The organism is Mesorhizobium sp. B2-4-12 (assembly GCF_006441575.1).
Taxonomy (GTDB): Bacteria; Pseudomonadota; Alphaproteobacteria; order Rhizobiales; family Rhizobiaceae; genus Mesorhizobium.
Genome location: NZ_VFVC01000038.1, coordinates 1 through 57,671, shown reverse-complemented (window position 1 = coordinate 57,671; position 57,671 = coordinate 1). Strand labels below are relative to the sequence as shown.

Here is a 57,671-nt window from a genome sequence, read left to right as displayed (position 1 = left end):
CGATGACACGGTCTTCTGGTAGCTGAAATCGCTCCAGAATTTGGCTTCGTTCCAGTGGGGTAATCGCAACCAGCAAGCTTGCATCGCGGATTACCCGTTTGCCAAAAAGGACATGGAAAAGACGCGCGATCGGACGTGGGCGGTCAAGGCCCACGAACTCGCCCGCGGCGCTGAATGCGTAGGGTTTGCCCAGCCGCGAAGCCAGAAACGCTGTCGCGACCGAAAGAAGGTTCCAGTAACCAAGAATGTGAACAACATCGGCTCTGCGGAGGCTCCGGGCGAGCCGCAGAGGATTGATAAATGGGACCGTAAGCCGTAGGCGCACTGAACCCGTCGCATACACTGGGACGCCTCGCTGGCGAAGCTTTTCCGCCAAATCGCCATCCTGCATAGTCGCGACTTCGCATCGATGTCCCTTGGCCTCCAAATGAGCCGAAAGGCGCCGCGTTCGTTCTGCGGTACCCCCTCCCTTTCGGGAATCGAGCGATACGGTGGTCAGGAGGATATTCATTGGTCATATCTGCCGATGTCGTCGGCTAGATGCTGAGCATATTCCTCCAATCGGTCCACGAACGCCTCGGATGGCAATCCGAGTTCGGAGGCCTTTCTATGGGAAAAACGTCGGTCGATGTTCCGATCCGGCAATCCTCTCGCACGAAGGAGCAACCTCAGCAACGATCTCGGCGCCGTAGGCCCAATCTTGGGTAGGTTACGACGAAACGCCGCAGCGAGGCGATCCTGGACGAAAGCGAAATTGTTGTTTGGGTCGTGATCGTCTGTGACAAGCACCACCTGAAGCCCAAGACGCTTTCGTTCGAGCGACAATTGGACGAGTGCCCGAGCTACAGTCTCGACACTGACAAGGTGCATCCGTCTGGCGCCGTAGAGGGAGCGGCGAAGCACGATTTTCCACTGCGGGGCACGGCTTATCTCTTCCGCCAAGCTGACCAGATTGCGGCCACCTGGCCCGAACACGGCCCCCAGTCGCAATACGATTGTCTCCGGGAACGAATCTCTCATCACCGCTTCGACCGCAATATGCTCTGTTTCATAAGGTGACAGTGGCCGCGGTCGCGTATCTTCGTCAACGAGATGGTCTTTTACGCCGGCATAAACGTCAATGCTGCTCGCGTGGATACAACGACGGATTCCGGACTCCCGAAAGATCGACTTCAGGCTCTCCATCGCACCGCTATACCAGCCGCTGCCATCCGGGCGCAGAAGGTTGATCAGAACATCTTGACCGCGAAGCACGCTCAGCATTTGAGCATGGTCACCGAGGTTGACGTCGTTGCGTTCCACGCCGCTTGTATCGAGCCATTTTGGCCGCGACCTGTGCACCAGGTATCGGCTGGGACGGACCGCAGAGATATTCCAGCACTTGGCAAAGGCCTCGCCGACGAAACCGGTCCCTCCGAGCACGACTACGCGTGGCTCGTTTTCGAATCGCTCGTCGTTCATGTAGAGGCTTCTTCGGGGTGATACTGCACGCGGCGATGCCGAGATGGTGAGCGGTTAAAGCGAGCCATGCCAATTCGCATTTGCTCGGCCTATACCATAAGCCCGACACGCCGCGCAACGACGGCCGGACCATTGGCGTAGGCCCACCAACCCTTGCTGGGGAAATGGAAAAGTCGCCCTTGGGTCGCAAGCCGCTTTCGGAGTATAGGGAATGCCCATGACTGCGTCTTCGCCAAATTCCCGATCCGGCTCGATCACAGGTTTCGCGCTGCCTGCAGGAGCGGTCATAGCGCTACCTCTGTTCTTATTGCTCTTGACGACCAATTCTGGCGCCTCGCCGTTAATCCTCCTCTGGTTCTATGTTTCCGGCTGCGCCGCGGTAGCCATCTCGCTTGCATTTCCCTCCTCTTTCTTCGTTTTCTTGTTGTCGTCATTCCTCTTCGTGGGTTTCATAGCGAAAGCGATCGCGCACTTCGTGTTTGGCGTGCAGCTAATTGAGCCGGTTAGCACATTCACGTCGCAATGGGACCAAGCGTTAATTTTTGCGGCCAGTGGCTTGTCGGGCGTGTGTTTGGCGAACTTCACGGCGACATTGTTTCCATCCTTTCCAAACACTTTAAGAGCTTCTGGAACCGCTCATCTTGCCAATTCGGTCCTCGGAGCGTTTTCTGTGCTGATAGTTTGCTCAATCGGCATGTATTGGGCGAACTACACATTTCATATCCTCCGAATTGGCTTCCCCCTTGGCATTGACATGGACGCTCGCATCTACGCGGTCGCCGCCTTTGGCATCGCCTGGGGCTCCCTCTTGGGCGGGCTGACTGCGGTGCTCTGGCTCATCGAACTCCGGGGATGGCCATATGCCGCCTTGATCCTTACGGCGACATTTCTTGGTTTGCTCGCTTCTATTTCGATGGGCAGCCGGATCCAGCTTCTTCTCTACGTCCTGGCTGCGGTCGTAGTCATTGCGTTGCGGCGGCGGCAGGTGCGGAGCTGGATTGCCGTTGGCTTGGCGATGGGTTTAGCCGCGTTTATCTTTGTGGCGTCGCTGGCGGTAGTCAGTTTCGAACGCACGTTCGACTTCTCGCAAACTGCGTCCGGGACCTCCGTGCCTCTGCCGGCAACGCCTCCTGAAGCATCCAATGATTCGAACTCCGCTGAGGCGAGCTCGACTTCAGAGGTTCCTGCAACTCCGCGAGCAGTCCCGAAGCCTCCCGCGCTTCAAGAAACTTCATTGGCCGACAAAGTGGAAACCGTAACGCGAAATCGTTCTGCTCTCCAGGGATTGTTCCGCCAACTCCGCAATCTCGCTGTCATGCGTTGGGTCGGAATGGAGGGCGTTATGACAGCAGCCGCCAATTCCGACCGACTCGGCGCCGACCTGTTCTTGAAAGTGATGTCTGAGGATCCCGCCGCAGGCTCCCACGCAATCTACCAAGAAATATCGGGCAATCGTTACGGGCATGTTGAGTACTATACATTCCTCACACTCCCCGGCCCTATCGGCGTAGCTAGCCTGTCCGGATCGGCGATGGTCGTGGCGGCCTTTATGTTTGCACTCACGCTAGCGGGTCACTTGGTCGAGTGGATAGCTGCCCGTTCGACGCAAAACCTGGCAGCCGCGTCCGTAACAGGCGTGTCGCTGGCCTACCTGACGGTCCAAATGGGATTTCCATGGACTTTGCTGATCTATGCGATCGAACTACTCCTTTCCGTTATGTTCCTTGGCGCGGTTTGGTGGGCCACGAAGTGGTTGGCGTCCAGCAACGGTCGAGTTGAAAGCACGCCCATTGAGCCACAATCGCTGCAGTAGGCGAACGCGGTTAGTCGCTATTGTGTTCTCCAGACACGCCTGTTCACGAAGTCGGTATAGCTTAGGACAATTCGCATGACCTTCTCGGACACGTTGTCGGGATGGTAATCGCTCGGCATGCGCAACAGCCGGTCCGCACCGCGCGGTTGGCTTTCGAGGATTTTAAGTCCATCAAGTATCCGCTCTAGCTCCAACCCAACCATCATTACCGAAGCTTCCTCGAACCCCTCCGGACGTTCATGCACTTCGCGCAAATTCAACGCGGCAAAGTTGAGGATTGCGCTCTCTTCCGTAATGGTCCCGCTGTCGGATAAAACAGCTCGGGCAGAGCTCTGAAGTTTTATGTAATCGAGGAAGCCAAACGGCTTTTCGAACCTTACCTTAGGACTGCAATCCACGCCGAGTGCATCCAGGCGCTTCCTCGTGCGGGGATGGGTCGATACGATCACTGGCTCATCGTAGCGGTCCGCAATCCCATTGATGATCCTCAGCAGCTTTTCCAACCTATCAGGCGCGTCGACATTCTCCTCGCGATGTGCGCTGACGATGAAAAATCTTCCCGAGGCGAGTCCGAAACGGCCGAGCACATCTGAGCCGTTGATCGGTTCGCGGTAGTACTCGAGGACTTCGCGCATGGGACTTCCGGTGACGATTATCTGGTCAGGCGGCAGCCCTTCTCGCAACAGGTATTCGCGAGCAATTTGGCTATAAGTCAGGTTGACGTCCGAGATATGGTCAACGATGCGGCGATTAATCTCCTCGGGCACTCGGAAATCGAAGCACCGATTCCCCGCTTCCATGTGGAAAATGGGGACCTTACGCCTTTTCGCAGAGATGGCTGCCAGACAGCTGTTTGTGTCGCCGAGGATGAGCAAGGCATCAGGATTGTGCTTATCCAGCACCTCGTCAGCGGCGATAATCACCTGCCCAATCGTTTCGGCCGCTGATTTCCCGGCTGCCCTGAGAAAAATATCCGGCGTCCGGATTCCAAGCTCTGAGAAAAAGACGTCGTTCAGTTCGTAGTCGTAATTCTGTCCTGTGTGCACCAGTGTGTGCTGGAAATTTGCGTCGAACAGGGCGATGACCCGCGACAGTCGTATGATTTCCGGCCGCGTCCCCACGATAGTCATGACTTTAAGCACTGATAGCCTCCCTGATTAGATCAAGGCGGCTCAAGAGTTCTTTGACCTGAGCAATATCAAGGCGAATCGTGTTGTGAGATGTATAGTCATCGAGAGCTGAAACCGCTCGCTCCCCCTCTACGAAATATTTATCGTAATTCAGATCGCGCGAGTCGGCTGGAATTCTGTAGTAGTTTCCGAGATCCTCTGCGCGAACCATTTCTTCGCGAGACACCAAAGATTCGAAGAGCTTTTCGCCGTGCCGCGTGCCGATGATTCTCACGGGGTTGTCGCGTCCGAGAACCTCCCGCATCGCGTCCGCCAAAACCCCCACTGTGGAAGCTGGCGCCTTCTGAACAAAAATATCGCCCGACCGCGCATGCTCGAAGGCGTAGAGAACCAAATCCACCGATTCGTCGAGAGACATGAGAAAGCGAGTCATGTTCGGATCGGTCACCGTGAGCGGTTGGCCACGCATGAGTTGGTCCAAAAAAAGAGGGATCACCGATCCGCGAGAAGCCATCACGTTGCCATAACGTGTCGCACAGACGACCGTACGGACGGAATCGCTCAGTCGGGATTTGGCGATCATCATCTTCTCCATCAGAGCCTTGGACATTCCCATCGCGTTGACTGGATACACCGCCTTGTCCGTGCTGAGCACGACACACCGCTGAACCCCATGACTGATTGCCGCGCGAAGTACATTCTCCGCCCCCAGGACGTTGGTCTTGATCGCCTCCATTGGGTAGAACTCGCAGGAAGGTACTTGCTTGAGAGCCGCCGCGTGAAAAATGTAATCGGCACCACGAACCGCATCGTCGACAGCATGGTAGTCGCGAACATCGCCAATGTAGAACTTGAGACGCTCATCCCGAAGCGCCAAGCGCATATCTTCCTGCTTCTTCTCGTCTCGGCTGAATATGCGAATTTCCGCGAAATCGCTTGCTAGAAATCTCGAAAGCACGGCATTCCCGAAGGATCCAGTACCCCCGGTTATGAGCAGCGTCTTGTTGGAAAACATACTTATGGTCTCGTTTGGTTAGCAGAAATCATGCATGGCTTGAATGAGCGCGGGCCATTGTGGAGGCTCGTATCCGGTAGCGTGGCGGAAACGGGATGAGTTAAGAGATCGATCGATCCCCACCCTATCATCCGGCTCGATGCGAATTTCCTTCGCGTAGATTTGCGCCACTATGTTCAAGAGATCGTGTTTGCTGATTGCCGCGGCGGAGACATGATAGAGGCCTGTCAGGGCCGGGTTCGGAAGAACGAAATCGCGGATGACCCTGGCTAGCTCGACAGTGGGCAAGCCGGAAAAGATCGCCCGCGTGAACCCCTTAACGCTGCCCTCTTGGTTCAGAAACCAGTCGATCAGACTGTGGGCGCTGTTCAATTCCCGGCCGATGATCGAAGTCCGCAGTGTTATCGCGTTGTCGTAATCGACTTCGCCGAGCAGCTTGCTTCTCCCATAGAGATCATATGCGTTAGGACGCGAACTTTCACTGTAGTTGCCGTCCGCGCCATCAAAGACACAGTCCGTACTTATGTGAATGAGGCGGGCACCTGCGATCCTACAGAGTCGTGCTAGCCGGTGTGGCAAGATCGCGTTGATGGGGATTGCCGCCAAAGGATCACTCGCCGAGGAAAGCTGCTTGACCAAGCCGATGCAGTTTACGACGACGTCGGGTGCCACGTCGGCGAACAGATCGAGGAGCGCGTCGGGGTTTTCCGCGTCGGGCAGATTGACCAAATTTCCTCTGACCTCCTCCGAGAAGAGGCGTTGATGGGATCTGGAACGGATTGAGCCAAAAGTTTGAAAGCCAGGACTATTTGAGAAAAATCTGAAGACTGCATTGCCCAGCATGCCAGAGGCACCTAGCACCAGCAATTTGCGATGAGTCTGTCGTTCCATCACCGATTCCTGATTTACAACCGCGAGCGCGCTAGCTTGCTTCGTGCATGTCGAAAATGATCAATTAGCTGACGAGCAAGCGGCGCGGGCGCAAAATGCGATTTGAAGTACTCGCGGCCCGACTCTCCCATGGATTCTCTCGCTTCTTCGGGCATATTTTTGAGCCGCACCATAGCTTCGGACAGACCAAACGAATCTTCTGCCCGAATTGTTATTCCGGCATTGGATTCACGAATGATCTCTGCAGCCTCGCCATCTAAACAGGCCAGAATGGGGCGGCCTGCGGCAAGATAAGTTGGAATCTTGCTGGGTATGGTCAGCCCGAAGGCCGCCGACCGCTTCAATGTGACAAGAAGCGCCGATGACTGCGCCAATATCCTTGGCATCATCTCGGCTGGAAATCGGCCTGCCAATACCACGTTGCTCAAGCGACGCTGCTCGATCTGGGTTCTGAGCCAATCGGATCTGCTGCCGCTGCCCACAAGAACGATGCATATCTCTGGATCTTGAATGTGACTTGCTGCATCCAGCACGGTCTCCAATGCCTGAGCCGTTCCAAGATTACCCGCGAACACGACGTTAAATCCCGCGGGTAGTTTGAGGGATGAACTCTCATGGGATGCGCTCTCCACGAAGGAGTTGTCACCGGGGTTCGGATGATACGCGATTGGCACGTCGTCACCCACAATGGCCTGTATCTTCCCGATAAATCCGCGAGACTGGACAAGTAGAAGGTCAGCGCGCCGATATATGAAACCAGTGAGCCGCTCGACCGCTGCCAGCATCCATCTGTTTTTTATGAAGCCGGTTTCTTCAAGGCTCTCTGGCCACAGGTCCTGCACCCAAATGACGTGAGCTGCTCCCTTGATACGCCGGAAAACGGCGCCCACCAGTCCTTGCAATATGGGCGAGATTGCGTAGACAAAGATGACGTCGTATCGCTTGGTCCGCGTAAGATACGGGCCCAGCAGCCCTCCAAATATTACAAATGAGAGGTAGTTCCATATCCGCCGAATTCCGCCGCCGCGGCCTCGCGGCACCACGGGTACTCGATGAATCAAGTACCCTGAAGGGTGGGTCTCGGTCCCGAAGCCAAAGGCGCTATAGCCCTCGAAAATCTTGCCCTGTGGATAGTTTGGCTGCCCGGCCAAGACCTCAACGTCGCAGCCTTGGTGCCGCAGCGATTCGACAACCTCATTTATCCTGAAACTCTCGGGCCAAAAATGCTGGCTGATCACCAGTACGCGCAATCTCTCCTCGGTCGCGCCGCTTTCTGTCTGCAGACCCTCAGTTGCCGGGTAAATGAAATTCATTGCCGTAGCGAGCGCGTGTTGCTCATTGTCAGGTGAATATCAGGTCCCGCGGTGAATTCTGGTACTGTCGATTGAAGAAGGCGAAGCGCGCCCTCCAAATCCAGTCTATCTATCATACGCTGCATCTCATCGAAGATGCGCTCGATCATCGCCCGCTCGATGGATCGCGCGGACGCTGCCAGGATTCCCGGCGACCCCGTCTCACGCAATGTCTCGTTACTGTCGAACAGTTCTTCGTAGAGTTTCTCTCCGGGACGCAGCCCGGTGTAAGCGATTTGAATGTCGGTGTCCGGACGCAGCCCAGATAGGCGGATGAGGTTCCTCGCCAGGTCAGCAATCTTCACCGGTGAACCCATATCGAGAACAAAGATTCGGCCGCGCTCATTAACGTCGTCCGGATCATGGGCTGCTGCCTGCAGCACCAGCAGGCACGCTTCGGGAATGGTCATGAAAAAACGCACAATGTCCGGGTGGGTCACTGTTACAGGGCCGCCGGCCCTTATCTGCTGTTCAAAGAGCGGAACCACGGATCCGGCTGATCCCAACACGTTGCCAAATCGAACCGTCATGAAGCGCGTGGTGGACGTCTTTTGATCGATATCCATCGCTTGGCAATACATTTCCGCCATACGTTTAGTGGCTCCCATGACGTTAGCAGGGTTTACTGCCTTGTCGGTCGAAACCATGATCATCTTGGAGACTTTCCAGCGCAATGCGGCGTCGGCAACGTTCCGCGTACCGATGGCATTGGTGAAAATGCCCTCGATTGGTTGAGCCTCCACCATCGGCACGTGCTTTAGAGCAGCTGCATGAAAGATCAGATTGGGTGCGTGGGTTTCAACGACGTTGCTGATCGCCTCCCTCTCGCGCACGTTGCACAGCACCGCGTGGATACGTAGGTCAGGATGCTTTTGGCTCAGCTCGGATTTGATGCAATAGAGCGCATACTCATTGGCATCCACGAGAACGAGGCTCAGCGGACTGAGATCCAATACCTGTCGCGCCAGCTCGGACCCGATCGAACCTCCGGCTCCGGTGATCATCACGTTCTTACCGCCAATCATAGCGGTGATTTTCTGCGTGTCTAACCTCACGGGTGCACGCTGCAGGAGATCCTCCAGTTTTATCGGGCTAAGTTGAATCTCCGCATCGATACTCTTCATGTCGAGCAGATTGGGGAGTGCCAGCAACTCCACCTTCTGCTGCGCCGCGACGTCCACCAACTCCTCGAGGCTGGCGTATTGCTGATATTCCTCGCGAGATCGAGTAAGGATTATTGCCTCGGCCCGGCGGCCCCGCGCTTCGAACCGGTCCAATATCTGAGGCAGGTTGCTCAGCGGCCCCACGACCGGAATACCCCGGATCGCTCGCCCTGTTCTTCGGCCGCGTTCGTCGAGAATTGCAAGCACCTCCACAGAGGCACTTTTTCTCTCCTTGATCGTTCTTATGAAAGCCTCGGCATTATCGGTCGCCCCGATGAGAAGAACGTTCTTGGCGCTTCCTTTGGCAACCTTCCCCTTTCTAACATCGTGCCGATTCCGATAGACGCGGTATGCGGCACGCGGCCCGGCCAGAAACACGATCGCGAAGGCCCACGCGATGAGAATGGAAGAACGTGGGATCGAATTCAGACGATCGACCAGAAATTCGATGACCGTGAAGATGGCGAGAGATGCGGTAGTTACGCCGGCGATCGCCAGGAAATCTGACAGCGATGCGTAACGCCATACGCCGCGATTGAGCCCAAGGAAAAAGCCAGTGATGCTGACTATGAATCCGAAGAGTGCCGCAGCTGCAACGAACTTCCAAAAGTTCCCCGAGAAGCCGTCCAACCTCAATGCGAATGACAGCAACAGCGCGGCGGCCCCCATAAGGCCATCGTGCACGAGGGCCAAACCGCGCAATGTCAAGAGCCGCGAGATGACGCGGGGCCTCTTGGACCCGATCTTTGAATGGGCGACTTCAGATTTTTTGAGACCGGAAGGCACTAGGCTTCACCTTGAAGACACGAATGCTTCCGGCCTTTCTCGATCGATATTCGAGACGATCGTCCACGCCCTGTGCGGTTCAGCAGCGACACGTTCTGCGCTTGCCATGGCGTCGGAGATGACAGTGTCCGGCAGGAAGGTCGCATTTTAAAACCAATTGTCCTGATATCTTTCTTCTTACCCAAACATGAGGTCCGGTGCTCCGGTGCTCGGAGAAGTCTGTACCGCACATGGCCTGATCGTCCAATACTTATTTCCAGAAGTGCACCGCGATGACGAGCAGAGGGCGTCAGCGTGGATCATTGTCCGGCTCGCAAGGCACGCAGGGTGCGTGTTCAAATTCTGCCGACGTAAGACCCGGGGCTAAGACAACCCCACACGCCGCTGATGCAGTGTACCACGTATCCGCCAATCGACGCAAAAGACCCTCTCTCATTCGAGTGACGACCTAATATGCGCCCTTGCCGCCACAAGAGTGTGCAGGCCTGGACAAGAAGTGAAGATCATCTGTCGGAATGTTTTCGGTCCTCGGTCGACGCTCGCTCGACACACCGCCGCCTCCCTGCGAGGAGATTGCATCGGGACCGATCAAACCCAGCGCGTTGGCGGCGAACTGGAAATCTTTCGACTGCTGGCGATGCTTGCCATGGCGGCCGGTCCGACCTGAAACGCGAACCGGAACGAACTCCATTCTGTCTGCCACATCGCGTAACTGAAGCCGCCTGCGGCAAAAAATCACTATGGGTGGACCTGCCAAGCCCACCCGAGCCTGCTGGCTTGCATGATTATTTAGTAAAAACTAATAGAATAGCGTCTTTTGCCGCGAATTCGCCCCGATCTTTGAAGAGAGCGGTACTGACGGCGTGCCTGCATGAACTCCACCACCTTGCGGAGAAAACGAAGTCCCCGATGGTCAAGGACAATGCCACAGTAGGCGTCGTGGTGCCGATGTTCAACGCGGAGCGAACCATTCGCTCCACCCTGACCAGCATCTGCCGCCAGAACTACCAGGCACTGGACATTATCGTGGTCGACGATGGATCGACGGATGAGTCCGCATCAATCGTGGCCTTCTGTGCCGATAAAGATCGGCGTATACGCCTCATAAGGCAGTCAAATGGCGGAGTTGCGCACGCTCGCAATCGCGGCGCGGCTTCTACCGACGCGGAATTTCTAGCGTTTGTCGATGCGGATGATCTTTGGGCCCCATCCAAGATCGCATTGCAATTGCGCGCCTTGCTGGAAGGTGGCTCTTCAGCAGGCCTGGCATATTGTTGGTTTGCGCATATCGATGAGGACGGTCGGGTATTCTCGCTGCATAATCACCCCGACGCCCAAGGTCATGTGCTCCAGCGCATGTGCAGACAAAATTTTGTCGGCAATGGAAGTTCGATGCTTGTACGTCGCTCCGCATTCGAGCAAGCGGGACAATTCGATTCGTCCTTGCGGGCCAAGAGCGCACAAGGCTGCGAGGATCTTCTGATGTGCCTCAGAATAGCGGAAAGTTACGAGTTCCGTGTCGTGCCTCAACATCTTGTGGGCTACCGAATGACGAACGTCAACATGTCGAGCGATGTCATGCAGATGCTTCGTTCCTGCGAAATCGTCCTTGCCGAGTTTCGTGAAAAATATCCGCAATTCGGGGGCGATCTCGATGCCCATCTGGTCGACATGATCCATTGGCTTGCCACAAGAGCTTTGATTGAGGGACGGTTTTTCGCGGCCTACGACCTACTGAAGAAGTCCGTCGTCCTGGACCCACGCACCGCGATTTCTGGTCTGCCTGACATCGTAGACGCATATTGCCGGGCCAGGCTGGTTCCTCGCTGGATTAAGCTTCGAGTGAAACGGATGCTAAACAAAGACGCCGAATTTCGGCCTCTTTATAGCGAAATGAGCTGGTGAAAATGTCATCCACTCCAGACGGGCACGTAAATGTGCTGGAGGCAGAACTGCGGGAGATGTTTGGCGTGGATGGCTGCGTAGGTGTCCGCCACGTGGATCTAGACATCCAAGGTGCTCCTGAGGACTGCGATGCCGGCATGATCGTCTTGTGGCGCGGCGGGCTGCCGGTCGGGCATTTGCTCAGGGCGAGCGACGGGGAGTGCCGCATTGCCCCAATTGCGATCGCTCAAGACTCAAGCCCGGCTCCACCGGTTCTGGACCTGCCGAGCGCCAGCGTGGTCATCTGTACGCGCGACAGGCCGAAAGAGCTGCGGCGCTGCCTCTCCTCGCTCCCTCTGCAAACCCTTCCGCCCGCGGAGGTCATTGTGGTCGACAACGCGTCGGCAGGCGGCGAAACGCGCGAGGTAGCGCTCGCTGCCGGCGCAATCTATGTCCGCGAGGACCGACCCGGCTTGGATATTGCCCGAAATCGAGGCGCTGAGCGTGCATCCTCCGAGATCGTTGCCTACACGGACGATGACGTTCTGCTTCATCCGCAATGGCTTGAGCGGCTGGTCACAGCATTTGACAGACCTTCGATCGGCGCGGTGACGGGTCTTGTGCTGCCCGCCGAGATTACCACCGAAGCGCAGCGTTATTTCGAGACATTCTGGAGTTTCGGGCAAGGCTATACACCTCGGATTTTCCGCGCGGCCGATTTTGCCGCCAGCAAGCACGAGGTATTCCCTGCCTGGAAAGTTGGGGCTGGCGCCAGCATGGCGTTCCGGCGCGACGTGTTTGACCACGCCGGGCTGTTTGACGAGCGTCTCGACGTCGGTCAGGCCGGATGTTCTGGAGACTCCGAATATTGGTATCGGCTGCTCGCCAATGGATATGACTGCCGCTACCAGCCCACCTCCGTCGCGTTCCATTTCCACAGGCGGACGATGGAAGGCCTGGCCAAGCAAATCTACTTCTACATGCGCGGTCACTCAGCCGCTTTGCTCGTCCAGCATGAACGGACTGGCGTCAAGGCGAATTTGAGACAGGCCTTCAAATGGAAACCACTCTGGTATCTCGGCAGGGTGCGCAGGAGGATGCTTGGGCGCAAGGTCCCTGAGGATCGTTTCCTTTGGCAGGAAATCGCCGGCTATGTGTCGGGAATCCTGTTCTATCTCCGAACCAGGCGCGGGTAAGACGGCGTGGCGCATCATCCCCTGGTTTCGATCGTGGTGCCTGCGCACAATGCGCAGGTGACGCTGGCGCAGGCGCTCGATTGCCTCCTCGGTCAGGATGTTGCGGATTGGGAGGCGATCGTCGTCGACGACGCCTCCACGGACCGCACCCCCGCGATCATCGCCGGCTATGTGCAACGCGACGCCCGATTTCGGACGTTGAAGTCTTGCGCCCACAGCGCCGCCGGCGCGCGCAACAAGGGGATTTCGACAGCGCGCGGCCGCTGGCTGATGTTCCTGGACGCGGACGACTGGGTGGACGCCGGCTTCCTTGCCAAGATGCTGGCCGCGCTGAAAACCGCGCCCGATGCCGTGGCCGCCTATTGCGGTTCCCGGCGCGTGATGCCCGATGGCGCACTCACCCCGCCGAGCATCGCGACCGAGGTTGCGGTCGAGCCCTTCGAGACATTCGCCCGCCGGTGCGGCATCCGCACGCACGCGCTGCTGATCGATCGGGCGACAATCGTCGAGCTGGGCGGTTTCGATGTGTCGCTGCGCACCTGCGAGGACTGGGATTTGTGGCAGCGCGTCGCACGTCAGGGCAAAAATTGGCTGATGGTCGACGAGCCGCTCGCTTTCTATCGGGCCAGCCCCAACTCGCTCACCCGCAATTCAACGCAGATGCTGGCAGACGCGGAAATCGTCATCGCCCGCGGCTTTTCTGCCGACCCCAGGGTCAAACACCCAGCCCCGGCGCACGCCAATGGGGCGATCCCGGCGCCCGGCCGCACCGCCGCCGAAGCGCTCGCCTGGTTCGCGTTGTGGAATGCCGCGTCGGATTGCGGCAGCGGCTCGCGCCTGACCAACCCGGAGCCCCTGCGCGCGCTCCCCGTGGGGCGTAAGTGGGCGCATGAGGTCGCCAAGGTGATTTTCGACGGCCTGATGGTGGGAAGCCTGTCGGGGCCGGCGCAATTGGCTGCCAGATGGGACAGGTTCGGCGGCCCCTTAAGCAAATTGATCATCGAACTCGGCCAGGTCTGGGACAATCCCGTGGCAGGTCGCCGCGTCCAATATCACCTTGAGCAAATGCTTCTCGACTTCGACGACCTTGCCGCGCCGCGTCCGCTAGCGCGAACGCTAGGGATTCGCGTCGACGCCCGAAATCCGACCTCGACCGAACTGCCGGAAGGGATCGATCAAATCTACGCCTACCTGATGATCGACGGCAAGATCGAGGCTTTGGTGCAGTTCGGCGCACTCGGGAAAGTGACGAGGCGTCATTGGATGGAATTGATCCTGGATCTCGTGCCTCCTCGGAAGATCATACGCGGCCTCTCCGGCCATCGGCGCATGGCGTTCCGCTTCTGGAAGGGCGTTGCGCGGCTGGCGGGCCGATCGCTCGTACCAGCTCTGCAACAGAACGCCGGAGCCGACAAGTCAGACATGCTTGCGGCATCGGCGTTGCTGTCCATGGCGGGACGCCGGTCCGATCAAGACAGCCACTACGGCAGGCTCGCGCGGTTGGCGGCGGAAGCCCAGCAGTTGATGCGCTCGAGCGCCGAAGTTGCGGAGCCTCTTGCAGCGCCGCGTCACGCACCGGCCGACGGTGGGCGCGACAATGATCGCGCCTCGTTCTGGGATCGCCATTTCGCGACCGAGGATCCCTGGAACTACGGTTCGGCCTATGAACAGGAAAAATATGAGCGGCAGCTCGAAATTCTGCCGGCCGGCCCCATCGGCCGGGCGCTCGAGCTGGCCTGCGCGGAAGGCCATTTCACGCGGCAGCTGGCGCCGCGAGTGGGCCATTTGACCGCGACCGACATCTCCGCCGTAGCCATCGAGCGGGCGCGCGCTCGATGCGGCGATCAGCCGAATGTCGAGTTCGGGGTGCTGGATTTCTCTGCCGACACGCTGCCGCGCGAGATGGATCTGATCGTCTGTTCGGAAGTGCTCTACTATTTGGATGATCTCGCCGAATTGCGGCGCGTCGCCAAAAAACTCGTCGAGGCTTTGGCGCCTGGCGGCAGTTTCGTCAGCGCACACGCATTCGTGCTGCGTGACAATTTGGAACGGACGGGCTTCGACTGGAACACATTCGGTGCACAAGCGATCTCGGAGACGCTGGCGGCGACCGAAGGCCTCATGCTCGAGCAATCGATCCAGACCGAGCTCTATCGCATAGACCGCTTCCGCCGCCTTTCACCTGAAGATGTGGCGGCGGAACCTATGATTGATCATGTGCCGATCCGCGCGCCCATCGAAAGGGAGGTCGCGCGAAAAATCGTCTGGGGCGGGGCGCGGGCCTTGCGCCGCGATGTCGCGCGCAGCGAGCGGCGGCAGCGTATCCCCGTCCTCATGTATCATGGCGTCGCCGATGATGGGCCGGCCGCGCTCGCCCGTTTCCGGTTGGCGCCCGCCGCGTTTGCCGAGCAGATGGCGTGGCTGCGCGCCAACGGCTTCCACGCGATCATGTCCGAGCAGCTGGAATGGTTCATCGCCAACCGTCAGCCTTTCGTTGGCCGCCCGGTGCTGATCACGTTCGATGACGGCTTCCAGAACTTTGCCGACCATGCCTGGCCGATCTTGCGCAGGAACGACCTGACCGCGGAAGTGTTCCTGGTGACGGATCTGGTGGGGGACAGTGCCAAGTGGGATGCCGACTGCGGTCCGCCGACGCCGCTCATGGACGCCGGGACGGTGCGGCGCCTCGCCGGCGAGGGTGCGTTCTTCGGAAGCCATATGGCGACGCATCGTGCCATCGACGGTCTGTCGAGCTCCGACCTGGCCGCCGAACTTTTGCGCTCACGCATGTTCATCGAGCGATGGACCGGCCGGCCAACCACGACGTTCGCGGCGCCTTTCTCTGTTACCGACCGGCGGCTTGGCCGGCTGGCCAGGGAGTGCGGCTATCGAACCGGCTTCGGCGGCAGGCACGGGCCGGCGGACCTCGATTGCGATCCGATCGATCTTCCCCGCATCGAGATTCGCGGCGACCGCTCGCTCGATGACTTTGTCGCCATTCTGGAGGCCGCACTCGAATGAACGGTGAACTTGTCAGTGTCATTATCCCCGCGCACAACGCGCAAGATACAATCGACGAGACGCTCCGCAGCGTTCGCTCGCAGTCCCACCGCGCGCTTGAGATTATTGTCGTCGACGACGGTTCACGCGACCAGACTGTCGCCATTGCCCGACGTCACATGGAGATCGACCCGCGAATGCGGCTGATCGAGCAGGCAAACGCCGGCGTGGCCGCTGCTCGCAATACGGGTTGGCAAGCGGCGAGATCCAATCTGATCGCCTTTGTCGATGCCGACGATCTGTGGGCGCCGACCAAGATCGAGCGGCAGCTGGCTGTGTTCGACCGGACAGACGAGAAAGTTGGGCTCGTCTACTGCTGGTATTTGGTGGTCGACGCCCAAGGCAAGGTAACTGATGATCAGCATCGGCCAAACTGGCGAGGCGATGTGCTTGAACGCCTCTTCCACGGCAATTTCGTTGGTAACGGCAGCGCCGCCCTGGTACGCCGGCAGGCATTGATAGACGCCGGCGGTTTCGAGAGCGGACTGCGCGCGGCGGGCGCGCAAGGTTGTGAAGACATCCTCTTCTATTGTCGCGTCGCCGAACGATACCTCTTCGAAGTCGTCGAAGAGCCGCTGGTCGGATATCGTTACCTTCCGGGGAATATGTCAAGCAACATGACGCGCATGCTGCGATCCTGGATGCTTGTGGTGGACGAGATGCTCGGCCGCCACCCGGATGCGGCATCCACGCTGCGTGAGGGGTTGCATTTCTATTCGGTCTGGCTCCTGGAGCGAACGTTGCGCCAGCGGCAACCACGCTATGTGCTTCCGATCCTGTCGCTATTGCTTCGCCATCATCCTGCGATCGCTATGCGGATAATCGTCATCGATTTGCCATGGGTCGGCGCGCATTTGGCCAAGCGCGTCGTGACGAGGCTGGTGCGTGGTCGCCGGCCGATCCGCTCGCAGGTGACCGCGCGCTTCCCGACCGGGGAACTGAAATGAGCGAAGCCAACGGCCCCACACGCCGCGGTGCGGTCCGTGCTTCGTTGCGCGATCTTTCGCAGCTGCTTCGCATCGTTGGAAAGCCGCGCTGGGCGACCCCGGTGCTGCTCGCGCTCGGCTTTCTGTCGTCCTTGGCCGAGACGCTCGGCATCACGCTGATCCTGCTGTTCCTCTATCTGGTGTCCGATCGGATCACGGAAGCAGGAGGTGGCCTTCAGGGTAGAGCGCTGGGCCTGGCAGTCGCCTGGTTCGGTAGTCCCACTCGGCTCGCCGTCGCCATCCTCCTGCTCATCCTCGCGCGGGGAGCACTAGCGCTGGTGTATTCGTTGATAAGCTCCAGCATTGGCGAACGGATCAGCGAACGCGTGCGCAACCTCATCCACCAACAATATCTCAGGGTCGCTTTCGGATCCATCCAGCAGCACGAGCAATCGCAACTCATGGAGGTGCTCGGGACCGAATCGTGGCTGGTCGCGCAGTCCTATGGGGCGGTCACCCGACTCATCATAAATAGCTGCTCGATCTTCGTCTTCGCCGTCTTCCTGCTCATGATCTCCTGGAAGATCCTGCTGATCGCAGCTCTCGGCTCAGTTGCGATCTCCGCGATCTTGCGCATCTTTTCGCGGCCCGCGCGTGACCTGGGGCATCAGGTAAAGAAGATCCATCAATCGCTCGGCGAGCACATGCTGATGACGCTCCAGGCGTTGCGCACCATACGCGCCTATGGACAAGAGGCGCTCCATCAGCGCCGTTTCGTGCAATCGTCAGCGGCCGCGCGCAACGCCTCGTTGTCCATGATCCGCCTTTCGTCGTGGATCGGCCCAACCACCGAGATCGGTTATCTGGGAATGTTGGGCACTATCGTTCTGGTCTCCGGGTGGTGGCACATCAGCTTCGAGGTGACACTGGCCGCTGTCGCGCTGCTGTATCGATTGCAGCCGCATACGCAGGAGTTCGAAAGCAACCTGCTGTTTCTGGCTCAGATGCAGCCACAGCTGCGCTCGGTGTTGGAGATGATCCGCTCCGAGGACAAGGAATATCCATCGCAGGGCACAATCGCGCTCAGGGATTTGAACGCGAGTATCGTCTTCGACCACGTAAGCTTTGGGTATGATCCAAGCACGCCGGTGCTCACCGACCTGTCGCTCGAGATTCCAGCCGGAGTGACTACGGCGCTGATCGGTGCAAGTGGCGCCGGCAAGACCACGATCGTGAATCTCCTTCTGCGGCTATACGAACCGACCTCCGGCGACATCATGATTGACGGTACCCGGCTCGCGGAAATCAGGCGGGACGATTGGCTATCCAAGATCGCCGTGACCGGTCAGGACGTCGACCTCGTCGAGGGCACGGTTACGGAGAACATCCGAATGGCCAAAGCCGATGCGACCGAAGAAGAGATCATTGCCGCCGCCCGCAGTGCCGGTGTCTCGGCATTCGTCGAGGGCCTTCCAGACCGTTATGACACCTGGATCGGACAGGAGGGACTGCGATTTTCCGGTGGCCAACGGCAGCGCATTGGCCTGGCGCGGGCTGTATTGCGCGATCCGGACCTCCTGATCCTCGATGAGGCGATGAACGCACTCGATACCGCGCTCGAGGACCAGGTGCGGCGTGCGATTGGTAGGCAGCTTGGTAGCAGGACAATTTTGCTGATCACGCACCGCATCGACACGGCGCGTGAAGCCGCGAATGTAATTTGGATCGAGAACGGCAGAGTCATCAGCCAAGGGCCTGCCTCACTCGTCGTTCCTCAATATCAACATCGCCAGCACGAAGTGGTACGTGCGTCCGAGGCTGAAAGTGAGGGGCCGTGACGTCCCCGATCGCCAGCGTGTCGGTCCGGCGCGGGGCAATGGAATCGACAGTTTCGGCCGGCGCGGTTGCTCTCTTGATGACGGGCGGGCAGGCCAGCTGGCGGAGTGTCGTACCCATCACAATTCACAATCGGCTACGATACCAAGCCAGTGCCGTCTCGACGATCCTGTCGATTCCAGATTGCTCGGGTGTCCAGCCAAGTTCCCGGTACGCCTTGCCTGCCGCGGCTACGAGCGCTGGCGGGTCACCTGCCCTGCGCGGGCCGTAGACCACCGGAAGGCGTGACCCCGAAGCTCGGTTCACCGCATCGACCAGTTCCTTCACCGTCGTTCCGGTTCCCGTCCCGAGATTGTAGACGTCGACACCCCTGTCGCGGAGAAGCTTCTCCCCTGCCAGGACGTGAGCACGCGCGAGATCGGTGACATGGACATAGTCCCGTACCGCGGTTCCATCGCGGGTATCGAAGTCGGTGCCGTTGACGGTAAAAATCCGGTCCGGCCTGATCGCCGCCTCGATGGCGAGCGGTATGACGTGTGTTTCCGGTTCATGCCGTTCACCGACCTCGCCGTCAGGATCGCATCCGGCCGCGTTGAAATACCGGAGTATGACCGCGTTCAGGCCGTGGGCAGACGACAGATTGTCCACCATCCGTTCTATGATGAATTTCGACCATCCATAGGGATTGATGGGCGACTGCGGATGCATTTCATCGATCGGCGAGCGAACCGGAACGCCATAAGATGCGCAGGTGCTGGAAAAGATGAGCTTGTCGACGCCGGCCTTCAACATTTCCTCGAGCAAGACCAGCGACCCGAAACTGTTGTTTCGGTAATAGAGTTCGGGGTGCTCGACGGACTCGCCCACATAGGCATAGGCGGCGAAATGCGCCACCACATCAGGCCGATATTGTCGTAGCGCCGCCGACACGGTCGCGGCGTCGGAAATATCGCCCTCGACAATCGGCCCCCATTTGACCGCGTCGCGCCAACCGCGCGAGAGATTGTCATATGCGACGACCGACCAGCCGGATTCAGCGAACGCCTTGCAACAGTGCGATCCGATATAGCCGGCCCCGCCGGTAACCAGGACAGTCTTCATTCGGCAGCGGTCGATCGTAAATGTTTCGACGAAACCAAGCTTTCGAAATAGGCGATGGTCTTGGCAAGACCATCGCGCAATGCGGTTTTTGGTCTCCAATTGAGCTCATGCAAGGCGCTCCCGATATCGGGCTGCCGCTGCTTTGGGTCGTCAATTGGCAACGGCGTGAATTTAATCGCCGACCGGCTTCCAGTGATCTCGATCACAAGATTGGCGAGCTCGAGCATCGTAAATTCGACTGGATTGCCAAGATTGATCGGACCGGTAACATCGTCATCGGTCTGCATCAAGCGAACCAGACCGTCGATGAGATCGTCGACATAGCAAAATGAACGTGTTTGCTGGCCCGTCCCGTACACTGTTATCGGCTCGTTCTGTAACGCTTGGACGATGAAGTTGGAAATGACACGGCCGTCGTCCGGACGCATCCTCGGGCCGTATGTGTTGAAGATGCGCGCGACCTTGATCCGCAGCTTGTGCTGGCGCCAATAGTCGAAAAACAGAGTTTCGGCACATCTTTTGCCTTCGTCGTAGCAGGAACGGGGTCCTATCGGGTTTACCCTGCCCCAATAGTCCTCGGTCTGCGGATGAATTTCAGGGTCGCCGTAAACTTCCGACGTGGACGCCTGAAGAATTTTGGCGCGAACGCGCTTGGCCAGCCCCAGCATGTTGATCGCCCCATGGACGCTGGTCTTGGTCGTCTGGACCGGATCGAACTGGTAGTGAACGGGGCTCGCAGGACAGGCAAGATTGTAGATCTCGTCGACCTCAACGTAGAGTGGAAAGGTGACGTCGTGACGAATGATCTCGAAGGACCTGTTGTCGAGGAAATGCGAGACGTTTCTTCGGCTTCCGGTGAAAAAATTGTCGACACATGTAACCTCGTGACCTTCACCAAGCAGTCGCTCGCACAAGAACGATCCCAGAAAACCCGCGCCCCCCGTCACCAGAACTCGTTTCGCCCGCTGCATTTTCGAACCCTTCCGGCCAATTTAGACATCCCTAATAAACTAGCCGGACAGTTGGGCGATTCAACAGCACGCCGCCTTCAATTTACATTACCGACAAGACATCATTGCCGGATGCGCCCGCGCCGAGGCGTATTCCGGGGGTTGAGGATGATGCTCTGCGGCTCGCCTTGCTGGACAACCACGCTGTCTCAGGATCTTGCTGAAACGAGCCGTTTGTTGTCGCTGGCTAACAGCGCATATGCCAGCATTGTCATACGATACTCCCAGCGTCGGGATTCCCGTATTTCTCTGACAGAGGCCACCCTGGGAAAGGGGCGCAGTACGAGGAAATTATCCGTCGATTTCGGTACTCAAGATCGATGACACACCAATACAGTCCGGGAACTGCACACCTGGTACGGTCACGCCATCGGCGCCGCGCCGCGCCGTTCGAGCGCTGTCTTGCGGATGATTTCCGCGATCTCTGGGCTGCTGCTGCACAGCATCTGGAAATCCACCGAGTGCAGCGACAGGAGTGAGACCACCGTTGCGGCGCTGACGGTCGCCGCACGCGGTTCGCCGCTGATCAGCGCCATCTCGCCGAAGAAGGCGCCAGGGCCAAGCTCCACCGGGTTCGGCAGCGCAACGCTGACGCGCCCCTCCACGACGAAGAACATCTGATCACCGCGCTCGCCATTGCGGCAGATCACGGCGCCCGCCGGCAGGACGCGGGGTCTCAACGCGCGCACGATCTCGACTAGCGCGGCCGGGCCGAGCTTCTGAAACAACGGCACGCCGGCGACCAATTGCCAATTACGGACGAAATCCCCGCGACGGACCTCTTGATAGAAGCCGGTGGCAAGAATGCCAGCCCAGAGCGCGAAGATGCCGATGCCACTCATCATGACCACCCCGGCAAGGACGCGGCCGGCGAAGCTTTCCGGAATAGCGTCGCCATAGCCGGTGGTGGACAGCGTGACCACCGCCCACCACATTGCCTGGGGGATGCTGCCGAACTTTGCCGGCTGAATGTCGCGCTCGATGATATAGGCCGCGAGCGCGACGGCGAATAGAACGACGCCGAAGAGCGTGGTGACGCCGATCAGGTTGCGTGCTTCGTTGGCCAGGACCCTGCCCAGCACCGGGAAGAACGTTGAGTCCCGCAGCGGTTTCAGCAGCCAGACAGCACAGTAGAGGCTCCGGTCGGGCGTGCCGACGAGCAGAAATGCGGCGAGTGGAATCAAAACCGCGAGCACATCAATGGCGATTACCGGCGTCCAGTTCCGTACGTCTCCCGCGCGGTGCTTGAGCAGCGTCGCGCCCATTTGCAGGAGATAGGCGCCCCAAATGACAGCAAGCAGGACGGCCAGAGCGAGTCTGCTTCGTCCTGGCATGTCCGGTATCGTGAGCGCAGCCACCGCCAGAAGCCCAGGCGCGGCCAGCACCGCGTTGAGCGGCGCGTAAATTCTCAAGAAAGGCAGTACCGACATTCTGTGCCCACGAGCGGCTGATGCCCGTCAAAATAGAATGTCTTCAAGGCAAGCGCAAAGGCGCTTACTGTCACGCGATGTGCATCACCAACGGTGAACTCACATGTCCGGGATTGCTTCGTGACCGGACGTGAACAGACGGGGTTTTATGTAGGGGCGTTTTGAGCCTCCCACACCGACGCAAGAGAATCGAAAGAGAAAGGCACCAACGCGCCCAACACCGGAGTATTGGGGCTGCTAGGGCACGGCCAATGATCGGCAGGCTGCATTACTGCGCTGACATCTAAGGTTCGCTGTAGTGATTTCAGCGATCCCCAAGCAGTGTCCAGTCAATAGCGGGCACGACGTCCTTCGGAACTGTTCCTCCAGAATTTCTCTATAGCCGACCAGGAACTGCACCAATCCTTTTTGACGGTCAACGGCGCCCGGATCAAAATCTGCTTGGCGAAGCTGGCAAGCCTTCCAGACCGTTGCCGCCCACCGGCAACGGACCTATTCTGTCACACAAGATCGCGAACCGGATGCGAGGCTCATTGCGAAATGTAGTGTTCGGGCGCAGCGTAAATTTTAACGCAACCGAGATTCGTGAAATTTTTGAAAGTTTTTTTTCTAACGTCTATTCACCTGTTTTGCGCTCGCCATGAGGAACAATATGGCTGGAAATGGTAGGGGAAAGGCGATTGGACTTACGGCTCGCGCCTGGCAGGCAGTTTGTGCCGCAGCACGTGGATTCAACTGTACACGGGCTTGGCTCAGCCATTCGCCTTGGGCGATTCGGCATTGTGTCTTTCTCGTTGTCGTCGTTTCCCTTTCGATGATCGCCCTCGGCTGGTGGATCGATCAATACATCTCCGTGGCAGTTGGGGCGACGACCGGTCCGGATGCAGTTCCCGGCAGAACACGCGTGGCCGCAGCAGTCGCTCTCGTTTGGGCCATCATGCTCGGCGCAATCGTTGTAGTCTTCCGGCGCGCCCATAGCCTGCACCACCAAGGAATCGGCCAGCGCATCCATGATGGCCCGGCACAAATGCTCACCTATGCAATACTGCGCCTTGATGAACTCGAAGACATGTTGCGAGACACCGAAGGCAGCGTCCAACCGGTGCCCAGACAGATAATTCAGGATGTGAAGTCGGCGAGCGTCGACGCGCTGAACGATCTCCGGCAGATCTCGCGCCAGCTGGCGTGACAGGCATGAGTCCAGGAAGATACTGACCGGTGGCCCTGCTTTTCTATGCTCCCGGCGCTTGGCGCAGCCATACGAAATCGGACAGCGCTACTCCGCAACCGGCGCCAAAACTGCGCTGGCTTTGCCCGTTGCTTCGCCGGCAATTCCCAAGACACGAAAGAGCTCTTCCCGTTTGAATGGCTTGCTTAGGAAATCGTCCATTCCTGCCCGCAGGCATGCTTCGCGATCGCTGGCATATGCGCTGGCTGTCAAGGCAATGATACGGGCCCGACGACGGTCGGGGGCTGAGGCCGCCTCGATCTCACGGATCCTGGAAGTGGCACGAATTCCGTCGAGCTTCGGCATCGAGCAGTCCATCAAAATTGCGTCAAAACTGGTGTGGCGAACTGCGGCGACCGCCCCCTCTCCATCGCTGGCAACTTGCACAAGGCAGCCAAACTGGCGAAGGGTTTCCTCGAGAAGTCCGCGGACACGCTCATTGTCTTCCGCCAACAGGATGCGTATCGCCGGCCCTGCCGCGGTCAGATTCCGCTTCGGCTCCGGCAAGCTAGGTTCTTCGCGTGCGATGGGGATTGCGGCTGCCGGTTCGATGGCGATGGTGAAGCGGAAGTGAGCGCCATGTGGGTGAGCTTCGCTGACCTGGATGGTTCCGCCGAGCCGTTCGACAAGCTGGCGGCTGATTGCCAGCCCCAGTCCCGACCCGTCCGAATTGGCACCGCGATAGAATTCCTGGAAGATATGCTCGCGATCGCCCTCTGCGATGCCCGAACCCGTGTCCACGACGTCAAAGGCGAGAATGCCGGATACCTCACTACTGACCCGGACGGTCACTCCGCCGGCCGGAGTATGCTTCAGGGCGTTCGCGATCAGGTTCACCAGGATTTGGCGAATGCGCGCCGGATCCGAGCGGTAGCGGGCGGGCGTGTTCGAAGCGCATTCGACAGCGATCGTCAGTCCCTTGCGGTCGGCAACGGCCCGCATCATGTCGCATGTTTCCAACAAAAGCGTCGAAGGCTCGAACTCGACCGAGTTGACGTTCAGCTTGCCGTGTTCGATCGCCGACAGATCAAGCACCTGGTTGACGATGTCGAGCAATGTCTGGCTGGCATGGTCGATGATCTCAAGTTTGGCCTGCGCACGCCTGTCGGGCTGACTGGCGCGTAGCAACTCCGCCGCACCGACTATCGCATGCATAGGCGTCCTGATCTCGTGGCTGACCCGGGCAAGGAACCGGCTTTTGGCGGAACTGGCCTCCTCCGCTACCTTCTTGGCATTGGCCAGCTCGGCCGTGCGCTCCTCGATGCGCAAGGCGAGCTCCCGATTGTGCCTTTCAACCGTCGAGCCTCTATAGGCGAGCCATCGGAGCGCGGCGGCCAGGGCCACGCTCCCCAAAATCAGGATGATGACCTCGGTGCGGAAACGCTCGTTGATCGACTGGACGGCGGGTGATTTCAGGAACACCGCCGTCGGCACCACGGACCAAAGGCTCCATCCTCCCCCGACATCCGGAAAATCGAGCGGCGTCGAGCTACCATAAGCGACGTTGTCGAGACCGGCTTCGGTTCGCGGCGAGACTTGCCTCCAAAGTTGGCCGTCACGGGACCCCCTGTAGAAACCGAGCCTGTCATTGCCTAACGCATAGCCGTCGTTCGGCAGAATTTCGGTAAGGACGTCGGACAGCACGACCGCGGTAACGATGCCTCGCAGTTTTCCGTCAAACCCGAAGAATGGAACCGAATAGACAAGGCCCTTGCGATTGTCGTCATCAGGTGCCGTCGGCGAGTAGTGCGTGTTGTCGCATGTAATGACTTCCCTGCTTGCAATTGCAGGATAGTTCAGATTCGAGATTACGTTGTCGTTGCCATATTTTCTGTTTAGATAGTCGAGCTGGATTTTCATCGCTCGATACTCAAATATTTCTACCTCTTCTACTCTGCTTTTTACGGAAGAGGCTAAGCGCGCCGAGTTCTGATCTGCATTCTTGCCAACTATAAATTCATCGAACGTCATCAACGGTACCTCTGGCGTCGCCCGATCGGCGTCGACGCGGTCCGGATCGAAATTGGCCGGCACTATGTACAGTTCGGAAACCGAGAGGTTTTCCGCCAGATTGTTGTATATCTCCTGGGCGCTTACCCTCGCATCCTCTTGCAAGGAATGGGATTCGGAGCTCAGCGCTCGCACCGTCGGCAAGCGGGCGATCGTGCGAATGCCTTGGTACATCTGGCGAAAACTGGCCTCGATGTTGACCGCGACTGCTCGATTCTTGGCCTGGTTCTCTGCCTGGAACGCCAGCATCGCGGCCTTGATGTCCATTTCCCGCCCAGTGCTGAACTGGAACCAAAGCAGATAGCCGAGCGAGGCCAGCAGGAGGCAGCCACCCAACTCGATCCAGGAGAGACGCGCGTGGCGCATTGATCTCGGTTCCGCCGCAGGGGCTCTCACTCGTTTGCTATCATCCCGCAAGACCTGCACCGCGTAGAAGGCGGTCCTTGACGCGTCAATTGCCCAGAGGCGGATTTACCCCGCGCGACTTTTGCGCCGCAATTACCGCCGAAACACGGTTTGTGACGCCGTACTTCTGCAGAATGCCAGACATGTAATATTTGACCGTCTTTTCGCTGATATCCAGCTTCTCGCCAATCTCTCGATTGGTAAGACCCTCTTCAACGGCTTTCATGATTTGAGCTTCACGGTGGGTAAGCTGATCGATGGAGGACGTCTGCCGGACGTTCATCTGTGCGGCCTGCAGCAGTTTCGTCGCAAATTCAGGCGAGACGAACGACTCGTCGTTCGCCACCGTCCACATCGCCTTCTTGAGGTCCCCGGCGCTCACGCCCTTGAGCACATAGCCTTTGGCACCTGCGTTCAAGGCAGAAATCGCCGTGGCCGCCAAATCACAGACTGTCAGGATCATGCATCGGACGGAAGGCGCCTGGACGACGATGCGCTTTAGCGCCTCCATGCCGCCTCCTGGGATTCCCAGATCGAGAAGCATGATCTGGGGTCGCCACCGTTCGGCGATTTCCAGCGCTTCACGCGCGGTACTGCCTTCGGCAACGAGACTGAAACCCGCCTCGCCTGAAATGACAGCGGCTAGACCGCGTCGAACGATCGGATGATCATCGACAATGGCAATTGAAACTCTCTCCAGATCGCCCACGCCGCTACCCCCAGCGCACAACCCAAGGCGTGTCTCACGCCAGTGAGCCGTCAACCCTGCACAATCCCATCAACACCCTGACCATATGTTAGACTTGACTTAAGTGGATGTCAACGCAGCTAAGGATCGACAAAGATTCGAGGTATTCAGCAAATCTTTCTAAATCTCTTTGTGTATAACAATTTGCGTAGGGTAATCTTTTATACGTTTTGTAGTCACGAAAGAAAATCAGGAACATTGTTTTATCGATACATATAAAATCCCGCGGAGACGCGCATGGAGATTCTGTGATCGCGGTTAAATCGATCGGGCCTGAGAGATCGACAATACAATCATTGCGCCTGTCCCATGCGTTTGAGCCGCCCGCAGGGCTGCGACGGGCTTCGATCGATATTCAATCCAGACATGGCGCAGACGAGCGGACGGAGTTGAGGAAGGACAAGGCGTGTCCGTCACATCGGTGGCGATGCTTTCGAAGTATTTGAGGCGTTGAGGCAGCGTTCGAGGCCTCGAAATCGCTGCAATCAGGTTTCGGCTGGCTGGACCGCAGGGATTTCGGCGTCGGCTTCCACCGCAGAGACGGTGGCGCGCAAGGCGTCGCTGCCATGGGCCGCCAGCGAGCAAGCGTGTAGCGCCCAGCCCAATCGCTGCAGACGCGAAAGCTTACCTGACAAATTCGACACCTTGGCCCGGCCCTGACCAAAGTCTGGTTTCAGCTCCGACCTTGGTCCAGGCTGGCGCCGACCATCCGTCGAAATTCCCTAGCCTTTGTGCCGAAAACATCATGCGACGTCCGACCGTAGGCATTCGAACTGGCGGTGTCATGCTTAATCAAGGGTTAACGTGGGGATTAAACCAGTCGGAGAAGACCGGCATTGGCGCTGCTTCACAGCCTCATTGCCCTCCCCCCGAGAAGGCACTTCCCAACTCCCGCCAATGCGCCCGAGAGCGCTGACCGTAGTCCTGTCGCCGTTGCGTACGGCACACGAATGGAGAAAAGCGATGCCTTCCATCAAGCCGTTCGACATCACGCTCAGTGATATCAACTTTCTTCTCGACCAGATGCGCGACGCGATCTTCATCACTGGCTACGACGCCAGCGGTCAGGCCATCTATGGCTATACGGATGCTGGCGGAACCACCCGGACGCTGGGCCTTTTTGGAACGTTCGATCCTCTAGGCATTATCGATCCGACTACACATCTTTCTATTTACGATGGCGCGCGCGAAGCAAGTGGCTTTCGCATCCCGGTCGGGTTTTTCAACAACTTGGTCGAGGTCACCCGCTGGAAGTGGGGTTCTTCGGACAATCCGTTCCCGCGCCTGACCGCAGCCGATTACAACAATTACGTGGCCCAGGTGATGCTCAATCCGGCGCTGACCAATGGATTTCACACGGGCTATCTGGATACACATACCCTTCCCGACACCACTCAACTTGCATCACCAGGCGCCTATGGCGACCTCAACACCACGGTGGTGGACTACACGCCGCGCATGATCACCCAGACGATCAGTTCCTCGTATGGTGCGCCCGGTGCCGCGACTGCCACCGGCATCGTTCTCGCTGGCACGGATCCAGCGATAGTCTCCATGCTTCCTGGCGAGCTGATGATCGTAAGCACTGGCGCTGGCCTGGTTGCCTTCAGCTTCTATATCGGAGCGGATCCTTCCAACGGCAATCTGGTCGGTATCAATGTCAACCCGCCGGCGACCGTAGCCAGTGCCATGCAGGCCATGCAGGTTGCCCTGCGCGATCCTCATATTGGCGGTGTTCCCGACGCGGTGGTCGCCATCGACGCAAACGGTCATATCAGCATGTCATTGGGCTCTCCGCAGGATGGCAGCTTTGCGGTCTTCGACTACGCCGGCCTTGGCCTCGGCGGCACGTTTGACCCTGTCGTGCCCGATAGCGCCAGCGCCATGATCAGAACGGGTGTCTACACCGATGTGGTGACGTCCGAGAATGTCCACGGCGTCGGCGGCACGACTGAAACGATCACCGAATACATGGTGCGAAACCTGAACACGCTGCCGGGTGACCCGTCGACCAGCGGTATCTTCACCTTGTTCGGCCAATTTTTTGACCATGGTCTCGATTTCATCGGCAAAGGCGGCCAAGGCTCCAAGATCATCATTCCGCTGTCGCCTTCCGATCCTCTGTACCGGGCTCCGATGACAAATGGGCCAAGCGACCCTGGCAACACAACCATCACGATCTCGCGCGCCACGCCGGACGGATACACCGTGGACGATTATCACGGTCGCCCGATCTCGATAGCCGGAGCGGACAACGTCTGGGGCACACCAGACGACCTGAGCGCCCCCGGCGCTGACGGCGTCTATGGGACCGGCGACGATGTTCACGCGGCAATGGTAAAGCCGGCCACGACGTCCTACACAAACCATACCTCGCCTTACATCGACCAAAGCCAGAGCTATGGCTCGGATTCGCAGACCACCTACATCCTGCGCGAATGGGTGAAGGATCCCAACAATCCGGGCCACTACATCGCGGGCGCCGAGTTGCTGGACGGGCACCAGACCCAAGCCTACACCAGCCAATATTTCGACGACTCCTCCTTGACTGGCCTTGGCGTCGGCCAGACCACCCGAACGTTGCCCACGCTCAACGAATTGCGCGAGCACCTGCGCGCCACCATGCGCGACGACCTGACGTGGGACGACATCAACAACCTGCGTGCGCGGGACGCTCAGGGTCATGTCATCGACACCAACGGGAGCGTTCCGGGCGGCTTCAACTACACAGGCGAAGCGCTGCTGCTCGACATGAATCCGCGCTTCGACATCGGCCGGCTCCATCCCAATGACGGGAACGCCGGGACGAACTGGGACACCAACGCCGCGGCGAAGGTGGATACGGCCATCGCTACCCTCAGCCAATGGGTTTCGAACAACGGTCTGGGTTCCTTCGGACTCGTGGGCAACGACCTCACCCTCACCCTCAACGCGGCGATGGGGCCGCTCCAGGCCAATGTCGCGTATACCGGCGCCTATGCCATGGCGCTTTGGGTCGACTTCTCGAACTTCAGCATAACTGCGACCGATGACATCTACGGCGCGGTCAGCGAGATAATGATGGCGTCGGTCGGCGACCACTACGTCGCCGGTGACGGACGTGCCAACGAAAACTTCGGCCTCACCGCCATTCACCATGTCTTCCACGCCAACCACAATGTGCAACTGATCAACCTCGAGAAGATGGTGCTGGCGTCCCCCGATATCGATGCGCGCCACGGCTACGAGATCGCGGTCACGCAACACAGCGGTGACGTGGTTGCCAATGGCATCAGCCTGATCAACGGTCACTACGAAGATGCGAACCACAACTACACGCTCGCCGATGGTTCAATTTCCTGGAACCAGGACAAGATGTTCGAGGCGGCCAAGCTTATCAACGAAATGGAGTACCAGCACGTCGCGATCGACCAGTACGCGCGCTTGGTGACCCCCGACCTGCCGGAGTTCGTGACCTACGACAACGACATCAAGTCGGACATCTCGCTCGAATACTCGCAGGCCGCATTCCGCTTTGGGCACTCCCAGCTGCGTGAAACAATTGATGCCATCGACCCCAACAGCACTGTGACCAAATGGGCGCTGGAGGCGGCGTTCCTCAACCCGACCGCCTACGCCCAAACCGGCGCCGAGGACATCCTGCGCGGCATGTCGCAGCAACTTACCAACGAAGTGGACGAGTTCGTCACCCCGGCCATGCAGCAGACGCTGCTCGGCCAGCCGCTCGATCTCGCCGCCATCAACATCGCTCGCGGCCGCGATGTCGGCATGCCAACCCTCAACGAAGTGCGCCGCCAATTGCATGACGCGCTCGTTGCCGAGCGGCTCGCCGATCCGGCGACGCCCCACCACACCAATCTGATCGTCGATGCCCTCAATCCATATACCAGCTGGGCTGAGTTCGGCTCTCAGATGCAGCATCCCGAATCCCTGGTGAATTTCATCGCGGCCTATTCCTTCGACGGAGATCTCGCCAAAGCCCGGGCAATTGTTGGCCTCGAGGATGGCTCCATCAGCGAAGGCACCCCCGATGCCATGAATTATACGTTGCAGCAGGCCGTGGCTTTCCTGAATGGCGGTGACGACGGCTACAACCATATCGATTTCTGGATGGGTGGCCTGGCCGAACTGCACGTGTTCACCGGCCAGCTCGGCACCACATTCAACGCCATCTTCGAAGACCAGATGGAACGGCTGATGGATGGCGACCGCTTCTATTACCTCTATCGGCTTGGTCTCGGGCTGAACATCGATCCGGACCTGGGTCACGCCATCACGACGGAGCAGTTCAAGGACATCATCGAGCGCACGACGGGGGCGTTGCATCTCAACGGCGACGTGATGGGCTGGTCCGATCACACGTTCGAGCTCGCGCCAATGTATCTTGCGGCACTCGCGGCCACTGCTGGGATGACGAACGGTTTCAAGATTGATCCTGTCACCCATGCGGTCACCGGCACCAGCACTGCAACGGGCTACGGCATCTATTCCGGCTCGGGCAACAGCACTGCCGGAAACGGTACGCTGCTCACGAAGATCAATGCCGATCTTGGCCTCAGCAATACCTATATCGCCGACTTCCGGCCCGACGTCGGGGAGAACCCCGACGGGACGCCCTCTTCGGGCTACAATTCGCACGAAACCTTCGCCGGCACCGACTACAACGACTGGCTCGATGCCGGTAATGGCGACGACACCATCTATGGCGACAAGGGCAACGACGTGCTCGACGGCAAGGCGGGCGCCGACCACATCTATGGCGGCGATGGCCAGGATGTCATCTACGGCGGCGACATCGAGGACTTCCTCGACGGCGGCGCCGGCGACGACATCATCTATGCCGGCACCAGCGCCGGCGGGCTGGACGTCGCCATCGGCGGCCACGGCAATGACAGGGTGTACGGCGAAGCCGGCATCGACGAACTTTATGGCGGCGAGGGCGACGATTATATCGACGCCGGCGGCGACACCGACCTGGCCTTCGGCGATTCGGGCAACGACATCATGTTCGGCGGCGACGGCCCGGACGAACTGCGCGGTGGTGAAGGCGACGACATGTTGTCGGGCGGCTCGGGTTCCGACCAGCTCAAGGGCGAGCATGGCGACGACATCTTCTTCGGCGGCATCGGCCAGGCGGCCCAGACCGGCGACAGCGATGAAGCGCTGGGCGACACCGGCTTCGACATGGCGGCCTTCAGCGACACCAGCATCGTGCTCGACACCGCAGCCGACCTGCGCAACGTCAACCTGACCGGCGCGCCTGGCGGAACGGCCTTCGAGCCCTTCAACCAGCTCTGGACCGACCTCGAGGGCGTTGTTGGCTCGAAATTCGGCGACACCATCATCGGCGCCGACAGCGGCGCGGTCGACGCCGAAGGCGTGCAGTCGGGCGATAACTGGCTGATAGGCGGTGGCGGCAACGACACTTTCGGTACCCGCGTCGGCGATGAGACCGGCAGCCTCGGCAACGGTGGCGACGACGTCATCGTCGGCGACTCCGTCCGTCTCGACGCGCTGATCGGGCACTATTCCGGCTACCTGGAAGACCACCCCGAGCTGCCGCAGTTCGATGCGAACGGCAACGCACTGCACGGGTTGCTGAACGGTGACACCACGTTGACAGGAGGCTTGCTCGGCCACGGCGAGGCAGCCGGCTTCGCCAAGCACTTCACTGAAATGCTCAAGACCCATGACCGCAAGGACCTGGTCCTCGGCGCGGACGTTGGTGCGGCGGGAGACCATGACGTCGCAATCTACACCGGTAATGTAGGTGACTACACGTTGACGGCGCTCGACGCCAACGGCGCGATAGTGGCAAATCCCCATGCGAACTGGGGCAATGTGTTCGCGGTCAAGATCCACGATGATGTCGGTGATCGCACGTTGGCCGACGGCACGGTCCTAGCATCCGATGGCACTGATCTGTTGGTTGGGGTCGAGTATCTCGACTTCGCCAACGACCACAACTTCAACATCCAGGCCTATTTCGACATCGCCCCAACGCTCGATCTGCACTACGCGCCAACCGCTCGGACGGTCCGGGATACGTTTGGCACAAGCAACTCCAGTAGTTACACACGCAATGATGGTACCACGAACTGGAACGGTTCCTGGCAGGAAAGCGGAGATATCAATTCGTCAAACAACGGCGCCTCGGGTGGCGCAATCCGGCTTGTCGATACTCAGGCCGGCAACGGTCAAAACTGGGCTCTGCAGTTCGACCGGGAGACTGGCGCCAGTGGGGATGGTGCTTCCATTTCCCGTGGTGTCGATCTTTCAGGCGCAACGACCACCACTAGCGGTGTCCTCAGCACCCATCGGCCGCTGCTGACGTTCGACCTTACCAAGACCGGCATCGGCTCCGGCGAAACCCTGCAGGTCCAGTACTCCTCGAACGGTACGACCTGGACCACGGTTGCGACATACGGCGACGGCAGCAATTCCACCAGCAACGCTACCGGGGGTCAGACGATCGACCTTTCGGGGCAGGTGCTCTCCGCCGACTCGGCGATTCGGTTCGTCGTCTCTCAACTCGGAAACAGCAGCGACTACTTCCACGTCGACAACGTGCAAGTTGCCTTCAACGCCGACGCCGACGGCGTCAACTACTCGACCAATTACACCGAGCAACTCACGCCGGCCGCAATAGCGTCGACCCCGCTGATCACCGACCCGGACGACACGAACATGGTTTCGGCGAAGATCGTCCTGACCGACGGTGTCGTCGGGGATCGGCTCAACGTTGGCGTCTTGCCGTCTGGCATTGTCGCAACCGGAAACGGCACCGGCCTCGTCACTCTCACCGGGGCTGCTACTCTGGCCGCGTACCGGACGGCGCTTGAGGCGATCACCTTCTCAAACCCGACCAACGACAATCCGACCGGCGCCAATCGGCACATCCAGGTGACGGTCAGCGATGGTCTCAAGAACAGCCCCGTGGCGACGACGACTGTGCATGTGACGCCTCTCGACGATCCGGCGACGCTTCACAACGATACTATCCTGACCAACAATGGCACGACGTCGTTCACTGTACCGGACTGGGCCTTGCTGGCCAATGACAGCGATCCGGACTCGGTTCTCAGCATCAGCGGCGTGAACGGAGGCTCGGAGCTCGCCAACGGGTCGCCGACACACTCGAATAGCAACCAGTCCGTCACGATCCAGGATTCAACAAGCGGTCAAATCGGCGGCTATGGCGGTACCTTCCGATACTATGGCAGCGGTGTCGGTTCGAATGATGTTGGCCGCCCGACGGTGACTGTTTCCAACCAGAACGGTGGAAATCTTACCGGCACGGCGGGTTCCGAAATCATCGTCGACAGCACCAGTGGCACAGGCGTCCATACCATCAACGGCAATGGCGGCAACGACATCGTCTTCGCCAATAACGGCGATGATACGATCGTGACCGGCAGCGGCAATGACTATATCGACGGAGGTACGGGTGCGGACTCGATGACGGGTGGCGCCGGCGATGACACCTATGTCATCGACGACGTCAGCGGCACCAGGGACGTCGTACACGAGGACGTCGGCGGTGGCACCGACACGATCACGTCGTCCAATTCGAGCCTTAATCTCAACGACTCGGCCTTTGCAAACGTCGAGAATGCGACCCTGACCGGCAGCTCAAGCCTGAATATTGTCGGTAACAGCGCTAACAACGTCCTTGTCGGCAACGGTGGCAACAACATATTCACGTGGAACGCCTTGGGCGGCAGAGATACCATCGACGGCGGCAGCGGCAGCGGCGACACCTTCGTTGTCAATGGCAATGCTTCGGCAGAGACCTTCGACATTTACGCGATGACTGATGGTCAGAATGCCGGCCTGGCAAGTCTGCTCGGCACGAGCTTTGCCACAGACACCGAGATCGTCATCACCCGGACGGTCAGCGGCGTGACCACGGTCGCGGCGGAACTCGACAATATCGACGAGATCACGGTCAACACGCTTAACGTAACTGCCAACAACAACAATGGTGGACCCGATGGTGGCCCCACGGGCGGCGACACGGTCGTCATCCATGGCAACTTCGCGGCCACGGACCTCAACTACTCCACCATCACGGTCAACGGCGGCGACAGCGACGACACGGTCGATATCTCCGGCCTGACCTCCGATCATCGTATCGTCTTCCATGGTGCCGGTGGGACGAACCACGTCATTGGCGACCTGCGTCCCCAGGACGTCGTCGACAATGGCGTGCCCGGCAACGGAAATGCGCCTGGCAACGGAGGCGACACCTCACAAGGTGACGACGACGACGAAGACGACAACGAGCACCAGAACCGTGCGCCGGTCGTGAACGGAGCCATCGTGCTGCCCCCGCTGGGCGCGAACACGGCGATGCTGATCACCGCGGCGACGCTTCTGGCCGGAGCCTCGGATGCCGATGGCGACTCCCTGACCGTGACCAACCTCACGCCGTCTTCAGGAACTGTCACCCAGGGGCCCGATGGCTGGACCTTCACATCCGATACCGACACCAGCCAGGTGAGCTTCAGTTACGACATCAGCGACGGCCAGGCTTCCGTCCACCAAACGGCTTCGCTGGATCTGACGGCGGCTGCCGAGGGAGAAGGCGACGGCGGGGATGCGCCGGTGCCCGGCGGCGATGCCCATCTCGGCACCGATGGTGACGACGTCATGATCGGCGGGCCCGATGCGGACGTGCTGAGCGGTGGCCAGGGTGACGACGTCATCTTGGGCAATGACGGCGCGGACACGCTGCTTGGCGGTGCCGGAGACGACCTCATCAAGGCTGGCGCCGGCGACGACGTCGTCTTCGGTGGCGCAGGCAACGACAACATCTTCGGCGGCGCCGGGCATGACACGATCTTCGGCGATGGCGGCAACGACCGGATATTTGCCGACGAGGGCAACGACGTCGTGGAAGGCGGAGCTGGCAACGACACTGTCTATGCCGGCACCGGCGACGACCACATCATCGCCAATGTTGGCGATGGCGACGACGTCTACTGGGGCGAGGATGGGCAGGATACGCTCGACTACGCGGCCATCGGCGCCAGCTTGACAATCGATCTTGGCAACGGGCTGCTGCACCACGGCAGTGTCTCGAGCGCGCAAAGCGGTCAGGATACGGTGTTCGGCTTCGAGAACGTGATCGCCGGTTCCGGCAATGACACAATCATTGCCAACGCCGCCGCCAACACAATGGATGGCGGGCTTGGCAGCGACACCTTCGTGTTCGGGTCGGCAGCCGACGCCAATGGCGATACGATCGTGGGCTTGCAGCCGGGCGACAAGATCGATCTGTCATTGATCGACGCCGACACGAGTGCCGCGGGCCACCAGTCCTTCGTCCTCTTTGCCGGAGCCGGGTTCACTTCGGCGGGCCAGGTGATGGTCAGCTACCAGACCGCCGCGGACGGTGAACATACGCTGGTCAAGGGCGAGATCAACGGAGACGGCGCGGCCGACTTCAGCATCGATGTTGCCGGCCACCACGACCTGGACGGAACCTCGTTCAAGTTCGCCTGAACGTTCTGGCCGCCGGGGGCAATCCCTGGCGGCCGTTCAAGTCTGCAGACAGTTCAATATGGTTGAGGTGGGCTTTCATGAGTACCCAAAAGAAACGCACCCGTTCTGCTCCCGATGTGTCGCAATACATCGGCAATTATCGCGGGCTTGCAGTCTTTCTGCTCTGCCTTTCCGGTGTCATCAACCTTCTGGCGTTGACCGGCTCTTTCTACATGCTGCAGATCTACGATCGGGCCTTGCCCAGCGGCAGCGTGCCCACGCTGGTAGCCTTCTCGGTGCTGGCCATCGGACTCTACCTCTTCCAGGGCCTGTTCGACGTGTTGCGGTCCCAGATTCTCGTCCGCTATGGTGCGCGCCTCGACGCCAGGCTGGCCCCGCTGGCCCATCAGGTGGTTATCGAGATGCCGCGCTACGGCTATTCCACGTCGGAAGCGCTCGAGCGGGGCCGGGACGTGGATACCGTGCGCGGCTTCATATCCAGCCAGGCCCCTATCGCCCTGTTCGACCTGCCCTGGATGCCGCTCTTCCTGGGCTTCGTCTATCTCCTCCACCCCATGCTCGGATTGCTGACACTCGCGGGCGCCATAGTCCTCATCGCCCTGACCGTCGTTACCGAAGTGATGACGAGAAATGTCGTCAAGGATACGCACCGCGCCGCCATCACGCGTTCGAACATCGCCGACGCACATGCGCGCAACGCGGATATTCTCAAGGCAATGGGCTTCGGCTCCCGTGCCGTGTCGCGCTTTTCAGCCGCCAATGACAAACATCTCCATTTGCAAACCAAGACCAGCGATGTGACGGGGTCCTTCAGCGGCCTGGCAAAAGTGCTGCGCATGATGCTGCAATCGGCGCTTCTGGGCCTTGGCGCCTATCTCACCATGAAGGGAGAACTCTCATCGGGCTCCATCATCGCGTGTTCGGTCGCTTCGGCGCGCGCCCTCGCTCCCATCGACATGGCGATCGGCAACTGGAAGGGTTTCGTCGCTGCACGCCGAAGCTTTGGCCGGTTAAAGGAAACCCTTGCGGCTATGGATGATGAGGCCCGGATTATCGATCTTCCGGCGCCTTGCCAAACGCTGAAAGTGGAAAAAGCAACCGTCGTTGCGCCCCATACCGGCGCGGTTCTTCTGAGCGAGGTTTTTTTCGAACTCAAGGCCGGCGATGCGCTGGGACTGATCGGCCCAAGCGGCGGCGGCAAGACATCGCTGGCCAAAAGCATTGTCGGTGTCTGGCCGCTGCTGCGCGGCTCGATCAGGCTCGACGATGCTGATCTCGATCAGTGGCACAGCGATAAACTTGGTGCCCATATCGGATATCTGCCTCAGGATGTGTCTCTGCTGGAGGGGACGATCGCCGAGAACATCTCGCGCTTCGATCCGCAAGCCGACGCACGCGGGATCGTTGCCGCCGCGCGCGCCGCCGGTGTCCATCAAATGATCGTCAGGCTCAGCCAGGGATACCAGACCGAACTTGGGCCAAACGGCACCTCCCTGTCGGCCGGCCAGCGCCAGCGCATCGGCCTTGCTCGCGCTCTTTACGGCGACCCTTTCCTTGTCGTGCTGGACGAGCCGAATTCCAACCTCGACGCCGAAGGCGAGGCCGCCTTGACGGAGGCGCTCAAGGGCGTTCGTCAGCGTGGTGGCATCGCCATTGTGATTGCCCATCGCCCGAGTGCCCTGGCAGCGGTCGATCTCGTCGGGCTGATACAGAACGGCAAGCTGGTTGCGATAGGCCCGAAGGATGAGCTGATCCGCGAACCGGCGCGCGTCGCCACGGTGCCTGCCTCAGCTGGCAAGACGCGCGCCGCTCCAACGCCTAGCTCTGGCGGCAAGGTGCGCGCCGCGGCGGCCGTTGCGGCCGCGCAAAAGGATTGACGAGCGAAAAATGGACGATCGGCTCGCACTTGGACTGCCCAACCACGAGGAGCTCGACGCTCCGAAGAACCGTTTTAAGTTGCGTGATGCACGCTCGCGCGTCAATTCGGTCTCTGCCTTTCCATTCTTGATCGGTGCATTCGCGGCACTCCTGAAAAAGATATTCGAGAGCGACCAGAACGTCCCCGACAAAAACCCGGGCGGACATGCCGACCAGACCACCAAGGGCGACGATCACCCATCCGACGCCGAGGGCGATCCGGTCGTGACGCAGATACAGAAGATCGGCGATGTCGCGGACTATCTGCGAAGTCTCGCCGAACCCATAGGCGTCAATGTTAGCGACCTCAATTTCGACGTCTGGCAGCCGCATCGGCCGTGGGGCGTGCAAGGGCTGCACCCGAACGTTCGCGCTGGCGTCGGCAACAGCATCCACGGTCCAGGCGGCCATGGTGCCCCGCCGCCACCCATTGCCAGCAACGACAATGGTGGTGGGGGATCCTCACCTCCCGGTGGCGTTTTGCCAGGCCATGGCGGGAGCGAAACCGGCGGCGGGTCGGGCCCGGGCGGCAGCGGGGGACAAGGAAATCAGCCCGGCCAAACCGACCCCGGCCAGGGTTCGCCAGGACCGACCAAGTCAAATCGGCGGCCGGTCCTGACCGGTCCGGTCTTTCTTTCCGACGGCATGATGAACCTGTCGGTCATCATCACCATGGGCGAACTGCTGAACGGCGCCAGCGACCCGGATGGGGACAATTTGATCGTGCGCTCGCTGGAGGCCGATAGTGGTGAACTTCGCCGCATCGGACTGGAACGATGGCTCTATACGCCCGAGCACGACCAGATTGGAGCCGTCACGTTCCATTATCAAATCAGCGACGGCGTCGAGACCATCCAGCAGAGCGCTCACCTCGAAGTCACGGAGCCCGCCGGTGAATCCATGGCCGGCACCGAGGGTGACGATGTGCTGATAGGAACCCCTTACGATGATCTGATCGATGCCCGCGGCGGCAATGACGTCGTCTATGGGCGCGAAAGCAACGATACGATCCACGGCGGCGACGGCAACGACCGGCTCATCGGGGGCGACGGCAACGATGTCATCTGGGGCGGCCGCGGCAATGACGTCCTTTTTGGCGGTCATGGCGACGATTCCCTGTTCGGCGGCGAGGGCAACGACATTCTGTATGGCGATGCGGGCAACGATCTGCTTCTCGGCGGCGAGGGCCAGGACCAGATCCATGGTGGCGATGGCAACGATGTCGCCGACGGCGGCACGGGCAGTGACGTGCTGGAAGGCGAAGACGGCGCCGATACGCTGGACGGCGGCGATGGTAACGATGCTCTCTACGGCGGCGCTGGGGCCGACCTCCTGATTGGCGGCAGCGGTGACGATGCAATCGCCGGCGGCGACGGCGCGGACTCTTTGCTGGGCGGCGACGGCGCCGACTCGCTCCATGGTGATGCGGGCGCCGATACGCTGGACGGCGGTGACGGCAACGATGTGCTCGACGGCGGGCAAGACGATGACACGCTCATTGGTGGCGCCGGTGACGACACCATGAGCGGCGGCGACGGCAATGATCATCTGAGCGATGGCGCAGGTCTCGACCACATTGACGGCGGCGCGGGCGATGACGTCATTGTTCTTTGCAACGACGTCCGGATCGATATCGTGGATGGCGGCGCGGGCCAGGATACGCTCGATCTTTCCGCCAATGCCCACGACACCCTTGTGGACCTGCCGGACGGGCTCGTCTTCCTCGATGGCATCGAAGAGGCCCATATCTTTGAAATCGAGAGCATCGTGGGCGGTCATGGGCGAAACACGCTGGTGGCGAACGATGCCGTCAATGTCATGGTGGGCGGCGGCGGCAGTGACCTGTTCGTGTTCCAGTCGCTTCAATCCCTGGAAAACCAGGGCGGGCCGCGCGACCTGATAATGGATTTCTATCAAGGAGACCGCATCGATCTGTCGCGCATTTCAGAAGATCTCAATGACTTTGCAGGCCACAAACTGTTCTTTGCCGGCGCGGCTTCGGCGGCACCAGCCGATCTGGGGGCGGTGGTCTTCAAATTTCAAACGCTCGACATTGATCACGAGGTCACGCTCGTCTCCGGGAATCTCGTCGGCGACCCGGACGATGAATTCTCATTGGCCCTGGACGGCCATCACGAACTGACGGCTCAGGACTTCATTCTTGAAGCAAAGCACGACGCCGCGATGCCTGGTCAGGCATAGGCGACCGCGTAAACGATAGGGGTAAAAGCGTGGACAAGAATCTTGAGAAGAAGACGCGTCGGCCACATTACACCATTCACTCCAGGGTGGCGGTCTCCGGCCTCCTGGCGTTGGGTTTGGTTCTGGGCTGCGGAGGTTGGGCGGCCAATGCAAACCTGTCGGGTGCGATCATCGCGCAGGGTAAAGTCACCTCGAAAAAGCAGTTGAAGATGATTCAACATCGCGACGGCGGCATCATCGGCGCGATCGAAGTCGCCAACGGCGATGCGGTGAAAGTCGGTGACGTTTTGATCCGCCTCGACGAAACCCAGACCAGGGCGGAGCTGGGCGTGTTGAGTGGCCAGTTTCTGGAATTCCAGGGACGCTCCGCCCGCTTGCGCGCCGAGCGCGACGATCTGGACCAGATCACGTTCGATTTCGCAGCCGATGTCGATCCGCACGCCATCGTGGATGGCGAGCAGCGGCTGTTTGCCAATAACCGGGCCACGCGTGTGGCTCAGAAGGCGCAACTTGCATCGCAGATCGAACAGTACGAGGAACAGATCAGAGGCCTGGAAGCGCAGAAGACGTCCAGCAAAAGCGAACGTGCCCTCGTGGCTGAAGATCTGGGCCGCCTGGCGCCCTTGTTGCGCAAGGGGCTCATCGAAGGCGACAAGACGCGCACGCTGGAACGGGACCTGATCAAGATCGACGGCCATATCGCCGAGGTCGAGTCCGACATAGCGCGGGCCAGGGGCCAGATCAGCGAGGTCAATCTCAAGATGATTGAACTCGACCAGCAGGTCAGGACTGATGCCCAGCGTGAGTTGCGCGACGTCGAGGCCAAAGTCGCCGAGCTGGACGATCGTATCGTCGCCGCAAAGGATCGTCTCACGCGCATGGAGCTGCGGGCGCCGATTTCGGGAATCGTCAACGATCTCAAGGTTCACACGGTGGGCGGGGTGATTGCGCCCGGCGAAACCGTCATGTCAATCGTGCCTGGCGGTGACGAACTTATCATCGAGGCTCGGGTCGCGCCGACCGATATAGACCAGGTATCAACGGGCCAGGATGTGAGGCTGCGCTTCTCGTCATTCAACCAGCGCACCACACCCGAGATTGGCGGGCGCGTCAACGTTGTTGGAGCGGCTGCTAGTGTCGACGCGCAGACCGGCCAGGCCTATTACCTTTCAACAATCGCGATCGTCGATGACAGTGGCCTCGACGGCAAGCAACTGGTGCCAGGCATGCCGGTCGAGGTCTTCCTGCACACCAAGGAAAGATCTGCACTTTCCTACCTGGTCAAGCCATTCACCGATCAGATGAAGCGGGCCGTGAACGAAGAATGATCGAATAGCGTTCCGTCGTCGTTGATTGCGGGGGGCGACGGGGTGATCGGGGTGAGCATGCGCGCCCTGATAGCTGCCAACGCCTTTCCCCCCCACCCGCCAGGCGTTGGCAGCTGCCTGTTTGCTTCCTTCCTCTGCTCTCGGCGGATGAGCCTGGAAATTCCGACAGGCCGACACCCGCCAGCCCGCGAGGCGCGTCATGGTGCCTGGCCACGACATGGTTCAGCCCCAAGGCGCAATTCAATGGCCGTCAAGGGTGCGGGCCGCTACCAACCTCGGCGGCGTCATTCCGATGCCTTGCGCCATTTGATTTCATTATCCAGAAGCCCCCTTATTTCCTCAGTCTCTTTTCGAGCGGCTTCCAGTCGTTGATACATTTTGTCGACCTTGCCCCGCTCACGATATAAGGCCGACGCCAACAATCCGAAGCCCAACATTACCAGGACGATCAACCCGCCTCTCAAAGGCTGCGTAGGGACGAGACCGCACAGTGCAACGGCATTCGCGCTGAAGCAGAGGGAAACGATCATGATGGCGATACTTCTTCCAAGCACCGCACAAAGAATCGACATCAGCAGTAGAACCAGGGCAAACGCCGGCGACAGGGCTACGCCGGTCATGATCGAACCGAGCCACCATGAGAGCACCGGGGGAACCGTTTGGTGGAACCAATCTTGCAAGGACCCAAGGGCCTCGGTCATGCGGCGGCCTTTTGCGATTGTCTTATAATGATTGGTAACCTGCCGTACCCGGCTTGAAAAGGCTTGTGAACATGAGGAGGCATGGGCCCGGCTCTATGCGTCGCAACGGTCGCAATGGATCCGTCTCTGAACTCTCCGAAGTTGCGCGCTATGCCATATTCCCTATTGCACAGGCCGGGAACTCGGATGGACTGCTCCAGGGAGCTAGCCAGCCTGCGCGGCCACGCCGCCTCCAGGTTTCGGAATTCTGACAAAGCCAAGCAGGAATAATGTCGCGCTATATCAGCGGTTCCGCGACGAACGATCCGCCATGCCGGCAGGTCCTTCCGACAGGAACCGCTCAACCCAGCGCACTACAACCTTCGCCATCACGCCATGGATCCGCGCCACATCGGCTTTGGAGGCGGCCTTCAACAACGGCCAGCGCACCATCTCCTCTCGACGCAACAGCGTCGAATGGGCTGAAGCGGCAGAGCAGTGTTCGGTCCCAATTTAGAACTTTGCGGCAGCCTTGGGTTCGACGCTAAAATGGGAAAGGGTCTCGGCATATGAGATTTGAGCTCGCAGGCCTGAGGCCAAGAGTGCCTGGAACAGAATAGAGCCTGCCCGGGCCAAACCTTGGTTTGGTCGAACGTAAGCCTGGAGCGAAAATGCGGACAAGGGACTGCTGCTCATCCTGCATCAAGATGACGGCGAATATCTCCAGGTTTCGCTCGTGGCAGAGTTTGACGCATGAGGCGTAGTCAAGTGTCGATTCATCCGTGCAAGCTGGCCCGCTATTCCCACCCTGCAGATATGGATATAGCCCAAGATCTGTTTCTTGATGCCAGCGATAAAGTTGCCGCGCGCCGGGCGTAAAGCGGATCGTTCCTTGTTGCCGCGCCTGTTGTGAGAGCAGAGCGAGGTTCGCTTCGCATTGAGCAAGCTCGCCGACCGCCCTTATGGCAGCCTCTGACCACGATGCGCCTGCCGCAAACCCCATCGCCGGAAACCGGCCGGAACTGTCGCTGGAGATTGCCGCAACTGTTGGCACCGCCAAATCCAACGTAAGTCGTAGAAGCCGCAATTCGCGGCCTCGATGCCGAAGCCAATCCTCGTACGAAGATACGGTGTCGCTTGCCATCGACTTCGGATCGATTCGAGGCAGAACAAGCCGATTGTACCACCAGATAGAGGTCGCATCTCGCTCTATCAGCTCGAGAAGTGCGCTCATCGCAGCACCCTCAACGCTGATGCCCAGCGCAAGTCCGTTCGAGTCGGCAGCCGGCAGAGATGATCCCTCGCAGGGATCATATCCGAGGAAACACAGTCTCGCGGGCACCCAAGCTTGCTCCGTACCGAGCTTGTCGTCACTCAGGATCCAGTCTTCAGGCGCGGATCTATCCCAGCGGGTCGGAACCATGTTGCGGAGTGCGGGTTGTCGGTTCCCGCCCTCTCTCCGGTCATATTGCTCTTCGCTGAAAAGAAGGATGCCGGGCGGCTCGACGACCCGCCCATAAATCGCATTGGCGCAAGACCGGAGAATTCGCCTCTCGGGAATGATCTGGGCGAAGTAGGTCTCGTCCGCCTCATAAAGGCAGCCCTGCAGCGCCTGCTCGGCTGTCGTGCCCCAACCAGACACGAAGTAAGTGCTCTCATCCCCATCTCGGGCGGCGCGAACGCGGCCGGCCGCCACAGTGAGAGGACAGCCGAGCAACGGGTCCGAGATTACCACCGGGCCATAAAGAAGACTCGACCCCACGCAGCCCTCGAATGTGCGGATCTTCGCATTGCGAGCGCTTCTGAACGGATTCACTCTGTCGCACGTCCGAAGCTCTCATGTGGCAGTTTACACGCTGCCATGCGCGATAGCATCCTGCAAATGTGCTAAAGTACGTTCGGACGTCCGACCCGAGGTATGGATTGACCCCAAAGCATGAATTGACCGCAAACAACGGCACCCTGAAGCGGCGCCTGACCGCGATCGTGGTCGCCGACGTGGTCGGCTATTCGCAACAGATGGCGGAAGACGAGGAAGGCACGTTTACCCGCGTCCGGGCGCTGATGCACGACGAGGTCCCAGGCTACCTTCATCGGCATGACGGCCGCGTTGTAAAGAACACCGGCGACGGTGTCGTAGCGGAGTTCCCCAGCGCCATCGAAGCGGTCCGGTGTGGCGTGGCTATTCAAGCCCATCTCGCAAACCCCGAGCGATCGTCGCCCAGTCTGTTGCTTCGAATGGGCATAAATTTCGGCGATATTATCGTCGACGGCGACGGAGACGTGTTCGGCGACGGTGTGAACGTGGCTGCACGCCTTGAACAGATCGCAGCACCCGGAGGCATTTGCCTTTCGGCAAAAGTGCATGAGGAGGTCCGCGGAGGGCTGCAATTGCCCTTCGAATATTGCGGCGAGTTTCAGCTCAAGAACATTCCCCGACCCGTGGCAGTCTACTCGCTTATTCACAGACCCGAAGGCCCCTCTCCGAGGATCGGCGCCGAGACTTCTGGCTCGAACACGCCATCGATCCTGGTCCGCCCATTTGTCAGCACCGGCGGCGTGGAACCCTATTTCAGCGAAGGGTTCACAGAAGACGTCATCACCGAGCTGACGCGGTTCACGCAGCTCTCCGTCGCGTCATACCATACCTCGTTGCGGCTCAAGGATGTGGAACTGCCGAAGCTGGTCTCGGATATAGGGCTCGATTTCGAGCTTTCGGGGCGAATCCGGAGGATGGGGAAGCGTATCCGCCTTTCGTGCGAACTGGTTGACGCGACGTCCGGCGGTGACGTTTGGGCCGAGTATTATGACAGCGACGATCAGGACATATTCGATGTGCAGGACGAACTGGTCCGCAAGATCGTGGGCACGGTTATCGGGCGCCTCAAGGCAGCGGGTGCGGAGAAGGCGCGGCGCAAGCCGCCGGCCAACCTGGCGGCCTATGAGTGCGTGCTGCGCGGCAATGCCTTGCCGCTAGGCGACCTCGCGTCTGAAGCGGAAGCCAGGCAATGGTATCAGCGCGCCATCGACCTCGATCCGACCTATGGGCGCGCTTACGCCAAGCTTGCTCACTACAAGCAGCTGGAATGGTTTCGCGACATGGGATCTTCCGATGCCCTGCTCGACGAGGCGCATGCAATTGCCAAGAAGGCGGTGGCGCTCTCCGCCAACGATCCGGTTTGCCTCAACATTCTCGGCTGGGTGCTGCTGCACCTGCGAGACTTCGACGTCGCCGCGCAACTCTATGCACGGGCCCTCTCCCTCAATCCGAACGATCCCGAGCAGGTTTCTTATCTCGGCACCCTCTACACATTTGGCGGCGAACCGGATCGCGCCATGCAATGGTTCGAGCGGGCGCAGGTCCTCGATCCCCTCTATGAACCATCCTGGTATTGGCCGTTTCGCGGCATCGTCCACTTCATTGCGGGCCGGCCCGAGCCGGCATTGGTCGCTTTGAGCCGTTCGTCGACAATGCCGACATGGGTTAGCGCCTACATGGCCGCTTCGAGCTCGGCGCTTGGCCGGGACAGCGACGCGAAGTTGTATGCGGCTCGCGTGTTGGCGGGTACGCCCAGCTTTTCTTGCAGTCGATTCGTGGCCAAGGAGCCCTATCGCCTGGAGGAGGATCGGGCCACGCTGTTCAAGGCGCTGCTCGCCGCAGGGCTGCCGAACTGATATTGAAGTCTGCTATCGGCAGCCGAAAAGGACCGCGGACGCAAGCTCCTCATGATAGTGCCGACCCTGTGCGTTGTTGTGGTACGTCCCGAGGTAATCTATCAGGTCCTCGCGCGTGACAACGCCTTCCGGCAGGGCTGGCAGGACCACAGTCAGCTCCGTTGGGGCATCGCACGCCAGGTTCACTTTCGCGTCGACGATCTGCTCCAGCACAATCTTAAGTTCGTTGCGAAAAGTGGCGTCATTCAAGTCTTTTACTTTCGACACCACGCCATTCACCAAACTTTTTCCTTCGTAATTGATATCGACACCATCAAGATCAACTACACGAAAGGTTTTACCCGAAGTTCCCGTGGTGATCGGTCCTACCCTCACACTTCGAACGCCGCCAGTCTTGTCTTTAGTGCGCAGAGCTATGACTTCATTGAGCATGAATGCGTTCGCCACGTTCACGGTTATACTCAAAGGACTGGTCGAACCTACTGCTGATATAGTCGCCGTGAACGCGGGCGGCAAAGCCTTCAGCCAGGCCCCCACGAGCGCCGCGCCAATCTCCGGAGCCTGTCGGCCCTGCTTGAGTTTCACCTTGGGCACAAGCGTTGCTCCTCGCGCTTTGAGGCGTGCGACAACAACCTAGGCTGCTTTTTCTTTGGCCGCAAGGAGAGCCGTCAAGCGGCTCGCCTCCAATGCTTTGCCGTGGACAGACAGAGGTATTGGGAGCATGCTGCCGTCAGTCGACCAGCAGATGGTAGGGATCCATGGGGCTCGCCTGGCTTGTGACTTTTCTCGCCGCCACACTTTCGGCGGCCACGATCGCGCACGCGGACGAAGCGCCCGGCGAGCCGCAAGTTACGCAACACACATTCATCGCGCCACTTGCGGACAAGGACAGATTTGGATCGGTTATCGCCAGTCTGAAAAAGATCAATCCGTCGGGGGACGCCCTGCAGGCTGTCGACATGCCGGACCTGGGATTTAGCCTGGTCACGGGAAGCTTTACCGACAAGGAAGCGAACAAGCTTCTGTCGGAAGGGTATCAGGAACCGGACTCATTTGAGGTAAGTCTGTTCGCGGATGGCGGTTGCGAAGGACGCAGTCCGCTAGCGGATGTGACGGGTGACAAGCTCGTGCCGCCGAGCGTTTGCAGAGTCGTCGGGTCGCCCGGTCCTGTGACCAACGGGTCCGCGGTCTGGATCATCGACAGCGGCGTCGACGAAGACATCGTCACAAAAGGGCTTCTTAATATTTCGGAACGGATCAACTGCACGGTCACTCCATGCAGCACGACCATGGGTGTGGCAGACACTCAAGGTCACGGCACGATGGTCGCAGGCATCGTTGGCGGAAAGCGTGTGTCAGGTACAACAAGTGGAGAATACCTTGGCATCGTTGGGATCAGCCCCGGGGTGCCGCTCAAGATTGTCAAGGCATTTAAGGATAACAAGTCGAAGATCGTCGGATCGCCGCTTGTCGCCCTGCAATATGTCAGTGACAATGCGTCCGCCGGCCAAATCCTGAACATCAGCTGGGGCGCGCAGTTCTTGGAGACCGCGAGGAAGGATGGCCAATTAGAACAGCTTGGTCTGATGGACAAGCTGCTGTTTGCGATCGCAAACAAGCAGGTCCGCATTGTGATTGCGGCGGGCAATGCGCCGGAAGATGACGAGGCGTCGTGGGTACAGTCCTTTTTCCCGGCGAATGCGTCGGAATATTTTTCTCCAAACCCGACGCAAGGCTTCATCCAAAGTGTCTCGGCATCCAAAAGCACTTATATCCCGACCGGTACCATCGTCATTGGTGCGTGCAGCACCGTTTCAAACGATTGGTGTGATCTGCTTTGGAATGGCGGCTCTTTTGGCGCGGCCATGTCCGAGCCCGGCGTTGACGTCCCGGTGCTTTGGCGGAGCACAAAAAAACACGAGCTAAGACAGAATATCTGTTCGGGGACATCCCTTGCCGCTCCAGTTCTGGCAGGACTGCTGGCTCGGAACCCTGCGAATTTGCTGGAGGTCCCGATCAAAAAGTACGTGATCCCAAATGCCGATCAGGTCGGATATTCGACGCCCGGAAAGTCGGACGTCACCGATCCGGATTATCCGAAATGCAATTGACGCGCCGCACGGCCCTCCAGGGTTTGGGTCTTGCCTCGCTGTTTGGCACGAGCGCAGGGTTTGCCTCGGCGGTTCTTGCTGGCGACAGCCACCCACGGCTGCTGGTCGTTCATCTTCGGGGCGGACTTGATGCGCTGGCCGCGCTGCCGCCCCATGGCGATCCGGATTTCCGGCGGGTGCGAGGCACGGCGAGAGAACTTGACACGTCCGACGACGCGTTCGGGGTGAAGCTTGATCCGCTGTTTGCGCTTCATCCGGCGCTGGAACCTCTTGCTCGGTTCTATTCGGCCGGCGAATTGCTGATCCTGCCCGCGACGGGCATCCCGGGTATCGGGAAATCGCATGACGCCGCGCAGAGGGTCCTGTTCGACGGCGATGTCGACGGCGGCGATTTTGGCTGGCCAGGAAGAGCCGCTTCGGTGCTGTCGCAGGGAAGGCAAACACTTTGGCGCGCAGCGCCGGCCGACCTCCCAAATGATGTGCTTGTCGATCTCGTGTTGGCCAATCCGGGACTTGACATCGCCCGCCTTTGCCTCGGTGAGGCGTTTGGTTCAGCCGGAGACGCGGTACAGACGTTGCTTGCAAGGCGACAGGCGCTGAGTGCTGCCAGCTTTGCCGCAGCGGCGACCTCCGCGGCGCAGGCGCTGTCCAGGCCGGACGGTCCGCGCGTGGCCCTGCTGCGGTTGGACGGCATCGATACCCACGTTGCTCAGGGAGGGCGTCTTTCGGCGACCCTTGAGACATTGGTGCGTGGTGTCGTCGCGTTCTCGGAAGCAGCAGCCGCGATCTGGCGTCAAACCGTTGTGCTCGGCGTTACGGAATTCGGGCGCTCTATCCACTTCAACGAACAAGGCGGCACCGACCATGGCAGTGCCAGCGTAGCGTTCTTGATGGGTGGTGCGATAGCCGGGGGGCGGATCGAGGGTCGCTGGCCCGGGTTGGCGGCGGATCAGCTCGACGAGGGGGCCGATTTAGCGGTCACCACCGATATACGCTCGATCGTCAACGCTGTGTTGAAAGACCATCTTGGACTCTCAAGGCAGGCAATGGCGATGGTCGCTCCAAACGCATCGGGCCTTCAAGCAACCAAGGGGTTGTTTCAGATCTGATGCACCCTTGGCAAGAACGCGTAGCAGCGCCAACGTCCGCTTGTGAACCAAGGTGACAGTTGATCGGCAGGTCTTTTGCGCCAGCCCCAACGCCAACGCCCTGCATCAGGGGCGAGACGTCGGGGCCCGAAAGGACGCGGTCTCGCCGCCACCGCCGATAGGCGCCTGATTCAAGCGCTTAGCGCGGAATTCCCTAGGCCCACGACGCACCGGCGCAATAGTCACACATCTGGGCCGCTGTGTGACCGTATGCAAGTATCCGCTTGCAGCTCCTATCACCGCCTCTATTGTGCGAGGAAAATTCCGCAGGGGGCTAGATGCGTCGCGTTTCCGCTCGATTGCACCTACTCGGTCTGATCGCCGCCGCTGTTTTTCCGGTCTGGCTTTTTGCGGCCTATCTCCTTGTCCAGTACGCCGTCCGTGAACAAGATCGCTTCAAGGAGGATGCGCTGCAGACAGCACGTCAGGTCGCTCTCGTTGTCGAAGGTGAACTGGTCAACCTTCAGACAGTGATAAAGGGGTTATCCAAATCAACGGCATTGGCCGACGGCGATCTGAAGGCTCTGCACAGAGAGGCACGCAGTCTAATTCAAGGCACGGATCGGATCATACTCCTCCGGGACCTCGACCGTGGTCAGTTGTTCAACACGCAAGCCGAGTATGAGAGCGGACTCCCTCCCGCTGTCCCATTGTCGGCTGCCGATCTCGCCAAGCTCAAATCGCATTTGCCGTTGGTCAGCGGAGTCTACGCCAGCCCTACGTCGAAAGAGTATCGAATTGCCGTCGCTATTCCAGTGCAAGGCCCGCACGGCGAAAGCTGGCTTCTCGCCCTTACCGTTCCGACCAGCGAGATTCGCGATGTCATGATGCCTGCAGCACCCGCAGGCTGGACGATAGGTATCGGGGATCGCAGCGGCACCTATGTGGCACGCTCTCAGCTGCACGACGAAATGACCGGCAAGCCGGGGCTGCCGGAGTATCTTGAGAAGATCGTGGGAAGTTCCGGGACGTTCACATCGCGCAACTACCAGGGAACGACACTGCTTGCAGGCTACTACCGCTCAGGCCTCTCCGATTGGTTTTATACCGCCAATGTACCCCTGTCCGCAGTTCAGGCTCCGCTCTGGCGTTCTCTCGCCGCTATCTGCGCGATTGGCTTTTTGGCGATGCTATTGTCCTTTGCCCTCGCCTACGTCGTAGGCAAGCGCTTTGCCGGAGCTGCTCGTAATCTTGAGGTTCGCGCTGAGGCGATGGGTAAGGGTCAGCCGGTCACGCCAATGCCGACTTCAGTCTCGGAATTCGCGACCATCGCGGACGCTCTAATTGGGGCAGAGCGCGCCATTGCTGAAAGAACACACGAATTGGAAGCCGTACTCGAAACGGTCCCTGCCGCGGTGTGGTTCACCTATGACCCGCAGGCACTTCAGGTCATTCGCAACCGCTTTGCTGCAGAGCTGATGGGGCTGCCGACCGATACTCGAAGATCCTTCGGCGCTCCTGACATGGTCATCGACACCATCGCCCTCAAAGACGGCCACAAGGTTAGTCGAGCGGATCGGCCGCTTAGCCGGGCCATGCGTGGCGAGCAGACCGACAACGAGGAGTTCGCCTATATCCTACCCTCTGGCGTACAACGCTTCCTGCTCTCGAGTGCGCGCCCTATTCCCGGTTCCAGTGGCAACATCATAGGTGCGGTGCAAATCAGCCTGGACATAACCGACCGCAAGCGCGGCGAGGAACAGCGCAAGCTGCTTGTGAACGAGCTCAACCACCGCGTCAAAAACACTCTTGCTGTGGTCCAGGCGATCGCCAGTCAAACCCTGCGAAACGCTACGAGCCTTCCCGAGGCCGGGCGCACTCTCGCGAGCCGACTCGTCTCCCTCTCGAAAGCGCACGAGATTCTGACCCACGAGAACTGGACGGGTGCCGACCTTAAGGACGTGATTACGGCCTCGGTGTCGCCGCATGCGGTTACAGGTCGGTTTCAGCTTACGGGCTCATCCGTATGGCTACCGCCCAACCTCGCCCTGTCGCTGGCGTTGGCTTTTCATGAACTCACCACCAATGCTATCAAGTATGGCGCCCTCTCGGTGGCCGACGGAACAATCAAAATTGGTTGGGTCGCGATCGATACGGCCGGAGCTCGACGTCTCAGGATCGAATGGCGCGAGCAGGGAGGTCCGCCCGTAAAACCGGCGGAGCGCAAGGGATTCGGCACCAGGATGCTGGAGCGGATTTTCGAGTCCGAATCCGCTGGCACCGTTTCGCTTTCATTTGAGCAGTCAGGCTTAGTTTGCCTCTTCGAAATAGACCTGCCAGGGGTCCAAGTGATCGCACCTGGCTCCCAGTGAAAATTTCGCCGCCAACGCCGAATGATCTGAACTGCCGTGCTACGGTTCTAACTCAGCCATCCTTCGCACCCGCACCGGCGATGAGCGCTTTGATTGTGTCACTTTGGTTCCTGCTGGGTGGACGTATCGGCCAACGTTCCCGAAAACAGCGCGGGGCCGCGCGTCTTGAGCAGCGACAAGGACGTGTAATCAAGGATCGACAACCCGCCATCGACCACAAGCGTCTGACCGGTGATGAAGGATGCTTCCTCGCTTGCGAGGAAGGCCACCGCTGCGGCAATCTCGTTGGGTGTACCCATGCGGTTGAAGACACCCGGCGGGATTTCCCATTCGCCCGAGGAGTTCGTGCTCGACGCAGGTTCTTTTTCATCGAGCTCTGTGGCGATCCAGCCGGGGCTGACACAATTTGCCCGGATTCCGAATGGCGCGCCTTCGACCGCCAGCGAGCGTGTGAGCGCCTCCACTCCCGCCTTCGCAACGCCGTACAATCCCCAGTTTCCGTGCAGTGTGGCCGTCGACGAGATGTTTACGATCGACCCACCGCCGCAGTCGCGCATCACCGGAAGCGCATAGGAGGAGACGAAATAGGTCGAATCGAGATTGGGGCCGCGCAACTTCGACCAGCGCTGGCCCGGCGATTCATTGGCTTCGATGCCTGACCGGCGAGAGCCGACCCCCGCATTGTTGACGACGACGTCCAGACTGCCCCATTGAGCAACCGTCCTCACCAGCGCCTCGACCGCCGTTTCGCTTGCAAGATCACACTGGAAAAAAGTGGCTCTTCCCCCTGCGAAAACAATTTCCGCTTCCACTTCCGAGCCCTTGGCACCGTCGCGACCGACAAGAGCAAGTCTGGCGCCTTCCTTGGCGAAATACCGCGCTATTCCACGTCCAATTCCCGAATTGCCTCCAGTGACGATTACGACCTTGTCTTCAAAACGCATCTCACCCGCTCTCTAAATCTCACCCGCTCTCTAAATAGTACCATTACTCTAGTATCTGGCAGCGATGAAAATTTCGCTGCCAACGCCGATGATCTGAACCGCTGAGCTACGCTTCTAATTAGCTGCTTCAGAGCCCTCACCTGCTCCAAAGCGACTTTGACGAGTTTGGGCGCCAGCTGCCCCGCGGTCTCGCCGCGAGCATTTTCTGCATTGCCCGCGCCATTATACCCTGCTGACTTCAGCGAGGCGCTTGAACGGGTGGGGCCTTCAATGGTCCCACGCTCGGCAAAGAAGGCGCAGCTGCCGTGCCGCTGAAGCTGATCGTCAGTGATAGTAGATGCCGCCGTCGACGTTGAGCGCCTGCCCCGTGACGAAAGCCGATAGGTCCGAGGCGAAGAAAAGCACCGGGCCAACGATATCCTCCGGCGCGCCAAGGCGTTTGAGTGCCGCGACATCTTCCCAATGGCGGATCGCCGCTTCGCTGCCCAGATTGTTCTTGCCCATCTCGGTCAGGATGATGCCGGGACAGATTGCGTTGACGGTGACGCCGTCCATGCCGACCTCCTGCGCCAGCACCCTGGTCAGCGTGATCACGACCGCCTTCGTCGCGGCATAATGGCCCTGTGTGGGCACGCCCTGCCGGCCTGCGATCGAGGCGATGTTGACCACCCTTCCCGATTTTTTGGCGCGCATGTGCGGCAACACCGCCTGGCACATCATCAGCACGCCCTTGGCATTGACGTCGAAATGCGCGTCCCAGTTGGCCTCGTCGAGATCCTGCAGCAAACTGGGTTTCAGAATGCCGGCATTGTTGACCAGCACGTCGATGCTGCCCGCGGCCTTGAGCAGCGCCTGCGCGGTGGCTTCGATGTCCTGTTTCTTGCTCACATCCATCGTATAGACGTAGGCCTTGCGCCCGGCCGCCTCGATCTCGCCCTTCGTGATCGCGAGCTCAGCCGCCTGCGAGGGTTCCTCAACCGCTTCCTGATGATTGTATGGCAAACAGGCGGCGCTCGCAGTTTGGTCTTCTCTAGCCAATGTGCGCTCGCTGAAAAACAGCATAATATTCGATAGTCGAACGCAGCATCGCGTTGTGATCCAGTTTGATCTGCGCGGCTTGGGGGCGGGATTGTAGCAGCCGCCTGCTACCAACAAGCCGAATTTCGTTGCTATCTAATGTGTGAATGGCGAAGCTGGCTGCGTCAGTGTAGGGTTCGCTGTAAGGAAGAAGAATTCGCCGTGTCCACGGCACTGCCGACGAATCTGGGAGGATTCATGGTCGAGATCATCTCAAAGCGGGACGGCCCGCGACGCGAGGATGTTCAGGTCAAGCGGCTGATCGAGCAGAACCGCTCGACCATCGTTCGCCTCGCCGACCAGATCAGCGGTGGTGGTTATTCGGCGTCCAGGCAGCCGCGCCAACAACCCAAGGCCGAGGGCCTGATCATCCATGTCGGCGGCAGCACGACAACCGCGACTGACGCCAAGCCGTCCATCCAGGTGACGATGAATGGCCGGGTGATCTCAAAGGATCAGAATACCGGCCGCCAACTTCATCATATCGGCGATGTCCGCAACCGCAACGGAGACCAGACCTTCGTGCTGGCTACGAAGAAGAACGGCTTTTTCTCACCGGTCGACGACACTATCGCCGAGGCGCTTGCCGGGCTGGATGGATCGCGGCTGACGGCGGCTTACAGCGAAGAGCAGCTTGCTGCCGACATCGGGGCGAGACTAGGCATCGACTGAGGACTGATATCCGGCGTGGCTGTGCACGTCCGATCCGCGACAGCATACAGAAATGGCATACCTCAAAGGTACTGTGATGACTGAATGAAACACGCGAGCGGCCCCAATCCTATGAAACCCGGTGCTCTTCCGGCGCGTGCGTCGATCGCCACCGGGCAACTGGTTCTGGACAAGATCGACTATGATGAGCGCGCCACCATGCGTGCGTGGGAGAGTTTTCTTTCCGACGAGCCGACAAGCGCACGCGATCCGGTCCACGTTCGCTCGCTGATCCACGATTCCTGGTATCGCAGCGCCACCGGCGGCATCAATGCGCAAGGCATCGAAGCGCCGCTGAGCAGTGACCGTGACGAGATAGAATACCTGACCCGCGCCAACGCCGAGCTGCTTTCGGCAGCACGGCGATCGTTCGCGTCCCTTGGCCAGTTGCTGGAGGGGACGGGAGCGATGCTGGTGCTCGCCGACAGCGACGGCGTGCTGATCGATGCCATCGGCGACAAGAAGACCTTACATGACGGCATGGACATTCATCTGGGCATCGGCGGCAAATGGAACGAGGACGCCGTCGGCACCAATGGCATCGGTACCGCGCTGTGGACCGGCGAACCGATCTTCGTCCATGCGGCTGAACATTTCTGCGCCGGCATCAAATCCTGGACCTGCGCTGGTGCGCCAATCCGCGATCCGCTGGACGGCAAGATCATCGGCGTGGTCGACCTGTCCGGTTATTCGCCGATTTTTCGGCCGCACAACACAGCACTCGTCGCCGCCACCGCCAGGCAGATCGAAAAGGCGTTGGCCGAACAGCAGCAGGAGCAGCGCACGCGCTTGCTGGAGGCCTTCATCTCGTCGGCCCCCAGCTATCGCCGCAAGGATGGGCTGGTGATCGTCGATCATCGCGGCCGCGCGATCTTCTGCAACAACGTGCCCAACGGCGACGCGACGGAGATGATGGACGGCCCGATGGAACCGGGCCGCGGCCGCTGGCTGATGAACCTGCCGGCCTCCGGCTCGGAGACCGATCTTGCCAACGCGCTGCCGGCGCATCTGCGATCCTGCCATGTCACGCCGCTGAAGCTCGACGGCGACCTTCGAGGCGCGGCGCTGGTTTTCCCTTCGGTGCCGGTCGTCTCCAGCGTGACCGTGATCGACCGGCAGGCGAACAAGCAGCTGCAGACGGCGGCTGCGATGATTGTCGGCGAGAGCGACAAGCTGCTTGCCGCCATCGATGTCGCCTCCCGCGTCGCAAGATCGAACGGCGTCACCTCGCTGCTGATAGAAGGCGAAACGGGTGTCGGAAAGGAGCTGTTCGCGCGGCTTGTCCATGCCGGCAGCCGGCGCTCGGAAAACGATCCGTTCATCGCCATGAATTGCGGGGCGATCACCAAGGAACTGTTCGGCAGCGAATTGTTCGGTCACGTGGCGGGCGCGTTTACCGGCGCTTCGCGCGACGGCAAGCCGGGCATCTTCGAACTCGCCAATGGCGGCGTGCTCAGCCTCGACGAGATCGGCGAGCTACCGCTCGAAATCCAGCCGTTCCTGCTGCGTGTCCTGGAAGAGCGCGTGGTGCATCGCATCGGCGATTCGAAGGGCCGGCCGGTGGATGTGCGGCTGGTCGCCTCGACCAACCGCGACCTCAAGCAGGAAGTGGCTGCCGGGCGCTTCCGCAGCGACCTCTACTACCGCATCGGCGCGGTCTCCATCCAAGTCCCGGCGTTGCGCGAGCGTGGCGAGGACGTCCTGCTTTTGATCGAGCACTTCAACAGGCAGATCGCAAAGCTGGCAGGCAATGATCCGCTCGAGTTTTCAAACGACGCGCTCGACGCGCTACTGGCCTATCGCTGGCCGGGCAATGTGCGCGAACTGAAGAACCTGGTCGAGCGCCTGCATATTCTGGCGCGCGACAGTGCGATCGACCTGCAAGACCTTCCGGGGGAAATCGGCGCGGGCGATCGAAACAGCATGGCCAGGCACGGGGACCATCCCACGGCCATGCTCGAAGCGCCGGTGTGCTCGTTTGAGGATGCGGAACGCCAGGCGATCAAGAACGCGCTTGCCGCGGAGGGCGGCAATCTCAGCAAGGTTGCGCTGAGGCTTGGGGTTTCCCGGCCGACGCTCTATCGCAAGCTCGGCCAGTACGGCATCCGGCGCGGGTTCCTCTGACACGCAGCAAAAAAGACCCCCACGGCATTCGCGCCATGGGGTTGGGGAATTGCGGCCGATGGATCGGACTGGCGACCGGCCTACGCCTGCATTCCGGCCGAGCGTCAGGGAACGATGACGCCGCGGCCGGTGAACCGCCGGTTCTTGAAATCGTCGAGCGCGGTGTTGATGCTGGCAAGATTGTACTCGGTGTAGTGCATCTTCACCTTGCCGTCGGCGTTGAGTTCCATCAGTTCGACCAGCTCGGTGAAATTGCCGACCAGGCTGCCGCCGATGTTGATCTCCTCGATGACCAGATGCGCGGTCGGCACGTTTATGTTGCCGCCATAGCCGACGACGAACAGTTGCCCGCCCTTGCGCACCATCTTCCAGCAGATGTTCTCGACGCCGAGTTCGCCGACGAAGTCGATCACCACATGCGCGCCGCCGCCGGTGATCTGGCTGACCTCCTCGACGACGTTTGGCCCGCCATCGAGCACGAAGTCGGCACCCAGATCCTTGGCCAGAACCCGCGCCGCCGGTTCGCGATCGACGGCGATGATGCGGCAACCCGAGATCGCGTGCAGCGATTGCAGCGCGATGTGCCCGAGTCCGCCGATGCCGAGCAGCACGCAATAGCTCCCCGGCCGCAGCAGCTTGGCGGCGCGTTTGGCGGCGCGGTAGGCGGTGATGCCGGCATCGGCCAGCGGTGCCACTTCGATCGGCGTGATGTTGGCGTTGAGCTTGATCAGCGAGCGTTCGCTGGTGATGAAGTATTCGGCGAAGCCGCCATTCATGCCAAGGCCGGGGAATTGGCCGTTGTCGCAGTACATGTCCTCGCCATGGCGGCAATTGAGGCAGATGCCGCATGAGCGGAAGGGATGGCAGATAACCGCATCGCCGCGCTTGACCGATTTTACACCGCTGCCGACCTCCTCGACCCATCCCGCATTTTCGTGACCCATGATGTAGGGCAAGAGCGTGCCCTCGGGATCCATGGTCGGCTTCCACACGCCTTCGATGATGTGCAGATCGGTGCGGCAGAGGCCGGCGGCACCCACCCGCACGATCACCTCGTCCGGCGCGGTGATCGTCGGCGCCTTGACCTCCTCGATCTTGAGCTGAACATTCATCTTCGGATCGTATTCGTACAGCCTGGCAGCTTTCATCGTCTTGTCCTCTCAGCGTCGAGTTTGTCTGGAATGGTTCAAGCGCGGCCGAGCTTTTCGGAACCGCCGCCCCGCGCAGGGCCTGCGGTCGGATCCTCATCCTCGGCAAGATCGCCGATCAGCGTTTCGGTGGTCAGGATCAGCGTCGCCACCGAAGCCGCATTGGCGAGCGCGGTGTAGGTGACGCGGACGGGATCGATAATCCCTGCCTCGAACATGTTCTGGTAGCTGCCGGCTGATGCGTTGTAGCCGTAGCCGCCATTGATCCGCGTCACCTCGGCGACGACGGCTTCGGGATCGGCGCCGGCATTGGCGGCAATGCGCCACAGCGGCCGCGACAGA

General features: G+C 59.8%; 36 protein-coding genes and 1 pseudogene (1 of these 37 running past the window's edge). 17 read left to right on the top strand and 20 right to left on the bottom strand.

The genetic code is table 11. The annotated features are described in order from the left end of the window. Positions 1-511 carry part of the coding region annotated (locus FJ934_RS20985) for a glycosyltransferase family 4 protein (protein ID WP_140611971.1) on the bottom strand (this coding region is incomplete at its 3' end). Its footprint begins 602 nt before the window's first position, so 511 of the 1,113 annotated nt are shown. After that, on the bottom strand, positions 508-1,461 hold the full coding sequence (locus FJ934_RS20980) for an NAD-dependent epimerase/dehydratase family protein (protein WP_140611969.1): 954 nt from the start codon (positions 1,459-1,461) through the stop codon (positions 508-510). The genes FJ934_RS20980 and FJ934_RS20985, both read right to left, overlap by 4 nt. Before the next feature lie 217 nt (positions 1,462-1,678). Between FJ934_RS20980 and FJ934_RS20975 the strand changes: the two genes are divergently transcribed. Next, a complete protein-coding gene (locus FJ934_RS20975) occupies positions 1,679-3,274 on the top strand; it encodes a hypothetical protein (RefSeq protein WP_140611966.1) in 1,596 nt (531 codons plus the stop codon). Positions 3,275-3,291: 17 nt separating this feature from the next. Here the strand turns inward: FJ934_RS20975 and wecB are convergent, their stop codons facing one another. The 5 genes from wecB to FJ934_RS20950 are packed head-to-tail and all read right to left on the bottom strand — an operon-like array spanning position 3,292 to position 9,494. Then, a complete protein-coding gene (gene wecB, locus FJ934_RS20970) occupies positions 3,292-4,416 on the bottom strand; it encodes a UDP-N-acetylglucosamine 2-epimerase (non-hydrolyzing) (RefSeq protein ID WP_281407622.1) in 1,125 nt (374 codons plus the stop codon). Continuing rightward, entirely contained in the window at positions 4,409-5,419 is a 1,011-nt protein-coding gene (locus FJ934_RS20965; protein ID WP_140611964.1) for a polysaccharide biosynthesis protein, read from the bottom strand. The genes wecB and FJ934_RS20965 overlap by 8 nt, the downstream gene beginning before the upstream one ends. Positions 5,420-5,437: 18 nt before the next feature. Next, positions 5,438-6,310, bottom strand: coding sequence for an SDR family oxidoreductase (locus FJ934_RS20960; protein WP_140611961.1), 873 nt, complete (start codon positions 6,308-6,310; stop codon positions 5,438-5,440). Between the two features lie 14 nt (positions 6,311-6,324). Beyond that, positions 6,325-7,623: a glycosyltransferase family 4 protein gene (locus tag FJ934_RS20955; RefSeq protein WP_210241971.1), complete on the bottom strand. Its 1,299-nt coding sequence runs from the start codon at positions 7,621-7,623 to the stop codon at positions 6,325-6,327. Beyond that, positions 7,620-9,494 carry a nucleoside-diphosphate sugar epimerase/dehydratase gene (locus FJ934_RS20950; protein ID WP_140611959.1) on the bottom strand — a complete coding sequence of 625 codons (1,875 nt, stop codon included), beginning with the start codon at positions 9,492-9,494 and terminating at the stop codon, positions 7,620-7,622. Before FJ934_RS20950 ends, FJ934_RS20955 begins: the two co-directional genes overlap by 4 nt. 1,026 nt (positions 9,495-10,520) lie before the next feature. Between FJ934_RS20950 and FJ934_RS20945 the strand changes: the two genes are divergently transcribed. From FJ934_RS20945 to FJ934_RS20925, 5 genes are read left to right on the top strand one after another with little or no spacing between them, the layout of a single operon-like run. Next, positions 10,521-11,516 (top strand): glycosyltransferase family A protein, encoded by a 996-nt coding sequence (locus FJ934_RS20945; protein WP_140611957.1) that lies wholly within the window; start codon positions 10,521-10,523, stop codon positions 11,514-11,516. Between the two features lie 2 nt (positions 11,517-11,518). Beyond that, positions 11,519-12,691 (top strand): glycosyltransferase, encoded by a 1,173-nt coding sequence (locus FJ934_RS20940; RefSeq protein WP_246671581.1) that lies wholly within the window; start codon positions 11,519-11,521, stop codon positions 12,689-12,691. Between the two features lie 6 nt (positions 12,692-12,697). Then, the gene (locus FJ934_RS20935; protein ID WP_140611955.1) at positions 12,698-15,712 is read left to right on the top strand and encodes a trifunctional glycosyltransferase/class I SAM-dependent methyltransferase/polysaccharide deacetylase; all 3,015 of its coding nucleotides are present in this window, start codon (positions 12,698-12,700) and stop codon (positions 15,710-15,712) included. Beyond that, a complete protein-coding gene (locus FJ934_RS20930) occupies positions 15,709-16,698 on the top strand; it encodes a glycosyltransferase family 2 protein (RefSeq protein WP_140611952.1) in 990 nt (329 codons plus the stop codon). Before FJ934_RS20935 ends, FJ934_RS20930 begins: the two co-directional genes overlap by 4 nt. Continuing rightward, entirely contained in the window at positions 16,695-18,515 is a 1,821-nt protein-coding gene (locus tag FJ934_RS20925; protein WP_140611950.1) for an ABC transporter ATP-binding protein, read from the top strand. The genes FJ934_RS20930 and FJ934_RS20925 overlap by 4 nt, the downstream gene beginning before the upstream one ends. Positions 18,516-18,639: 124 nt before the next feature. Here FJ934_RS20925 and galE read toward each other — a convergent pair whose 3' ends face one another. From galE to FJ934_RS20910, 3 genes are all read right to left on the bottom strand, one after another. Then, positions 18,640-19,614, bottom strand: coding sequence for a UDP-glucose 4-epimerase GalE (gene galE, locus FJ934_RS20920; protein ID WP_140611947.1), 975 nt, complete (start codon positions 19,612-19,614; stop codon positions 18,640-18,642). After that, positions 19,611-20,585: a UDP-glucuronic acid decarboxylase family protein gene (locus FJ934_RS20915; protein WP_140611945.1), complete on the bottom strand. Its 975-nt coding sequence runs from the start codon at positions 20,583-20,585 to the stop codon at positions 19,611-19,613. Before FJ934_RS20915 ends, galE begins: the two co-directional genes overlap by 4 nt. Positions 20,586-20,986: 401 nt before the next feature. Next, the gene (locus tag FJ934_RS20910) at positions 20,987-22,054 is read right to left on the bottom strand and encodes a cyclic nucleotide-gated potassium channel (RefSeq protein ID WP_140611942.1); all 1,068 of its coding nucleotides are present in this window, start codon (positions 22,052-22,054) and stop codon (positions 20,987-20,989) included. Between the two features lie 814 nt (positions 22,055-22,868). Between FJ934_RS20910 and FJ934_RS20905 the strand changes: the two genes are divergently transcribed. Beyond that, positions 22,869-23,243 carry a histidine kinase gene (locus FJ934_RS20905; protein ID WP_181165705.1) on the top strand — a complete coding sequence of 125 codons (375 nt, stop codon included), beginning with the start codon at positions 22,869-22,871 and terminating at the stop codon, positions 23,241-23,243. Positions 23,244-23,330: 87 nt separating this feature from the next. Here FJ934_RS20905 and FJ934_RS20900 read toward each other — a convergent pair whose 3' ends face one another. Continuing rightward, a complete protein-coding gene (locus tag FJ934_RS20900) occupies positions 23,331-25,658 on the bottom strand; it encodes an ATP-binding protein (protein ID WP_140611937.1) in 2,328 nt (775 codons plus the stop codon). Positions 25,659-25,743: 85 nt separating this feature from the next. Beyond that, the gene (locus FJ934_RS20895; protein ID WP_181165704.1) at positions 25,744-26,406 is read right to left on the bottom strand and encodes a response regulator transcription factor; all 663 of its coding nucleotides are present in this window, start codon (positions 26,404-26,406) and stop codon (positions 25,744-25,746) included. A 1,002-nt stretch (positions 26,407-27,408) separates the two neighbouring features. Here FJ934_RS20895 and FJ934_RS20890 point away from each other — a divergent pair. The 4 genes from FJ934_RS20890 to FJ934_RS20875 all read left to right on the top strand — a co-directional run bounded on the left by FJ934_RS20890 (position 27,409) and on the right by FJ934_RS20875 (position 41,399). Continuing rightward, positions 27,409-35,952, top strand: coding sequence for a peroxidase family protein (locus FJ934_RS20890; RefSeq protein WP_140611933.1), 8,544 nt, complete (start codon positions 27,409-27,411; stop codon positions 35,950-35,952). A 77-nt stretch (positions 35,953-36,029) separates the two neighbouring features. Beyond that, complete coding sequence (locus FJ934_RS20885) at positions 36,030-37,829, top strand: type I secretion system permease/ATPase (protein ID WP_140611930.1); 1,800 nt, start codon at positions 36,030-36,032, stop codon at positions 37,827-37,829. 10 nt (positions 37,830-37,839) lie between these two features. Then, a complete protein-coding gene (locus tag FJ934_RS20880; protein ID WP_140611928.1) occupies positions 37,840-40,071 on the top strand; it encodes a cadherin-like domain-containing protein in 2,232 nt (743 codons plus the stop codon). Between the two features lie 29 nt (positions 40,072-40,100). Beyond that, positions 40,101-41,399, top strand: a complete 1,299-nt coding sequence (locus FJ934_RS20875) for an HlyD family type I secretion periplasmic adaptor subunit (protein WP_140611925.1) — start codon at positions 40,101-40,103, stop codon at positions 41,397-41,399. A 284-nt stretch (positions 41,400-41,683) separates the two neighbouring features. Here FJ934_RS20875 and FJ934_RS20870 read toward each other — a convergent pair whose 3' ends face one another. From FJ934_RS20870 to FJ934_RS20860, 3 genes and pseudogenes are all read right to left on the bottom strand, one after another. Then, positions 41,684-42,100, bottom strand: a complete 417-nt coding sequence (locus tag FJ934_RS20870) for a hypothetical protein (RefSeq protein WP_140611923.1) — start codon at positions 42,098-42,100, stop codon at positions 41,684-41,686. A 285-nt stretch (positions 42,101-42,385) separates the two neighbouring features. Next, positions 42,386-42,502: pseudogene (locus FJ934_RS20865) on the bottom strand (leucine zipper domain-containing protein); the annotation flags it as partial. 121 nt (positions 42,503-42,623) lie between these two features. Further along, entirely contained in the window at positions 42,624-43,721 is a 1,098-nt protein-coding gene (locus FJ934_RS20860) for a YcaO-like family protein (protein WP_181165703.1), read from the bottom strand. A 281-nt stretch (positions 43,722-44,002) separates the two neighbouring features. Here FJ934_RS20860 and FJ934_RS20855 point away from each other — a divergent pair, with 281 nt between their 5' ends. Beyond that, positions 44,003-45,754 carry a tetratricopeptide repeat protein gene (locus FJ934_RS20855; protein WP_140611918.1) on the top strand — a complete coding sequence of 584 codons (1,752 nt, stop codon included), beginning with the start codon at positions 44,003-44,005 and terminating at the stop codon, positions 45,752-45,754. A gap of 12 nt (positions 45,755-45,766) precedes the next feature. Here FJ934_RS20855 and FJ934_RS20850 read toward each other — a convergent pair whose 3' ends face one another. Beyond that, a complete protein-coding gene (locus FJ934_RS20850; RefSeq protein ID WP_140611915.1) occupies positions 45,767-46,348 on the bottom strand; it encodes a hypothetical protein in 582 nt (193 codons plus the stop codon). 164 nt (positions 46,349-46,512) lie between these two features. Between FJ934_RS20850 and FJ934_RS20845 the strand changes: the two genes are divergently transcribed. The 3 genes from FJ934_RS20845 to FJ934_RS20835 all read left to right on the top strand — a co-directional run bounded on the left by FJ934_RS20845 (position 46,513) and on the right by FJ934_RS20835 (position 51,325). Beyond that, positions 46,513-47,865 (top strand): S8/S53 family peptidase, encoded by a 1,353-nt coding sequence (locus FJ934_RS20845; protein ID WP_140611913.1) that lies wholly within the window; start codon positions 46,513-46,515, stop codon positions 47,863-47,865. Then, on the top strand, positions 47,856-48,974 hold the full coding sequence (locus tag FJ934_RS20840) for a DUF1501 domain-containing protein (RefSeq protein WP_140611911.1): 1,119 nt from the start codon (positions 47,856-47,858) through the stop codon (positions 48,972-48,974). Before FJ934_RS20845 ends, FJ934_RS20840 begins: the two co-directional genes overlap by 10 nt. A gap of 317 nt (positions 48,975-49,291) precedes the next feature. Then, positions 49,292-51,325 (top strand): HWE histidine kinase domain-containing protein, encoded by a 2,034-nt coding sequence (locus FJ934_RS20835; protein WP_140611909.1) that lies wholly within the window; start codon positions 49,292-49,294, stop codon positions 51,323-51,325. A gap of 98 nt (positions 51,326-51,423) precedes the next feature. Here the strand turns inward: FJ934_RS20835 and FJ934_RS20830 are convergent, their stop codons facing one another. Both FJ934_RS20830 and FJ934_RS20825 read right to left on the bottom strand, forming a co-directional pair. Continuing rightward, a complete protein-coding gene (locus FJ934_RS20830; protein ID WP_140611907.1) occupies positions 51,424-52,269 on the bottom strand; it encodes an SDR family NAD(P)-dependent oxidoreductase in 846 nt (281 codons plus the stop codon). A 324-nt stretch (positions 52,270-52,593) separates the two neighbouring features. Then, positions 52,594-53,271 (bottom strand): SDR family NAD(P)-dependent oxidoreductase, encoded by a 678-nt coding sequence (locus FJ934_RS20825; protein ID WP_246671580.1) that lies wholly within the window; start codon positions 53,269-53,271, stop codon positions 52,594-52,596. Positions 53,272-53,544: 273 nt separating this feature from the next. Here FJ934_RS20825 and FJ934_RS20820 point away from each other — a divergent pair, with 273 nt between their 5' ends. Both FJ934_RS20820 and FJ934_RS20815 read left to right on the top strand, forming a co-directional pair. After that, positions 53,545-54,018 carry a hypothetical protein gene (locus tag FJ934_RS20820; protein ID WP_140611905.1) on the top strand — a complete coding sequence of 158 codons (474 nt, stop codon included), beginning with the start codon at positions 53,545-53,547 and terminating at the stop codon, positions 54,016-54,018. 84 nt (positions 54,019-54,102) lie between these two features. Continuing rightward, on the top strand, positions 54,103-56,181 hold the full coding sequence (locus FJ934_RS20815; protein ID WP_140611903.1) for a sigma-54-dependent Fis family transcriptional regulator: 2,079 nt from the start codon (positions 54,103-54,105) through the stop codon (positions 56,179-56,181). A gap of 104 nt (positions 56,182-56,285) precedes the next feature. Here FJ934_RS20815 and FJ934_RS20810 read toward each other — a convergent pair whose 3' ends face one another. Next, complete coding sequence (locus FJ934_RS20810; protein ID WP_140611901.1) at positions 56,286-57,329, bottom strand: NAD(P)-dependent alcohol dehydrogenase; 1,044 nt, start codon at positions 57,327-57,329, stop codon at positions 56,286-56,288. 38 nt (positions 57,330-57,367) lie between these two features. After that, positions 57,368-57,671, bottom strand: a 304-nt coding sequence (locus FJ934_RS20805) for a TCP-1/cpn60 chaperonin family protein (RefSeq protein ID WP_281407621.1), incomplete at its 5' end; no start/stop codon positions are given.

Excerpts from the sequence above, each read along its gene's own strand:
- FJ934_RS20900 (WP_140611937.1), bottom strand. The coding sequence starts at position 25,658 with ATGCGCCACGCGCGTCTCTCCTGGATCGAGTTGGGTGGCTGCCTCCTG.
- FJ934_RS20960 (WP_140611961.1), bottom strand. The coding sequence starts at position 6,310 with ATGGAACGACAGACTCATCGCAAATTGCTGGTGCTAGGTGCCTCTGGC.
- FJ934_RS20915 (WP_140611945.1), bottom strand. The coding sequence starts at position 20,585 with ATGCAGCGGGCGAAACGAGTTCTGGTGACGGGGGGCGCGGGTTTTCTG.
- FJ934_RS20925 (WP_140611950.1), top strand. The coding sequence starts at position 16,695 with ATGAGCGAAGCCAACGGCCCCACACGCCGCGGTGCGGTCCGTGCTTCG.
- FJ934_RS20890 (WP_140611933.1), top strand. The coding sequence starts at position 27,409 with ATGCCTTCCATCAAGCCGTTCGACATCACGCTCAGTGATATCAACTTT.
- FJ934_RS20835 (WP_140611909.1), top strand. The coding sequence starts at position 49,292 with ATGCGTCGCGTTTCCGCTCGATTGCACCTACTCGGTCTGATCGCCGCC.
- FJ934_RS20880 (WP_140611928.1), top strand. The coding sequence starts at position 37,840 with ATGGACGATCGGCTCGCACTTGGACTGCCCAACCACGAGGAGCTCGAC.
- FJ934_RS20820 (WP_140611905.1), top strand. The coding sequence starts at position 53,545 with ATGGTCGAGATCATCTCAAAGCGGGACGGCCCGCGACGCGAGGATGTT.
- FJ934_RS20870 (WP_140611923.1), bottom strand. The coding sequence starts at position 42,100 with ATGACCGAGGCCCTTGGGTCCTTGCAAGATTGGTTCCACCAAACGGTT.
- FJ934_RS20930 (WP_140611952.1), top strand. The coding sequence starts at position 15,709 with ATGAACGGTGAACTTGTCAGTGTCATTATCCCCGCGCACAACGCGCAA.
- FJ934_RS20965 (WP_140611964.1), bottom strand. The coding sequence starts at position 5,419 with ATGTTTTCCAACAAGACGCTGCTCATAACCGGGGGTACTGGATCCTTC.
- FJ934_RS20905 (WP_181165705.1), top strand. The coding sequence starts at position 22,869 with ATGATCGCCCTCGGCTGGTGGATCGATCAATACATCTCCGTGGCAGTT.
- FJ934_RS20945 (WP_140611957.1), top strand. The coding sequence starts at position 10,521 with ATGGTCAAGGACAATGCCACAGTAGGCGTCGTGGTGCCGATGTTCAAC.
- FJ934_RS20815 (WP_140611903.1), top strand. The coding sequence starts at position 54,103 with ATGAAACACGCGAGCGGCCCCAATCCTATGAAACCCGGTGCTCTTCCG.
- FJ934_RS20940 (WP_246671581.1), top strand. The coding sequence starts at position 11,519 with ATGTCATCCACTCCAGACGGGCACGTAAATGTGCTGGAGGCAGAACTG.
- FJ934_RS20975 (WP_140611966.1), top strand. The coding sequence starts at position 1,679 with ATGACTGCGTCTTCGCCAAATTCCCGATCCGGCTCGATCACAGGTTTC.
- FJ934_RS20840 (WP_140611911.1), top strand. The coding sequence starts at position 47,856 with ATGCAATTGACGCGCCGCACGGCCCTCCAGGGTTTGGGTCTTGCCTCG.
- FJ934_RS20830 (WP_140611907.1), bottom strand. The coding sequence starts at position 52,269 with ATGCGTTTTGAAGACAAGGTCGTAATCGTCACTGGAGGCAATTCGGGA.
- FJ934_RS20810 (WP_140611901.1), bottom strand. The coding sequence starts at position 57,329 with ATGAAAGCTGCCAGGCTGTACGAATACGATCCGAAGATGAATGTTCAG.
- FJ934_RS20950 (WP_140611959.1), bottom strand. The coding sequence starts at position 9,494 with ATGGGGGCCGCCGCGCTGTTGCTGTCATTCGCATTGAGGTTGGACGGC.
- FJ934_RS20845 (WP_140611913.1), top strand. The coding sequence starts at position 46,513 with ATGGGGCTCGCCTGGCTTGTGACTTTTCTCGCCGCCACACTTTCGGCG.
- FJ934_RS20885 (WP_140611930.1), top strand. The coding sequence starts at position 36,030 with ATGAGTACCCAAAAGAAACGCACCCGTTCTGCTCCCGATGTGTCGCAA.
- FJ934_RS20980 (WP_140611969.1), bottom strand. The coding sequence starts at position 1,461 with ATGAACGACGAGCGATTCGAAAACGAGCCACGCGTAGTCGTGCTCGGA.
- FJ934_RS20955 (WP_210241971.1), bottom strand. The coding sequence starts at position 7,623 with ATGAATTTCATTTACCCGGCAACTGAGGGTCTGCAGACAGAAAGCGGC.
- galE (WP_140611947.1), bottom strand. The coding sequence starts at position 19,614 with ATGAAGACTGTCCTGGTTACCGGCGGGGCCGGCTATATCGGATCGCAC.
- FJ934_RS20910 (WP_140611942.1), bottom strand. The coding sequence starts at position 22,054 with ATGTCGGTACTGCCTTTCTTGAGAATTTACGCGCCGCTCAACGCGGTG.